This is a genomic window from Lentzea sp. NPDC020367, from assembly GCF_044387305.1.
GTDB lineage: Bacteria > Actinomycetota > Actinomycetes > Mycobacteriales > Pseudonocardiaceae > Lentzea.
Map to the genome: position 1 here is coordinate 1 of NZ_JBIRVV010000023.1, position 56,650 is coordinate 56,650.

Annotated in this window: 54 protein-coding genes and 1 pseudogene (1 of these 55 cut by a window edge); 29 read left to right on the plus strand and 26 right to left on the minus strand. The window is 69.9% G+C overall.

Translation table 11 applies throughout. The features are described 5' to 3' along the window. Positions 1-329, minus strand: a pseudogene (locus ACH413_RS44100) (fasciclin domain-containing protein); the annotation flags it as partial. A gap of 226 nt (positions 330-555) precedes the next feature. Between ACH413_RS44100 and ACH413_RS44105 the strand changes: the two are divergent. The 3 genes from ACH413_RS44105 to ACH413_RS44115 all read left to right on the plus strand — a co-directional run bounded on the left by ACH413_RS44105 (position 556) and on the right by ACH413_RS44115 (position 3,182). Further along, a complete protein-coding gene (locus ACH413_RS44105) occupies positions 556-2,283 on the plus strand; it encodes a cytochrome c biogenesis protein DipZ (protein ID WP_360038816.1) in 1,728 nt (575 codons plus the stop codon). 14 nt (positions 2,284-2,297) lie between these two features. After that, positions 2,298-2,618: a thioredoxin gene (gene trxA, locus ACH413_RS44110; protein ID WP_360038819.1), complete on the plus strand. Its 321-nt coding sequence runs from the start codon at positions 2,298-2,300 to the stop codon at positions 2,616-2,618. 99 nt (positions 2,619-2,717) lie between these two features. Continuing rightward, a complete protein-coding gene (locus tag ACH413_RS44115; RefSeq protein ID WP_360038822.1) occupies positions 2,718-3,182 on the plus strand; it encodes a peroxiredoxin in 465 nt (154 codons plus the stop codon). Between the two features lie 5 nt (positions 3,183-3,187). Here ACH413_RS44115 and ACH413_RS44120 read toward each other — a convergent pair whose 3' ends face one another. The 3 genes from ACH413_RS44120 to ACH413_RS44130 form a co-directional block, all read right to left on the minus strand. Continuing rightward, positions 3,188-3,748 (minus strand): dihydrofolate reductase family protein, encoded by a 561-nt coding sequence (locus ACH413_RS44120; protein WP_360038825.1) that lies wholly within the window; start codon positions 3,746-3,748, stop codon positions 3,188-3,190. 80 nt (positions 3,749-3,828) lie between these two features. After that, complete coding sequence (locus ACH413_RS44125; RefSeq protein WP_360038827.1) at positions 3,829-5,325, minus strand: molybdopterin-dependent oxidoreductase; 1,497 nt, start codon at positions 5,323-5,325, stop codon at positions 3,829-3,831. A gap of 80 nt (positions 5,326-5,405) precedes the next feature. Further along, positions 5,406-6,233: a hypothetical protein gene (locus ACH413_RS44130; RefSeq protein WP_360038830.1), complete on the minus strand. Its 828-nt coding sequence runs from the start codon at positions 6,231-6,233 to the stop codon at positions 5,406-5,408. A 186-nt stretch (positions 6,234-6,419) separates the two neighbouring features. Here ACH413_RS44130 and ACH413_RS44135 point away from each other — a divergent pair, with 186 nt between their 5' ends. From ACH413_RS44135 to ACH413_RS44145, 3 genes are read left to right on the plus strand one after another with little or no spacing between them, the layout of a single operon-like run. Next, positions 6,420-6,875, plus strand: coding sequence for a nuclear transport factor 2 family protein (locus tag ACH413_RS44135; protein WP_360038832.1), 456 nt, complete (start codon positions 6,420-6,422; stop codon positions 6,873-6,875). 33 nt (positions 6,876-6,908) lie between these two features. Further along, positions 6,909-7,529: a TetR/AcrR family transcriptional regulator gene (locus tag ACH413_RS44140; RefSeq protein WP_360038835.1), complete on the plus strand. Its 621-nt coding sequence runs from the start codon at positions 6,909-6,911 to the stop codon at positions 7,527-7,529. A gap of 6 nt (positions 7,530-7,535) precedes the next feature. Continuing rightward, positions 7,536-8,555 (plus strand): NAD(P)-dependent alcohol dehydrogenase, encoded by a 1,020-nt coding sequence (locus ACH413_RS44145; RefSeq protein ID WP_360038838.1) that lies wholly within the window; start codon positions 7,536-7,538, stop codon positions 8,553-8,555. A gap of 41 nt (positions 8,556-8,596) precedes the next feature. On the opposite strand, the gene ACH413_RS44150 is transcribed toward ACH413_RS44145, so the two are convergent. Beyond that, positions 8,597-9,880, minus strand: coding sequence for an RICIN domain-containing protein (locus ACH413_RS44150; RefSeq protein WP_360038841.1), 1,284 nt, complete (start codon positions 9,878-9,880; stop codon positions 8,597-8,599). Positions 9,881-10,311: 431 nt separating this feature from the next. On the opposite strand from ACH413_RS44150, the gene ACH413_RS44155 reads away from it, so the two are divergent. Next, positions 10,312-11,076 (plus strand): GAF and ANTAR domain-containing protein, encoded by a 765-nt coding sequence (locus tag ACH413_RS44155; RefSeq protein WP_360038844.1) that lies wholly within the window; start codon positions 10,312-10,314, stop codon positions 11,074-11,076. Here ACH413_RS44155 and ACH413_RS44160 read toward each other — a convergent pair. Beyond that, the gene (locus tag ACH413_RS44160) at positions 11,012-12,037 is read right to left on the minus strand and encodes a hypothetical protein (protein WP_360038847.1); all 1,026 of its coding nucleotides are present in this window, start codon (positions 12,035-12,037) and stop codon (positions 11,012-11,014) included. The two genes, ACH413_RS44155 and ACH413_RS44160, sit on opposite strands and share 65 nt — an antisense overlap. A 65-nt stretch (positions 12,038-12,102) precedes the next feature. Between ACH413_RS44160 and ACH413_RS44165 the strand changes: the two genes are divergently transcribed. The 3 genes from ACH413_RS44165 to ACH413_RS44175 are packed head-to-tail and all read left to right on the plus strand — an operon-like array spanning position 12,103 to position 15,091. After that, positions 12,103-12,573, plus strand: a complete 471-nt coding sequence (locus ACH413_RS44165) for a (2Fe-2S)-binding protein (RefSeq protein ID WP_360038850.1) — start codon at positions 12,103-12,105, stop codon at positions 12,571-12,573. Beyond that, positions 12,570-14,597 (plus strand): molybdopterin cofactor-binding domain-containing protein, encoded by a 2,028-nt coding sequence (locus ACH413_RS44170; RefSeq protein WP_360038853.1) that lies wholly within the window; start codon positions 12,570-12,572, stop codon positions 14,595-14,597. Before ACH413_RS44165 ends, ACH413_RS44170 begins: the two co-directional genes overlap by 4 nt. A 26-nt stretch (positions 14,598-14,623) precedes the next feature. Continuing rightward, the gene (locus tag ACH413_RS44175; protein WP_360038856.1) at positions 14,624-15,091 is read left to right on the plus strand and encodes a MarR family winged helix-turn-helix transcriptional regulator; all 468 of its coding nucleotides are present in this window, start codon (positions 14,624-14,626) and stop codon (positions 15,089-15,091) included. Between the two features lie 345 nt (positions 15,092-15,436). On the opposite strand, the gene ACH413_RS44180 is transcribed toward ACH413_RS44175, so the two are convergent. Next, the gene (locus ACH413_RS44180; RefSeq protein ID WP_360038859.1) at positions 15,437-16,510 is read right to left on the minus strand and encodes a LacI family DNA-binding transcriptional regulator; all 1,074 of its coding nucleotides are present in this window, start codon (positions 16,508-16,510) and stop codon (positions 15,437-15,439) included. Positions 16,511-16,713: 203 nt separating this feature from the next. Here ACH413_RS44180 and ACH413_RS44185 point away from each other — a divergent pair, with 203 nt between their 5' ends. Genes ACH413_RS44185 through ACH413_RS44200 form a run of 4 tightly spaced genes read left to right on the plus strand, consistent with a single transcriptional unit; the run spans position 16,714 to position 21,160 of the window. Then, positions 16,714-17,970: an extracellular solute-binding protein gene (locus ACH413_RS44185; protein ID WP_360038862.1), complete on the plus strand. Its 1,257-nt coding sequence runs from the start codon at positions 16,714-16,716 to the stop codon at positions 17,968-17,970. Between the two features lie 9 nt (positions 17,971-17,979). Beyond that, positions 17,980-18,900 carry a sugar ABC transporter permease gene (locus tag ACH413_RS44190; protein WP_360038865.1) on the plus strand — a complete coding sequence of 307 codons (921 nt, stop codon included), beginning with the start codon at positions 17,980-17,982 and terminating at the stop codon, positions 18,898-18,900. 4 nt (positions 18,901-18,904) lie between these two features. Then, positions 18,905-19,792 carry a carbohydrate ABC transporter permease gene (locus ACH413_RS44195; RefSeq protein ID WP_360038868.1) on the plus strand — a complete coding sequence of 296 codons (888 nt, stop codon included), beginning with the start codon at positions 18,905-18,907 and terminating at the stop codon, positions 19,790-19,792. Positions 19,793-19,810: 18 nt separating this feature from the next. After that, positions 19,811-21,160, plus strand: a complete 1,350-nt coding sequence (locus ACH413_RS44200; protein WP_360038871.1) for a GH1 family beta-glucosidase — start codon at positions 19,811-19,813, stop codon at positions 21,158-21,160. Here ACH413_RS44200 and ACH413_RS44205 read toward each other — a convergent pair. Continuing rightward, entirely contained in the window at positions 21,138-22,505 is a 1,368-nt protein-coding gene (locus ACH413_RS44205) for an alpha/beta hydrolase (RefSeq protein ID WP_360038874.1), read from the minus strand. The genes ACH413_RS44200 and ACH413_RS44205 overlap by 23 nt on opposite strands. A 147-nt stretch (positions 22,506-22,652) precedes the next feature. Between ACH413_RS44205 and ACH413_RS44210 the strand changes: the two genes are divergently transcribed. Together ACH413_RS44210 and ACH413_RS44215 are read left to right on the plus strand one after the other, a co-directional pair. Then, a complete protein-coding gene (locus tag ACH413_RS44210) occupies positions 22,653-22,940 on the plus strand; it encodes a WhiB family transcriptional regulator (RefSeq protein ID WP_360038877.1) in 288 nt (95 codons plus the stop codon). Then, positions 22,937-23,803, plus strand: coding sequence for a MerR family transcriptional regulator (locus ACH413_RS44215; RefSeq protein ID WP_360038880.1), 867 nt, complete (start codon positions 22,937-22,939; stop codon positions 23,801-23,803). The genes ACH413_RS44210 and ACH413_RS44215 overlap by 4 nt, the downstream gene beginning before the upstream one ends. Here ACH413_RS44215 and ACH413_RS44220 read toward each other — a convergent pair. From ACH413_RS44220 to ACH413_RS44230, 3 genes are read right to left on the minus strand one after another with little or no spacing between them, the layout of a single operon-like run. Next, on the minus strand, positions 23,800-25,245 hold the full coding sequence (locus ACH413_RS44220; protein WP_360038882.1) for a cryptochrome/photolyase family protein: 1,446 nt from the start codon (positions 25,243-25,245) through the stop codon (positions 23,800-23,802). The genes ACH413_RS44215 and ACH413_RS44220 overlap by 4 nt on opposite strands. After that, complete coding sequence (locus ACH413_RS44225) at positions 25,242-26,561, minus strand: NAD(P)/FAD-dependent oxidoreductase (protein WP_360038885.1); 1,320 nt, start codon at positions 26,559-26,561, stop codon at positions 25,242-25,244. Before ACH413_RS44225 ends, ACH413_RS44220 begins: the two co-directional genes overlap by 4 nt. 46 nt (positions 26,562-26,607) lie before the next feature. Further along, positions 26,608-27,069 (minus strand): hypothetical protein, encoded by a 462-nt coding sequence (locus tag ACH413_RS44230; RefSeq protein WP_360038888.1) that lies wholly within the window; start codon positions 27,067-27,069, stop codon positions 26,608-26,610. Between the two features lie 201 nt (positions 27,070-27,270). Between ACH413_RS44230 and ACH413_RS44235 the strand changes: the two genes are divergently transcribed. Further along, positions 27,271-27,882 carry a histidine phosphatase family protein gene (locus ACH413_RS44235; RefSeq protein WP_360038891.1) on the plus strand — a complete coding sequence of 204 codons (612 nt, stop codon included), beginning with the start codon at positions 27,271-27,273 and terminating at the stop codon, positions 27,880-27,882. 366 nt (positions 27,883-28,248) lie between these two features. On the opposite strand, the gene ACH413_RS44240 is transcribed toward ACH413_RS44235, so the two are convergent. From ACH413_RS44240 to ACH413_RS44250, 3 genes are read right to left on the minus strand one after another with little or no spacing between them, the layout of a single operon-like run. Continuing rightward, a complete protein-coding gene (locus ACH413_RS44240; RefSeq protein ID WP_360038894.1) occupies positions 28,249-29,589 on the minus strand; it encodes a PEP/pyruvate-binding domain-containing protein in 1,341 nt (446 codons plus the stop codon). Next, entirely contained in the window at positions 29,577-30,179 is a 603-nt protein-coding gene (locus tag ACH413_RS44245; protein WP_360038896.1) for a transcriptional regulator, read from the minus strand. The genes ACH413_RS44240 and ACH413_RS44245 overlap by 13 nt, the downstream gene beginning before the upstream one ends. Beyond that, positions 30,176-31,252, minus strand: coding sequence for a helix-turn-helix domain-containing protein (locus tag ACH413_RS44250; protein ID WP_360038899.1), 1,077 nt, complete (start codon positions 31,250-31,252; stop codon positions 30,176-30,178). The genes ACH413_RS44245 and ACH413_RS44250 overlap by 4 nt, the downstream gene beginning before the upstream one ends. A 158-nt stretch (positions 31,253-31,410) precedes the next feature. Between ACH413_RS44250 and ACH413_RS44255 the strand changes: the two genes are divergently transcribed. Beyond that, positions 31,411-32,268, plus strand: coding sequence for an NAD-dependent epimerase/dehydratase family protein (locus ACH413_RS44255; RefSeq protein WP_360038902.1), 858 nt, complete (start codon positions 31,411-31,413; stop codon positions 32,266-32,268). On the opposite strand, the gene ACH413_RS44260 is transcribed toward ACH413_RS44255, so the two are convergent. Beyond that, a complete protein-coding gene (locus ACH413_RS44260; RefSeq protein ID WP_360038905.1) occupies positions 32,269-32,853 on the minus strand; it encodes a TetR/AcrR family transcriptional regulator in 585 nt (194 codons plus the stop codon). A gap of 100 nt (positions 32,854-32,953) precedes the next feature. Between ACH413_RS44260 and ACH413_RS44265 the strand changes: the two genes are divergently transcribed. After that, complete coding sequence (locus tag ACH413_RS44265; protein ID WP_360038907.1) at positions 32,954-33,979, plus strand: aldehyde reductase; 1,026 nt, start codon at positions 32,954-32,956, stop codon at positions 33,977-33,979. A 1-nt stretch (position 33,980) separates the two neighbouring features. Here the strand turns inward: ACH413_RS44265 and ACH413_RS44270 are convergent, their stop codons facing one another. Beyond that, positions 33,981-34,454 carry an Lrp/AsnC family transcriptional regulator gene (locus tag ACH413_RS44270; protein WP_360038910.1) on the minus strand — a complete coding sequence of 158 codons (474 nt, stop codon included), beginning with the start codon at positions 34,452-34,454 and terminating at the stop codon, positions 33,981-33,983. Between the two features lie 111 nt (positions 34,455-34,565). Between ACH413_RS44270 and ACH413_RS44275 the strand changes: the two genes are divergently transcribed. The 3 genes from ACH413_RS44275 to ACH413_RS44285 all read left to right on the plus strand — a co-directional run bounded on the left by ACH413_RS44275 (position 34,566) and on the right by ACH413_RS44285 (position 39,386). After that, complete coding sequence (locus tag ACH413_RS44275) at positions 34,566-35,909, plus strand: APC family permease (RefSeq protein ID WP_360038913.1); 1,344 nt, start codon at positions 34,566-34,568, stop codon at positions 35,907-35,909. Positions 35,910-36,801: 892 nt separating this feature from the next. Then, positions 36,802-38,766 (plus strand): sensor histidine kinase, encoded by a 1,965-nt coding sequence (locus tag ACH413_RS44280; RefSeq protein WP_360038916.1) that lies wholly within the window; start codon positions 36,802-36,804, stop codon positions 38,764-38,766. Further along, the gene (locus ACH413_RS44285) at positions 38,754-39,386 is read left to right on the plus strand and encodes a response regulator transcription factor (protein ID WP_360038919.1); all 633 of its coding nucleotides are present in this window, start codon (positions 38,754-38,756) and stop codon (positions 39,384-39,386) included. Before ACH413_RS44280 ends, ACH413_RS44285 begins: the two co-directional genes overlap by 13 nt. An 18-nt stretch (positions 39,387-39,404) precedes the next feature. Here the strand turns inward: ACH413_RS44285 and ACH413_RS44290 are convergent, their stop codons facing one another. The 5 genes from ACH413_RS44290 to ACH413_RS44310 all read right to left on the minus strand — a co-directional run bounded on the left by ACH413_RS44290 (position 39,405) and on the right by ACH413_RS44310 (position 47,257). Then, positions 39,405-41,723: a hypothetical protein gene (locus tag ACH413_RS44290; protein ID WP_360038922.1), complete on the minus strand. Its 2,319-nt coding sequence runs from the start codon at positions 41,721-41,723 to the stop codon at positions 39,405-39,407. Between the two features lie 201 nt (positions 41,724-41,924). Continuing rightward, positions 41,925-44,270 (minus strand): bifunctional salicylyl-CoA 5-hydroxylase/oxidoreductase, encoded by a 2,346-nt coding sequence (locus tag ACH413_RS44295; RefSeq protein WP_360038924.1) that lies wholly within the window; start codon positions 44,268-44,270, stop codon positions 41,925-41,927. Then, entirely contained in the window at positions 44,267-45,853 is a 1,587-nt protein-coding gene (locus ACH413_RS44300) for an AMP-binding protein (RefSeq protein ID WP_360038927.1), read from the minus strand. Before ACH413_RS44300 ends, ACH413_RS44295 begins: the two co-directional genes overlap by 4 nt. Before the next feature lie 25 nt (positions 45,854-45,878). Beyond that, on the minus strand, positions 45,879-46,778 hold the full coding sequence (locus tag ACH413_RS44305; RefSeq protein WP_360038930.1) for an acyl-CoA thioesterase domain-containing protein: 900 nt from the start codon (positions 46,776-46,778) through the stop codon (positions 45,879-45,881). Continuing rightward, positions 46,775-47,257, minus strand: a complete 483-nt coding sequence (locus ACH413_RS44310; RefSeq protein ID WP_360038933.1) for a cupin domain-containing protein — start codon at positions 47,255-47,257, stop codon at positions 46,775-46,777. Before ACH413_RS44310 ends, ACH413_RS44305 begins: the two co-directional genes overlap by 4 nt. 40 nt (positions 47,258-47,297) lie before the next feature. Here ACH413_RS44310 and ACH413_RS44315 point away from each other — a divergent pair, with 40 nt between their 5' ends. The 3 genes from ACH413_RS44315 to ACH413_RS44325 are packed head-to-tail and all read left to right on the plus strand — an operon-like array spanning position 47,298 to position 49,494. After that, positions 47,298-47,714 (plus strand): RidA family protein, encoded by a 417-nt coding sequence (locus tag ACH413_RS44315; RefSeq protein WP_360038936.1) that lies wholly within the window; start codon positions 47,298-47,300, stop codon positions 47,712-47,714. 58 nt (positions 47,715-47,772) lie between these two features. Next, positions 47,773-48,624, plus strand: coding sequence for a fumarylacetoacetate hydrolase family protein (locus ACH413_RS44320; RefSeq protein ID WP_360038939.1), 852 nt, complete (start codon positions 47,773-47,775; stop codon positions 48,622-48,624). Positions 48,625-48,639: 15 nt separating this feature from the next. Next, positions 48,640-49,494 (plus strand): PaaX family transcriptional regulator C-terminal domain-containing protein, encoded by an 855-nt coding sequence (locus ACH413_RS44325; RefSeq protein ID WP_360038942.1) that lies wholly within the window; start codon positions 48,640-48,642, stop codon positions 49,492-49,494. Here the strand turns inward: ACH413_RS44325 and ACH413_RS44330 are convergent. Then, the gene (locus tag ACH413_RS44330; RefSeq protein WP_360038945.1) at positions 49,491-50,012 is read right to left on the minus strand and encodes a M15 family metallopeptidase; all 522 of its coding nucleotides are present in this window, start codon (positions 50,010-50,012) and stop codon (positions 49,491-49,493) included. The genes ACH413_RS44325 and ACH413_RS44330 overlap by 4 nt on opposite strands. An 89-nt stretch (positions 50,013-50,101) precedes the next feature. Between ACH413_RS44330 and ACH413_RS44335 the strand changes: the two genes are divergently transcribed. After that, on the plus strand, positions 50,102-50,446 hold the full coding sequence (locus tag ACH413_RS44335) for a hypothetical protein (protein WP_360038948.1): 345 nt from the start codon (positions 50,102-50,104) through the stop codon (positions 50,444-50,446). Between the two features lie 14 nt (positions 50,447-50,460). After that, positions 50,461-50,946: a glutathione peroxidase gene (locus ACH413_RS44340; RefSeq protein ID WP_360039542.1), complete on the plus strand. Its 486-nt coding sequence runs from the start codon at positions 50,461-50,463 to the stop codon at positions 50,944-50,946. Between the two features lie 5 nt (positions 50,947-50,951). Here ACH413_RS44340 and ACH413_RS44345 read toward each other — a convergent pair whose 3' ends face one another. Both ACH413_RS44345 and ACH413_RS44350 read right to left on the minus strand, forming a co-directional pair. Next, positions 50,952-51,854, minus strand: a complete 903-nt coding sequence (locus ACH413_RS44345; protein ID WP_360038951.1) for a DUF1963 domain-containing protein — start codon at positions 51,852-51,854, stop codon at positions 50,952-50,954. A gap of 24 nt (positions 51,855-51,878) precedes the next feature. Further along, positions 51,879-53,186 (minus strand): MFS transporter, encoded by a 1,308-nt coding sequence (locus tag ACH413_RS44350; RefSeq protein WP_360038954.1) that lies wholly within the window; start codon positions 53,184-53,186, stop codon positions 51,879-51,881. A gap of 159 nt (positions 53,187-53,345) precedes the next feature. On the opposite strand from ACH413_RS44350, the gene ACH413_RS44355 reads away from it, so the two are divergent. Next, positions 53,346-54,464: a carboxylesterase family protein gene (locus ACH413_RS44355; protein WP_360038957.1), complete on the plus strand. Its 1,119-nt coding sequence runs from the start codon at positions 53,346-53,348 to the stop codon at positions 54,462-54,464. 92 nt (positions 54,465-54,556) lie between these two features. Continuing rightward, positions 54,557-55,405, plus strand: coding sequence for an AfsR/SARP family transcriptional regulator (locus tag ACH413_RS44360; RefSeq protein ID WP_360038960.1), 849 nt, complete (start codon positions 54,557-54,559; stop codon positions 55,403-55,405). Here the strand turns inward: ACH413_RS44360 and ACH413_RS44365 are convergent. Then, complete coding sequence (locus ACH413_RS44365) at positions 55,376-55,894, minus strand: flavin reductase family protein (RefSeq protein WP_360038963.1); 519 nt, start codon at positions 55,892-55,894, stop codon at positions 55,376-55,378. The two genes, ACH413_RS44360 and ACH413_RS44365, sit on opposite strands and share 30 nt — an antisense overlap. A 9-nt stretch (positions 55,895-55,903) precedes the next feature. Beyond that, positions 55,904-56,650 carry the 3' end of a tetratricopeptide repeat protein gene (locus ACH413_RS44370; protein ID WP_360038966.1) on the minus strand. It continues 1,338 nt past the right edge of the window, so 747 of the gene's 2,085 nt are visible here — the last part of the coding sequence; its start codon lies beyond the right edge, outside the window; its stop codon occupies positions 55,904-55,906.

Genomic DNA, 56,650 nt, shown 5'->3' on the forward strand with positions numbered 1-56,650 from the left:
TTGACCTTCGGGTTGAGCTTGCCGGACACGGCGTCGACCAGCGTCTTGAGCAGCGGGTTGTTCGACGCGGCGACGGCGACCGGGTCAGCGGCCATGCCGCTCACGGAACCCGCGCCGGACGGAACCTGCTTCGCGTAGTCGGCACAGCCCGGACCGACGAGGTCCTTGGCCGGGTCGGCCATCGCGGCGGACGAGGTCGCGGTCGAGGTGGGCGCGGCACTGGACGAGGTACCACTGCTGGCCATGTCACCCGAGCCGCACGCCGCGCCGAACAGGGCGAGCGAGACGGCGCCGACGGCCAGGACGGTGTTGCGGACGGTCTTGTTCATGACAGGACATCTCCAAGGGTGTTCGGTCGGTTGCTGGTGATTCGCCACCCCGGGGGGAACGGATGGGTGTGGTTATCGATCCGTTACCGAACAATCCGGAAATCACGCCCCACCAGGCAAAACGTCCCGATCATCCACAGTGGACAGCAGCGGTGGCCAATCCGGCCGCGGGCCGGCGCCGAATCAGCGACATCACGCAGTTCCGTCAACCCGAGTAGGGCCCCACATGTTGACCCTCGCACTGATCGGTCTGATCGGCGGCCTGGTCACCGGTATCTCACCGTGCATCCTGCCCGTCCTTCCCGTCATCTTCTTCTCCGGCGGCACCCAGAGCGCCCGTGCGACGGACTCCGGCACAGGCGCGGTGGCCGTGGCGACCAAACCGGCCTCCCGCACCAGGCCCTACCTCGTCATCGCCGGACTCGTCGTCAGCTTCAGCCTCGTCACCCTGTTCGGATCGCTGCTGCTCACCGTGCTCAACCTGCCGCAGGACGTCCTGCGCTGGGGCGGCATCGTCGTGCTCGTCCTGATCGGCATCGGCCTCATCGTGCCGCGCTTCGAACAACTGCTGGAAAAGCCGTTCAGCTGGATCCCGCAACGCAACCCGGACGCGACCCGCGGCGGTTTCACCCTCGGCCTGGCCCTGGGCGCTGTCTACGTGCCCTGCGCGGGCCCTGTGCTGGCCGCCATCACCGTCGCCGGTTCCACCGGCCGGATCGGCACTGAGACCGTGGTGCTGACGCTCACGTTCGCCGTCGGTGCGGCGATCCCGCTGCTGATCTTCGCGCTCGCCGGGCGCCGGGTCGCCGAGCGGGTGCGGTCGTTCCGCAAGCGTCAGCGCGGTATCCGCATCACCGCGGGCGTTGTCATGATCGCGCTGGCGTTCGGGCTGGTGTTCAACCTGCCGCAGCTGCTGCAGCGGGTGATCCCGGACTACACGAGTTCTTTGCAGGACAAGGTGAACAACTCCGAGCAGGTCAAGCGGGCGCTCAACCTCGGCGGGCTGGTCAACGACCAGAACAAGGACCTCGACAAGTGCTCCGACGGCGCACCCGAGCTGGAGAGCTGCGGCACCGCGCCGGACATCACCGGCATCCAGCAGTGGATCAACTCCCAGCCGCAGGAGCTGAAGTCGTTGCGCGGCAAGGTCGTGATGATCGACTTCTGGGCCTACTCCTGCATCAACTGCCAGCGCTCCATCCCGCACATCGTCGCGTGGGACAAGGCCTACCGCGACGCCGGCCTGCAGGTCATCGGCGTCCACTCCCCCGAATACGCGTTCGAGAAGGAACCGGCGAACGTCGAGGCCGCGGCCAAGAACTTCGGCATCACCTACCCCGTCGCCCTCGACAACAACCTCGGCACCTGGACCAACTACCGCAACCGCTACTGGCCCGCCCACTACCTCATCGACGCCCAGGGCACCGTGCGGCACATCAAGTTCGGTGAAGGCGACTACCAGGTGACGGAGAAGCTGATCAGGCAGCTGCTGACCGACGCCAACCCCGAAACGAAACTCCCCGCCGCCACCGAACTGCAGGACGACACCCCCGTCGTCGGAGACATCACCCCCGAGACCTATCTCGGCTCCACCAAGCGCGTGAACTTCGCCGGCACCGAGGACTACACCAGCGGCGAGAAGGCCTTCCAGTTCCCCGACAAGCAGGGCACCGACAGCTTCGCCCTGGCCGGCGCCTGGAAACTCGACACCCAGTCCATCACGCCCACCGGCGACTCCGGGCAGATCAAGCTCAACTACCGCGCCAAGGAAGTCCGGATGGTGCTGTCCGGCAAGGGAACCGTCACCGTCCAGAACGGCGGGCAGACCAAGACCGTCCAGGTCGACGGAACCCCGAACTCCTACCAACTCCTTGCCACACCGACGATCCAGGGCGGCTCGCTCACCGCGACCGTCGGCCCCGGCGTCCAGGCCTTCTCCTTCACCTTCGGATGATCAGGAACACCACCATGACACTCGCTGACGTCACCACCGACTCCTTCGACACCGACGTCCTCGGCGCGGACAAGCCCGTACTGGTCGACTTCTGGGCACCCTGGTGCGGTCCCTGCAAGCAACTGAGCCCGGTCGTCACCGGCATCGCCGAGGAACACCAGGCCAAGATCTCCGTCGTGAAGGTCGACATCGACGCCCATCCCGACATCGCCGTCCGCTACAGCGTTCTCAGCATCCCGACGCTGATGCTGTTCTCCGGCGGACAGCCCGTCGCGACCCTCACCGCACCGCGCAAGCGCGCCGACATCGTCAAGGCGCTCTCCACCTGGCTCTGAACACCAGCAGAGACGACTCGACCCCGATGGCCTCGCGGCATCGGGGTCGAGTCGTGCCGGGAGACCAATCCGCGGTGCTCCCGGCATCGAAGAACGGCTGTGAAACGAGGAGACACCGCCCCGGACTTCATCCTGCCCGACGACAACGGCGATCCCCGCACGCTGTCCGGCTTCCTGGACTCCGGCCCGGTCGTGCTGTTCTTCTACCCGGCCGCGATGACCGGCGGCTGCACCGCGGAGAGCTGCCACTTCCGCGACCTGGCGAAGGAGTTCGGCGAAGTCGGCGCCCACCGGGTCGGGATCAGCCCGGACTCCGTGCGCAGGCAGCGCGAGTTCGCTGCCACCAACGGCTTCGGCTACCCGCTGCTGTCCGACGTGGACGGTGCGGTGGCGAAGCGGTTCGGCGTCTGGCGGCGCTTCAGCCCCCTGCACGCGAAGCGGCACACGTTCGTCATCGACACCGACCACCGGATCCTGGAAGTGATCAAGAGCGAGCTGAAGTTCACCGTGCACGCCGACACCGCTCTCGCAGTGCTGCGAGAGCGTGCGGCGAACGACGCCTAGGGCGCTCAGCGCCTCTCGTACCTGGTGAGGACCGTCCCGCCGGGAAACGTCCGCGTCTCCACCAGGTTCAGGTTCACCCCGCCGTCCAGCGTGCCGAAGAACGACTTGCCGCCGCCGACCAGGACCGGATGGGTGACGATCTCGTACTCGTCGACCAGGCCGGCCCGCATGGCCGCCCCGGCCAGCGTCGCACCACCGACCCTCATCGGACCGCCGTCCCCGGCCTTGAGCCGGGTGATCTCGGCGATCGCGTCGCCGGCCACCACGCGGGTGTTCCAGTCGGCCTCGCCGATCGTCGAGGAGAACACCACCTTCGGCGTGTCCCGCCAGTTCCGCGCGAACTCGATCTCCGCCGCGGTGGCACCCGGCCTCTGGTCACCTGTCGGCCAGTGGGAACTCATCATCTCCCAGAGCCCGCGCCCGTACAGGAACAGGTCGATCGCCTGTTCCTGTACGAGCCACCACTGGAACAGCTCGTCACTCGACACGCCCCAGTTGATGTCGCCGTCTTCGGCGGCGACGTAGCCGTCCACGCTCAGGTTCATGCCGTAGATCAGTTTGCGCATGGCGCCATCCTTCCGTCAGCCGGTCTGAGACGTGTGGACAGGCGCGCCGCGCGAAACTCATCGGTGCGAGCTCACCCGCGTCAGCCGACCGAGGTGAAGACCATCGAGTGCCAGCCAGTCGCGCCGTCCGGAATGGGAGCGGCGCGCTCGTTGGTCTGGGTGTAGCCCTTCCGGTCGGTGGCGCGGCATTCCACGGTGTGGTTACCGGGCTTCAGATCCAGCTCGATGCGCCACATCCGCCAGGTGTCGACGTTGACCTCGGTGCTCAGCGTGGTCTTCTGCCACGGCCCGCCGTCGACGCGGACCTCGACGCCGTCGATGCCGGTGTGCTGGGCCCAGGCGATGCCCGCCACGACGAACCTGCCCGCCGGCACCCGCTCGAAGGACTTCGGCCGGTCCACTCTGGACATGACCTTGACCGGCGCCTTCTTCCCCCAGCCGCGCTGCGCCCAGTACGGGTCGAACGCGTCGAAGGTGGTGAGTTCCATGTCCACCAGCCACTTCGTGGCGGAGACGTACCCGTAGAGACCCGGCACGACCATGCGCACCGGGAAGCCGCGCTCCAGCGGCAACGGCTCACCGTTCATCCCGAGTGCCAGCATCGCGTTCGATCCGGGCGCCATGATCGACTCGACCGGCGTGCCGCACGTCCAGCCGTCCACGCTGCGCGTCGCGAGCTGGTCGGCACCGGGCCGCACGCCGGCGTCCCGCAGCAGGTCGGGCAGGGAGACGCCGATGAAGTTCGACGTGGAGATGTACGGCCCGCCGACCTCGTTGGACACGCACACCAGCGTGATGGTCTTCTCCACCATCGGACGCCGCAGCAGGTCGTCGTAGGTGAGCACCATCTCGTTGTCCACCATGCCGTGCACCCGCATGCGCCAGTCCTCCGCTCGCAGGCGAGGCACGGTGAGCGCGGTGTCGACCCGGTAGAACTTGTCGTTCGGCGTCAGGAAGGTCGGTGTGCCCTCGCGGGAGAAGTCGGCGTCGAACGGGATCTCCGGCGCGGTCTCCCTGGGCCGCAGCTTGATGCCGCGCCGGGAGGCCTCGACGTCCACACGTCCGGCGAGCAACTGCCCGCCCAGCCCCGCGAGACCGGCACCCGCCGCGATCGCCGCCGTCGACAACAGGAACTTCCTCCTCCCCTGCACCACCACCGGCGCCTGGGACCACAACCAGCGGAACGCCGCGACCCCGACGACGAGACTGGCCAGCGGTGCGATCACCGACCACGCGGTCGTGGTCGGCCTGGCCAGCACGGCGGCGATCCCCAGCAGTCCGAGCACACCGGCGAGGGCGGTGCCGGGCCAGGGACTGCGGCGGGACAGCAGCCCCGCCACCACACCCAGTGCGGCCAGCACGACCGCCATGCCGCCGAGCAGCACCAGCTTGTCGTTCTCGCCGAACGTGCGGACGGCGAAGTCCTTGACCGGGTGGGGCGTCAGGTCGATCGCGGTGTTCCCGACCGCGAGGAACGGCGAGGCCAACGGGCTCACCAGTCCCGCGACGAGGTGTCCAGCCGCCAGCGCCGCGGCCACCGACACCAGGCCGATGAGGATCGTTCGTGTTGCCTTCACGCGAGTGGTTCGGAGCCGATCGCTCACCAGATTGGCTGACGAGCGTCGCCCACCGTTCGTGGTGGGCGACGCTCACGCCGTCACGGCTTGGTCAGCCGCACCAGGAACCCGTCGTGGTCGGTGTGGCTCATGCCGTACTTGGAGGTGCTGACGAACGCGATGTCGTTGGAGAACACCACGTGCTGCACGTCGTTGTCCCCCTTGCGGATGTGGCCGGGAGGAACGCAGTTCTGCGCGTTCTCCGGATCGGAGGTGTCGTACTCCAGGTTGAAGTCACCGCCGACGATCGTCTTCCCCGTCACTCCCTCCGCCGCCCGGATCTGCGGGATGGCGTCGAACAGCAGGGACCGGCACTGCGCGAGGGCGACCGGTTCGCTGCTGGCCGACAGATGCGTCGCGCATCCCAGGTGGTCGCCGATCGCGTACACGCACGCGTACGTCCGCTGCTCGTTGCCGCCGTCCTGGCTTGCGTACCTGCCGCTGTACGTCTTCACGCCCTGGTAGTTCGCCGCCGCCACGCGACCGATCACGGCGTTGCCGTAGTCCTGACCGTTGGCGCACTTCACCGGCGCGCCGGTGTCCCGCCGCAGGGCGGGCGCGAAGTACGAGTACACCCGATCTCCCGGCCACGCCCTCTCGAGCGACGGCACCAGGTAGTTGGGCAGGTCGTTGGCGCAGATCTCGTTGAGCGTCACCATGTTCGGGCGCAGCCGGGCGATCAGGTCGCCGCCCTCGATGATCGATCGGCCCTGCGCGTAGCAGCTCACCCCGGCAACGCCGCTGTTGCACAGGTTCAGCTGGAGCTCCCAGAACCGTTCCGCGGCCGCCGCGGGCGCCGCCGAGGGGACCAGCATTCCCAGCCCGAACGCCGCCGCGATCGCCAGAACCGCCGCACTTCGTCGACTCATTCGTCCTCCGTTGATGGAGTCCCCCACACGTGGCGTCCCGCTCCGGCCCATCCCCGCAGCGATCCGCCACCGTCGTTCTACACGGCGCGGGTGCCGCCCGGAGCCGGATCGAGGGTTCCCGGTTGCCGTTTACGACAACCTGTCGTAATCTTTTGCGACAGGTTGTCGTAAAAGTCAGGAGTCACCGTGAGCACGCTCGAAGATCGCGCCGAACTCGTCGAACTGATCAGCCACTACGCCGACATCGCGGACCTGAAGGAGTTCACGACCCTGCCCGGCCGGGTCTTCACCGACGTGCTCACGCTCGACTTCGAGTCCGTGACGGGCATGCCGGTGATGACGGTCCCGCTGAGCGACTACGTCGAGGCCCTCCGCGCCAGCTTCGCGCCGTTCAAGGCGACGCACCACGCCATCACCGGTCACGTGGTCGACCTCGACGGCGACACCGCGAAGATCCACGCGCACGTCCGCGCCGAGCACTGGCTGCCGGACGGACTCGCGGCCGCTCCCTGGCTGGTCGTCGGCTTCTACGACAACGAGGCGGTCCGCACGCCGGAGGGCTGGCGGCTCACCCGTGTCAAGCTGACCGCGATCCACCAGGAGAACCAGCCGACGATGCCGGACGTCGCGCCCGCGCGGTAGCGGACGGTTCCCACGACCGAGGAGAACGATCAGATGCCGCGGATTCGCGCCGCCACCATCGAGGAACACCACGAGATGGTGTGGGCGGACCTCACCGAGGCGCTGCGGCACCTGCTGCTCGAACGCGACTACGAGTCGATCACCATGGGCCACATCGCTGCCCAGGCGGGACTCGCGCGCAACACCCTCTACAACTACGCCGCCGACAAGCGCACGCTGGTCCTGGAACTCGCCCGGCGGGCGAGCCGTCCCCTGGCCGAGCAGGTGGCCTCGATCGCCGCGCGCTCACCGGAACCGGCCGCGGACCGGCTGCGGGAGATCGTCGAGGCGATCCTGTCGGCGTCCACGAACCACGCCATGCGGCTGATGTTCCTGCCGAACTCCGGCTCGCTGGTGGCCGAACTGCCGGACGGGCCGGACAACCCGTTCACCGCGCTCGTGGTCCAGGTGGAGGACGTCGTCCAGGACGGGCTCTCCAGCGGTGAGTTCCACGGCGTCGACGACGTGCGGCTCACCGTGGAACTGCTGTCCGGGGCGATGCGCGCGGGCATCGACCGCATCAGCCGGGATCCGGCCGCCCTCCCGGCCACGATCCGCGCGGCGCAGGAGATCGTCCTCGCCTCCATGACCCTCGGCCCTCCGAAAGGAACCTGACGTCGCATGAAGGTCCACGCGTTCGCGGCACACGAAGCCGGCGCACCTCTGCTGCCCTACGCGTACACGGCGGAACCGTTGGGGCCCAACGAGGTCGACGTCCGCGTGACGCACGGGGGAATCTGCCACACCGACCTGGCCGCGATCGACGACGAGTGGGGACTCGGCCGGTTCCCCGCCGTGGCCGGGCACGAGGTGGTCGGCGAAGTGGTGGCCGTCGGTGACGCCGTGAATCCCGATGCCCTGCCCATCGGACAGCGGGTCGGCGTCGGCGCCCTCGCGGGATCCTGCTTCCACTGCGACTGGTGCCTCAGCGGCCGGACCAACCTGTGCCCCCGCCGCGACGCCCTCGTCCTGCGCGGCGACCGCGGCGGGTTCGCCGACCACGTCCGGGCGAGCGACTGGCGGCACGTCCACCCGATCCCCGACGGGATGCGGTCCGAGCACGCCGCGCCACTGCTCTGCGCGGGCACCACGGTGTTCTCACCGCTGCTGGCCAACGGGGTCCTGCCCACGCATCGCGTCGCGGTGGTCGGCATCGGCGGCCTGGGCCACCTGGCCCTCCAGTTCCTGTCCAGGTGGGGCTGCGCCGTCACCGCGATCTCGACGACATCGGACAAGCGAGCCGACGCCGAACGCTTCGGCGCCACGGACTTCATCGCCTCCCGCGAGCCGGGAGCGCTGCGAGCGGCGGCAGGCTCGTTCGACTTCGTCCTGTCCACCGTCTCCGCCGACCTGCCGTGGGACGACTACCTCGCGATCCTGAGCCCTCAGGGCCGGCTGTGCGTCGCGGGCATCCCCACGCACCCCGTCACCCTGTCCGCCCTGGGCCTGGTGTCCGAGGCGAAGGCGGTCGTCGGCGGCATCGTCGGAACTGTGGCCGAGACCCGGCAGATGCTCGGCTTCGCCGCCCGTCACGACATCCGGCCCGAGGTGGAGACGTTCGCGGCCGCGGACTTCGAGCGGGCACTCGACCGCGTCCGCGAAGGCAGCGTGCGGTACCGGGCGGTCGTCGAGTTCGCCTGACGTGCTCCGGGCCTCGCCGGCCCGGAGCACGGTCGTGCGGGTCAGGCGACGCGGAACGACTGCGCCGCGCCGCCGTTGCACGCCGCCTGCACCAGCTGCACCTCGTCCGCGGCCGAACCACCGGGGACGGTCAGGCACTTCCCGCTGTGCCGGGCGACCAGGTGGTAGTAGCCGCCGCCTTCGGAGACCGTCTGCCACTGCTGGTTGTTGCCGCCGCCGTACGTCCACAGCTGCACGGCCGCGTTGTCGGCGAGCGACACCCCGGACACGTCCAGCACCAGCGCGGCGTTCGTGCGGTTGTTGACGCGCGTGTAGCCGCCGCTGGTCGCCTGGAACTGGAACTGCTGCGCGGTGGTCCCGTTGCAGGAGTACTGCTGGATCACCGTGCCGTTGCTCGATCCGGCGGCCCTCGCGTCGACGCACTTGCCGTTCACCTTGCTGACCACGGGGTACCAGGCGGCGGGGTCGATGCCACCGGGGTCGCCCGTGCCGCCACCGCCGAGGCCGCGCAGCCCGTCGAGGATCAGCTTGTTCTGCTGTGCGCTCTCAAATGTCGACGACAGCGCGGTGTCCGTGGCGTAGTTCATCTTGTTGTGGCCGAAGTTCGCGTACAGCATCCGGTAGTTCTTGTTCGTCCAGATGATCGGATAATCCCCGGAGTACCAGATCTCGCCGGGGTTGTCGCCGACCGGGAACGTCGACTGGTCCAGCGACGCCAGCACTGTGATGTTCGGGTTCTGCCGGATGTTCTTCTCCCACGCGTACCACTCGCTGGCCGACGACAGGATGGTGTCCGGCAGGTTCGCGGTGGCCGGGTTGCCCTTGTTCTCGATCCGCAACGTCTCGGCGGTCGGCGCCCAGCTGTTGTCGGCGAGGTGGCCGGAACCGAGGAAGTCGTAGTGGTACCAACGGGTGTAGGCCTGGTCACCGGAGTCGGAGTAGGCCGAGACGTGGAAGCCGAAGAACGCGCCGCCGGCGTCGAGGTAGCGCTTGAAGCCCTCGTACTGCTGCTGCGTGTGCGGCTTGTCGTCGAGGAACATCACGACCTGGTACTGGCCGGGCGTGATGGTGGTGAGCAGGTTCCAGTCCTTGGTCGCGGTGTAGGTGAACCCGTTGGCCGCGGACTGCTGCGGGAACCACACGTTGGCCTCGCGCTGGAAACTGCGGTGCGCCTGGTCCTGCGCCTCGCTGTAGAAGGCGAGGACCTTGAACGGGGCTGCGGCCTCGGCCTGCGGCATGACGGCCGCGGGACCGGCGACCAGAGCGGCCGCCGCGACGGCGGCGGCAAGCGCTTTCCAGGCACGCGTGAAGAAGCCTCTGGGCATGGGGGTTCCTTTCCGGTACGGCAGGGAGGGCACCGGGCGACCGACACTCGGATTAAGGCACAGCGGGAGCCAGGTGGTCCAGACCTCTGCGTGCCGATACCGCGACCGGGAACGCGACCGCGCCGTGTCCGCGAACCGAGGTGGTCCGCACCGTGTGAGCAGGGCTGCGGCGGGGTACTGACAAAACGCCGAACACGCGCGTGTTCGCACCGGAGGACCGCCCTCGGGTGGTCCGGCCGGCGTCGGCACGGGACGTTGAGACCTTGCAGCGACCCGCCGCCGGCGCCGGTTCCAGTGCGTCCGTTCCGGACCGCGCGTTGCCCGTGGCCGTACGATGCGCTGAACGCGCGTCAAGCAGCTGGCGCCCGTGGACACTCCACAGAGCGACGAAGGGGCGCCGCGGCATGGCGGACTACGTGCAATCAGGATCGGTGAGATCGGTCGACGGCGAACGCCCCGATCCGGTCGTGCGCCTCGACGAGACCACCGAGGCGCTGACACAGCTGCACGACGCCTTCACCGGCGAGGAGTCGATCGAGGACGCGTTGCAGCGGGTCGCGGAGACCGCGGCCAGGGCCGTGCCCGACGCCGACGCGGTCACCGTCTCCGTGGTCACGGACGACAAGCCGCACACGGCGGCGGCCACGGACCAGCGGCTCGTCGAGCTCGACCAGAAGCAGTACGACTCCGGTCGCGGGCCGTGCCTGGATTCAGCGCTCAACCTGACGCCCGTGCGCGCGGTGATCGGCGAGCACCGCGATTCGTGGCCCGAGTTCGAGGCCGCTGCTGAGAAGGCCGGAGTGCGCGCGTACCTGTCGGTGCCGGTCGTGCTGCCGGCCTCGGACGACGCCGAGGCGCGGCACATCGGCACGCTCAACATCTACAGCTACACGGCGGCGGCCTTCGACCCGTTCGACGAAGGCCTCATGCGGCTGTTCACCACGGCCGCGTCCGCCTCGATCACCAGCGCCCAGCGGTGGCGGCACTCGCAGGGCCAGGTCCGGCAACTGGAGCGGGCCCTGGGGTCGCGCGCCGTGATCGACCAGGCGAAAGGTGTGCTGATGGCGGTGCACACGTGCACCGCCGACGACGCGTTCGCGCTGCTCGTGGCGGAGTCGCAGCGGCTGAACGTCAAGCTCCGCGACGTGGCGGCGAAGCTTCTGGAGTCGGTGTCGCAGCCGGACGAGCCAGCCTGACGCCCGCCCAGATCAGCAGGGCGAGCACCGCCACCAGCAGGTACTCGATCAGCGGGATCCGCACGACCTCGTCGATCCTGCCGAGCCCTCGCCAGGAGTAGACGGCGAGGGCGGCGACCACGTACGTGCCGCCGATCCACCACCTCACTCCCCTGCTGAGCCCGACGCCGTGCATCTGGGTGAGCACGAAGATCGCCACGAACCCGAAGAAGAACATCGGCCACATCCCGTTCGGGCCGGAGTTCATCACCGCGACAAGCGTGCCGTGCGCGGCCACGAGCAGCTCCAGGGTCAGCGTCCACCAGCGGTTCGTGTGGGATGTCGTGAACATCAGACTGCTCTGCACGAGCAGCAGGAACATGTAGAAGAACCCGATGAGGTGCCCACTCGAGGACTCCATCGGGTGGTACCAGAACGTGTAGATGGCGGCCCAGCTGAACAGGTAGCCGTGGTAGCGGCGGGCGAACCCGACGACCTGCGCGGAGATCGGCGCGGACCAGGTCAGCACGAGGCCGCGGCGGCGGTTCTCCATCAGCAGGACGACCACGAGCAGCAGGACGACGGAGCCCTGCGAGCTGAAGATGGAGACGTCCTGGGCGAGGCCGTCGTAGAACACCTGCGTCTGCAGGGCGTGCAGGCCGACGAACGCGCCGTTCGCGGCGAGGGCGACGACGTTGAGGCGGTGCAGGCCGGTGGTGTAGCGCCGGACCCTGGTCTGCGCGTAGTAGATCAGGCCCCACGACACGAGCTGGTGCGCCGCGTAGCCCAACCAGGCGGACGCCCTGGTCCAGAAGGTCGGATCCGGCAGCTTCCAGTAGTACCAGGAGGCTCCCTGGTCGGGCAGCAACGCGATGCCGTGCAGCCGTTGACCCAGCACCCACACCAGGCCGGTGAGCAGCGCGCTCGCCACCACACCCCACACCAGAACACCCCGACCGGGCCGCCGCAGATCGTTCAGCATGCTGAGCATTATGCACGGTCTGTCGTGATACGTTCAGCGCACTGAGCAAATCAGGAGGCAGCGCGGTGGCCCGATATCTGTTGCGCGTCAACGGTGAACGGCACGAGGTGGACGTCGAGGGCGACACTCCCCTGTTGTGGGTGTTGCGGGACGAGCTGGGGCTGACGGGGGTCAAGTACGGGTGCGGGGTCGGCCTGTGCGGTGCCTGCACGTCCCATGTGGACGGTCAGGCCGCGCGGCCCTGCGTGCGCACCGCCGCGGACAGCGCGAAGGCCCGGATCACGACGATCGAGGGGCTCTCGCGCGACGGGGACCACCCGGTGCAGCGGGCGTGGCGGGAGCTCGACGTGGCGCAGTGCGGCTACTGCCAGCCCGGCCAGGTCATGGCCGCCGCGGCGCTGCTCGCCCGTGATCCGGACCCGGACGACGCGGCCATCGACGAGGCCCTGCGCGACAACGTGTGCCGGTGCGGCACCTATCACCGCATCCGCGACGCCGTGCGCCGCGCGAGCCGGATCATGCGGGAGGAACGATGATCAGCAGGCGGACGTTGCTGCGCGGCGCGGGAGTCGGCGCGCTGGTCGTCGCGGTGCCGGTGCCCGCGCTCGCGGCCGAGGGCCTCGTGCCGAACGTGTTCGTGCGGCTGGACGACGCGGGCCGGATCACCGCGACCGTGCCCCGGCCGGACACCGGTCAGGGCGTGCGGACCGTGGTCGCGCTGATGGTCGCCGAAGAACTCGCGGTCGAGGCCGGCGACATCAAGCTGGAGCAGGCGCACGGCGACACCGAACGCTTCGGCTCGCAAGGTGTCGCCAACTCGACGTCCGTGCGCCAGCTCTCCACCCCGATCCGCACGGCCGCCGCGACCGCGCGCTGTCTGCTCGTCACCGCCGCCGCGCAACGCTGGCGCGTGCCGGTCAGCGAGTGCACGGCGAAAGACGGAGCCGTGCGCCATCCGCGCCGGGGCCGGCTGCCGTACCGGGCGCTCGTGCGCGGCGCCGCGGCTCTCGATCCCGCCACCGTGCCCGTCGAGCTCACGCCGCCGGAGAAGTGGCGGTTGCTGGGCAAGACCCGGGGCGGCCGGGTCGACGCCCGCGACGTCGTCACCGGCCGCGTCCGCTACGGCATCGACTCCCGGCCTCCCGGTGGGATGGTCGCGGTCGTGGCGCGGCCGCCGTGGATCGGCGCGGTGCCCGACACGATCGACGACACCGCGACCCGAGCCCTGCCCGGCGTGGTCGACGTCCTGACGCTCACCGCGCCCGCCGAGGGGCAGGGTGGCGTCGCGGTGATCGCCCGGTCGACCCACCAGGCGTTGCGGGGACGTGACGCGCTGCGGATCACCTGGCGCGGCGGCACACCCGGCGCGGACAGCCGCGCGTGGCTCGCCGATCTGCACTCGGCGTTGCCCGCGCAGAGCCCGATCAACGGCCTGCAGCGGGTCTATCAGATGCCGTTGCTCGCGCACGCGCCGATGGAACCGATGAACGCCACCGCCCACGTTCGTCCGGATGGCGTGACCATCTGGGCGCCGACGCAGGACCCCGGCAGCCTGCGCACCCAGCTGGCGCGCCAACTCGGCCTGCCCGCCACGGCGGTGCGGGTGGAGACGGCGGCGTCCGGTGGCGCGTTCGGGCGGCGCATCGAGCCTGATCCGGTGCTGGAGGCGGTGGCCTGCTCACGACGCGCGGGCGCCCCCGTCCAAGTGCTGTGGACTCGTGCCGACGACATGCGCAACGACTCCTACCGGCCGATGTCGGTGCACAGGATGTCCGCGGAGATCGGCGCCGACGGCCTTCCCGTCCGCAGGGCGCACGAGGTCGTCACCTGGCCGCTGACCGTCCTGCCCATCTTCTCGAACCCCGCCCTGATCAAGGCGAGCGGCGACCACTTCCCCTACACCGTGCCGGGCGACGTCACGGTCACCGTGCGGCCCGCGCCGCTGCGCACCGGGTTCTGGCGGTCCGTCTACGCGGGGCAGTTCCTCTACGCGGAGGAGAACTTCCTGAGCGAGATCGGCACGAGGTCCGGCCTCGACCAGGTCGCGCTCCGCCGGACGCTGCTGCCCGCGGGCTCCCGGCTGCACAAGGTGCTCGACACCGTCGCCGACCGCGCCCGCTGGAGCACACCGCCCGCCCCTGGCACTTCGCGGGGCGTGGCCTGCCTGGAGGAATACGGTTCCGCGATCGCCGTGATCGCCGTCGCCGAACCGGGCTCGCGCCGGGTGCTGCGCGTGCACGCGGCCGTGGACGTCGGCGTGGCACTGCACCCGTCCGGGGTCCGCGCCCAGGTGGAGGGCTGCGTGGCCGACGCACTGTCCACTGTGCTCGGCGCGCAGATCACCGTCCGGGAAGGACACGTCGCGGAGTCGTCGTTCGGTGACTACCGGTGGGCGCGGATCAACCAGACACCCGACATCGACGTGACGATCGTGCCGTCGACCGCTCCGCTCGGCGGCCTCGGTGAACTCGCCTACCCGCCGGCGGCCGCGGCCATCGCGGCGGCGCTCGCGGGCGACACGCCGGTGACGGGCATGCCGTTCGGGACCGACGTGGGGTGATCGGGTGGGTCTGGGATGATGGCGCCGTGGCCGAAGGAGACGAGCCGGCGGTGCCAGACCGCCCGGACCAGGTGGACGTCGACTCCTGGCCGACCGGCAGGCTCCTGTCGGTCGCGGCGCGCGTGGTCGAGAAGCGCTTCGAGGACTTCCTTGCGGGCCGCGGCCTCACCCACGCGGGCATGATCACCCTGCACCACCTCGCCGACGGCCCGCGTTCCCAGCGCGAGCTCGCCGTGCTGTGCCGGGTCACGGACCAGACCATGAGCCGCACCATCGAACACCTCGACCGCGGCGGCCACGTAGTGCGCAGCCAGGACCTGCAGGACCGCAGGCGCACGTCGGTGAAGATCACCCCGGCAGGCCGCCGCGCCCTCGCCGCCGCCCGCCGCGAGGAACGCGAGTCCGACACGCTGCTCGGCGCCGTCGACGACTACGAACACTTCCGGCAGCAGCTGATCGCCCTCATCGCGGCCGCGACGTCCACAAGGGACTAGCGGCCCGTCTGCGGCCGAATCCACGCTCGGCAGGACACGCCCGACCACGCACCAGCCCGGCAGCGCTCAGACCACGCCGCCAACACGCTCCGCAGGAACCCCTGATCACCAGCAGGGCCGGCAACACTCGAGCCACCCGACCAACCGGCCCCGCAGCAACCCTCAACCACTCGCCGGGCCGGCAACACTCACGCCACCCGACCAACCGGCCCCGCAACAACCCTCGACCACCAGCAGGGCCAGCAACGCTCGCGCCACCCGACCAACCGGCCCCGCAGCAACCCTCGACCACCCGCCGGGCCAGCAACACTCGAGCCACCCGACCAACCGGCCCCGCAACAACCCTCAACCACCCGCAGGGCCAGCAACACTCACGCCACCCGACCAACCGGCCCCGCAGGAATCCCTGACCACCAGCTGGGTCGGCAGCACCACGGGCTCCTCGCGCCCGGCACCGGTGATCATGGCCATGATCGTCTTCGCCGCCGCCACCCCGAACCCCGGCTTGTCCTGCGCCACCGTCGTCAGCGCCGGGTCGACCACCGAGGCGATCTCGATGTCGTCGAACCCGACGAGCGCCAGGTCCTGGGGCACGCGCAGGCCGGCGGCACGGGCGCCGAGCAGCGCGCCGACCGCCATCTCGTCGCTGGCCGCGAAGACCGCGGTGGGCGGCTCGTCCAGCGCCAGAAGCCGGTGCAGGGCAGCGGTTCCGCTCGCCCGGTAGAAGTCGCCCGCGACCACGTAGTCGTCGCGCGGCTCGACGCCCGCCTCCCGCAACGCCTTGCGGTAGCCCGAAACACGGGCCTCGGAGGGCTGGTTGCCCAGCGGGCCGGTGATCGTGGCGATCCGGGAGTGGCCGAGACCGACGAGGTGCTGGACGGCCGACCGTGCGCCGCCCTCGTTGTCCGACGTCACGTACGTGGCACGCGGTCCGTCGACGGCCACGTCCAGCGCGACGCACGGAAATCCGGACTGCGCGAAGGCTTCGAACGCGGCGGCGTCCGAACCGCTGTCGATCAGGACCAGCCCGCCGAGGTGGTGGCGGCGGGTCATGTTCACGTAACCGACCGGGTCCGCGAGCGACGCGCCGACCTCGCGCGAGTCGCCGCTGGTCGCGAGCATCAGCAGGTGGTAGCCGTGCGCGCTGAGCGCGGACTTCAGCCCTATCAACAGGTCCTGCAGGTACGGGTGCCGCCAGCCGGGCCTGCGGTGGTCGGTGTCCCAGACCAGGCCGATCATCGTCGACTGCTTCGTCGACAACGCCCGCGCGGACTCGTTCGGCCGGTAGTCCAGCTCCTTCGCGACGCGCAGCACGCGTTCACGCGTTTCCTCGTTCACCGTTTCCGGCTGGTTGAAGACGCGCGACACCGTCGCCACGGACACGCCGCAGAGCTGGGCGATCTCTCGCCCGGTCGCCATCGGACCTCCCGATTTACCGTAAGCGGTTACATAGACCCTACGAGCAGCACTTCCCCTAGTCAAACGGGTGCCGAAGTTGATCTGTTTATCATCTCGTTACTTGACGGACACCGCGTAACACCGCTGTCATTGGCGCCACACACCTTCTCCACGAAGCACTTCTTCTGCTTCAGCGCGCCCAAAAACCAACGGAGGCCTGGAAAATGCGCCCCAAAGCACTCGCCATCGGCTGCGTCGCGCTGGCGACCGCCATGGTGCTCAGCGGTTGCGGCAGCGACACCGCGTCCGGTGGCAAGACGAAGCTGACCATCGGCCTGTTCGGCAACTTCGGCTACGCCGAGCTGCTCAAGGAGTACGCGAGCACGCACCCGGACGTCGAGATCACCGACCGCACCGCCTCCTACTCCGACCACCACAAGAACCTCGCCGCGCACCTCGCGACCAACAGCGGTGCGGCGGACATCGAGGCGGTCGACACGGGGTACGTCAACCAGTTCAAGGCCACGCCGGACAAGTTCGTCGACCTCAACACGAAGGGCGGCGGCGAGCTCAAGGACCGTTGGCTGGCCTGGAAGTGGGAAGCGTCGCTGAGCAAGGACGGCAAGCAGATCGGGTACGGCACCGACATCGGCGGCCTGGCCATCTGCTACCGCCGCGACCTGCTGCAGAACGCCGGGCTGCCCGCCGACCGCGACCAGGTCGCGGCGCTGTGGCCGACCTGGCAGGACTTCATGGCCGCCGGCAAGACGTTCCAGGCCAAGGCCCCCGAGGGCGTCAAGTGGTTCGACGGCGGCCCGACCGTACTCAACGCGATCGTCGGCCAGGCCTCCACCGGCTACTACGACAAGACCGACAAGATCGTCGTGGGTGACAACAAGGAGATCAAGGCGGGCTGGGACCTCGTCGTCGACGGCGTGCAGTCCGGCCTGTCCTCGAAGCTCCTGTACTCCACGCCGGTCTGGAACACGGGCTTCAAGCAGGGCCAGTTCGCGACCGTGACCTGCCCTGCCTGGCAGATGGCCAAGATCAAGGACCAGGCCGGACCGGAGGCCGCCGGCAAGTGGGACGTCACCTCCGTGCCCGGCGGTGGCGGCAACTGGGGCGGCTCGTACCTCACGGTTCCCAAGGCGGGCAAGAACGTCGACAAGGCCGTGGAGCTGGCGGCCTGGCTGACCGCGCCCGAGCAGCAGGCCAAGGTGTTCAAGAGCGCCGGGCTGCTGCCGTCGATCCCGAAGCTGTACGACGACCCGTCGATCGTCGACTACAAGAACCCGTACTTCAACGACGCGCCGATCGGCAAGCTCTTCACCGACGCGGCCAAGAAGCTCAACCCGCAGTACCAGGGGCCGAAGGCAGGCGACATCCAGACCGCGATCGGCAACGCCATGCAGCGCGTCGAACAGGGCAAGCAGAACGGCGAGGACTCGTGGCGCCAGTTCGTCGGCGACGTCCAGAAGTGACGAGCTGACATGGTCCTGATCGACAAGACGGCCAGAAGGCACCGCTGGGACACGAAGTTCGCGCCGTACGGGTACGTGGCGCCCTACTTCCTGATCTTCGGTGTCTTCGGGCTGTTCCCCCTGCTCTACACCGTCTGGGTCTCGCTGCAGGACCGCAACCTGCTCGAGTCCGACGCGGCGAGCCTCGTCTGGTTCGACAACTACGCGGCGCTCATGGCGGACCCGTACTTCTGGAACGCCATGGGCAACACGCTCAGCCTGTGGCTCCTGACGACGGTGCCGCAGATCCTGTTCGCGCTCTTCATCGCACAGTTGCTCAACCGCAAGGTCCGCACGCGCACGCTGTTCCGGATGGGCGTCATCCTGCCGAACATCACCTCGGTGGCGGCGGTGACGATCATCTTCGCGCAGCTGTTCGGCCGGGACTTCGGCCTGATCAACTGGGTACTGGAGCTGTTCGGCGTGGGTCACATCGACTGGCAGGCGGGCACGGCGTCCTCGCACATCGCGATCGCCGTGATGGTGGTGTGGCGCTGGACCGGCTACCACGCGCTGATCTTCCTGGCTTCCATGCAAGCGATCCCGTCGACGTTGTACGAAGCGGCCACTTTGGACGGCGCGAACGGGCGGCAGCAGTTCTGGCGGATCACCGTGCCGTTGCTGCGGCCGCAGATCATCTTCTCCACGATCATCGCGACCACCGGCAACATGCGGCTGCTCGCCGAACCGCTGCTGTTCAACCCCGGCGCCGCGGCCGCGACCGGCGGCTCCGACCGGCAGTTCCAGACCGCCGCGCTGTACCTGTACGAGCAGGGCTTCACGAACTACGACTTCGGCTACAGCTCGGCGATCGCCGTCGTGCTGGCCATCGCCACGGTGATCGTCGCCGGTCTCGGCTACCTGGTGACCAAACGGATCCGGACGGAGTGACCCCATGACCGCTGTGCTGGAACGTCCCGCGCCGGTGCGGCCCACCGGCCCCGCGGGGCGGGCGCGCAGACTGGCCCGTCGCGTGGCCGGGCCGTGGACGTACGCCGGGCTGATCGCGATCCTGGCCGGATCGGCCTTCCCGGTGTACTGGTCGTTCGTGGTGTCCTCGCAGACACCGGACGCGATCGACAGCGTGCCGCCCGTCCTGGTGCCGGGCGGCCACCTCTTCGCGAACATCGCGCGCGTCTTCGACACCACCGACTTCGCGCTGGCGCTGATGAACTCGATCGTGGTGGCGGGCACGGTGACCGTCTCGGTGGTGCTGTTCTCCACGCTGGCCGGCTTCGCGTTCGCCAAGCTGAAGTTCCGCGGCCGCAACGTGTTGCTGCTGCTCATCATCGGCACGCAGGCGATCCCGACCGAGCTCGGCATCATCCCGCTCTACATGATGATGAGCGAGTTCGGCTGGGCCGGCGAGATCCACGCCGTGATCGTGCCGGGGCTCGTGACCGCGTTCGGCGTGTTCTTCATGCGGCAGTACTTCGAACGGGCGATCCCGGACGAGCTGCTGGAGGCAGGCCGGATGGACGGGTGCCACTCGCTGCGGCTGTTCTGGCACGTCGCGCTGCCCGCGGCGCGTCCTGCCGCGGCGGTGCTCGGGCTGTTCACGTTCATGCAGGCGTGGAACGACTTCTTCTGGCCGCTCGTGGTGCTGGTGCCGGAGAACCCGACCGTGCAGACCGCTCTGTCCACTTTGGCCAGCGGCTACACCACCGACTACACGCTCGTGCTGACCGCCGCGACGATCGGCACGGTGCCGGTGTTGCTCGTGTTCCTGTTGTTCGGCCGCCAGATCGTCGGCGGCATCATGTCGGGTGCCGTCAAGGGCTGACCTTCTTTGGAGACTGTTGTGAGTTTTCCGGCCGGCTTCCGCTGGGGCGTGGCGACCTCGGCCTTTCAGATCGAAGGGGCGGCCAGGCTCGACGGCCGCGGTCCGTCCATCTGGGACACCTTCGCGCAGGTGCCCGGCGCCGTCGCGTCCGGCGACACCGGGGACGTGGCGGCGGACCACTACCACCGCTGGGCCGAGGACGTGCGGCTTCTCGTCGACCTCGGCGTCGACGCGTACCGGTTCTCGGTGTCGTGGTCGCGGATCCTGCCGGAGGGCACCGGACGGATCGAGCAGCGCGGCCTCGACTTCTACCGGCGACTCGTGGAGACGTTGCAGGACAACGGCGTCGAGCCGTTCCTGACCCTGTACCACTGGGACCTGCCGCAGGCGCTGGAGGACCAGGGCGGATGGCGCAACCGCGACGTCGCGCACCGGTTCGCCGACTACGCCGCTCTGGTGCACGAGGCGCTCGGTGACGTCGTCACCAAGTGGACCACGCTGAACGAGCCGTACTGCTCCTCGGTCGTGGGCTACGGCGAAGGTCGTCACGCACCTGGCGCGCGCGAAGGCCACGGCTCACTGGCGGCGGCACATCACCTGTTGCTGGGGCACGGACTCGCGGTGCAGGCCATGCGCGCCAACGGCACCGGCGGCGAGTTCGGCATCGTGCTGAACCAGTCCCCCACCGTGCCGGTCAGCGACTCCCCCGCCGACGTCGCCGCGGCGAGCCGGCAGGACTGCCTGCTGCGGCGGCAGTTCACCGACCCGCTGTTCGGTTCGGCGTACCCGGACGAGATGACGTCGATGTTCGGCGAGATCAGCGACTTCTCGTTCCGGCACGACGGCGACCTGGCGATCATCGGTCAGCCGCTGGACTACGTCGGCCTCAACTACTACTACCGGCTGCACGTCGCCGACGCGCCGCACCGCGAACCCGACCCGGCCAAGCGCACGGCCCACGACATCGGCGTCGACACGACCCAGCTCCCGGACGTCCCGCGCACCGGCATGGGCTGGCCCGTCGAACCCGCCGGGCTCACGTTCGCGCTGACCGATCTCAAGGCACGGCACCCCGGCCTGCCGCCGGTCTACGTCACGGAGAACGGCTGCGTCTACCCGGATTCGGAGGGCTTCGAGGACACCGAACGCATCTCGTACCTGCGTGACCACATCGCGGCAGCGCAGGCCGCGGAGGTGGATCTGCGCGGCTACTTCTGCTGGTCACTGCTCGACAACTTCGAGTGGGCGCACGGCTACAAGCACCGGTTCGGCCTGATCCACGTCGACTACCAGACGTTGCAGCGCACGCCGCGTGCCAGCTACCACTGGTACCGCTCGTTCATCACTACGGCACGGCAGGACAGCTGACCGCTGGCGTCCTCAGGTCGAGCAGGTAGGCGTCGACGTTGGCCCGTGTGCAGGCGCTGCGGGGGTAGGCGATGTGGCCCCAGCCCTCGTAGGTCAGCAACGCGGTGTTGCGCGGCGCCTGCCGTTTGATGTTGACGGCCCACTCGTACGGCGTCGTCGGGTCGTGTTTCGCGCTGAGGACCAGGATCTTCGGCGCGTCACCGATGTCGAGGCGGTGGGGCGGGTTGGCGGGCGGTCCGGGGACACCGACGCACGCGGTGGCCTCGTCGTGGCCGAGGAGGTTGCCGCGCATGATCGGTGAACGGCGCAGCTCCTCGGCCCGCAGCCGTTCGTAGTCCCGGAAGTTCCGGACGCGCAGCGAGAAGTCCTGGCAGACGGTGGCGAGCCGGACGGACTCGTAGTTGGGTTCGAAGGCCTGGGTCCGCAGCGGCCGCCCGGCGATCAGGTCGGCGGCCCAGAGCCAGTCGGGGCCGCGCAGCGCGAAGTACATGGAGTCGATCAGACCCTGCCGCCCTCCCTGCTCGCCGTCGGCGCGGACGAGTGCCGCCTCCCAGGCCGCTCTCACGTCCTGTCCGTGCAGCACGCAGTCGGTCGAGCTCTGGCACCAGTTCGCGAACTCGCGGAACGAGTCGTCCGCGGCGGCCGCCCGGTCCCCGACGAACCGCTGGGCGTCGACGCTGTGGTCGACCACGCTGTCGAGGACCATCGCGCGGACCTTGCCGCCGAACCTCTCGGCGTACATCTGCCCGAACACCGTGCCGTACGACAGCCCGAAGTAGCTGATCTTCCGCTCGCCCAGCGCCCGCCGCGCCGCGTCCATGTCCTGCGCGATCGCGGCGCTGTCGGCGTGGTCGAAGATCGGCCCGCTGCGCGCACGGCACTTCTCGAGCACGTTCTTGTTGTGCGTGAGCAGCGCGGCGAACCCGGCCTCGTCCTGCGGGTAGGTCGACGGCTGCCCGTCCATGAGGTCGGCGCAGCGCAACGGGAGGCTGTTCCCGGTGCCGCGCGAGTCGATGCCGACGATGTCGAACCTGGCCCGGACCTCCTGGCTGAACAGGCCGGAGAGCGCGAACTCGGCCGCCGATCCCCCAGGACCACCGGGGTCGACCATCAGCACGCCCACCCGCCGTGCCGGATCGGTGGCGGCGTGCCGTGCGATCGCGATTCCGATGCGCGGGCCATTCGGCTTGTTCCAGTCCAACGGGACGTTCAGCGTCCCGCACTCGCCTTCCGGGTTGTCCTGGCACGCCGCCCACACGATGGACCGCTCAGGTTCGGCATGTGCCGTTACTGCTGATTGCACCAGGACCACGGCTGCGACCGATGTCGCCAGTGCCCGCCTCACCGACCGCACGATGCCCCCTCCGGCGTTGCAGTGGAGCGGCCCACCTTAACGAGATTCACCCGACATGGTGACCTGTCGACTTGCGTCGTTTCTGAGTCGATTTTAGGCTGGCCTCCCACCCCGGGCCGATCTCAGAGGACGTGCGCCATGCCCGAACTGTCACGGTTGCCCCTGCCGGTCGCGGAGTCGTGGGACTGGCAGCTCGAAGGCCTGTGCCGCGGCATGGACAGCGCCTCCTTCTTCCACACGCCCAACGAACGGGGCCTGGCGCGAGACCGTCGCGAGGCGGCGGCGAAGGCCATCTGCCAGCGCTGCCCGGTCATGGAAAAATGCCGTGCGCACGCGCTGGAGGTTCAAGAGACCTTCGGCATCTGGGGTGGACTCGGGGAAAGTGAGTTGAGGGCGATGCTCGCGAAACGCGCCCGTAGGACGTGACCTACACACCGCGCGCGGTGGCGGGGATGCTCGGCGTCGCCCCGACCACGCTCAGGACGTGGGACCAGCGCTACGGGCTGGGCCCTTCCCTCCGCACCGACGGCGGCCACCGCCGTTACGAGGACGCGGACGTCGAAGTGCTGCGCAGAATGGTCGTGCTGACCGGTCAGGGTGTCGCGGCGTCGTCCGCCGCCGTGCTGGCACGGCACGAACCCCAGGCCCGGCCGAGCCTCGCCCGCTCCCCGCTGACCTGGCAGGACGCGCTCTCGGCACAGCGGAGTTTCCTGGCCGCGGCGAAACGTCTCGACGAACCGATGATGTCCGACCTCGCCGACCAGCTCATCACCGACCACGGCGTCGTCTCCGCCTGGGAGGCCGTGTTCGTCCCCGCACTCGTGGAACTCGGCGAACTGGTCGCCGACACCGGCCAGGGCGTGGAGATCGAGCACCTGGCCAGCGGCAGCGTGCTGTTCGCCCTGCGTGGGATCCCTCGCGCGAGCAGCCCCGGGGTGCTCTCGGCGCTGCTGTCGTGCGCACCGGACGAGCAACACTGGCTGCCGCTGGAGGCGCTCGGCGCGGCGCTGTCCGAACAAGGCCGCATGTGGCGCAACCTCGGAGCCCGTGTGCCCGCGGACGCCTTGTACGACGCGGTGACCCGGCTGCGGCCCGCCGTCGCGTTGGTCTGGGCCCACCGGCCTGAGCTGGCGTTGCGGGTGCCGTTGGAGGAGCTCGGCGCGCGACCGGGCACGGTGCTCGCGGTCGCGGGGGCCGGGTGGGACGGCCTGGAGCTGCCGTCGTACGTCCACCGGCCGGCGACCCTCACCGAGGCGATCCGGCTGGTCGTGGACCGCACCGGCGCCTAGAAGATCTCGCGGTCGCGTTCCCGCACGCGCACCTCGTCCAGTTCCGCGATGCGACGCAGCCCCTGCACGGCCCGCGCCATGCGGTGGTTTCCGCTCACCTGCTCCTCGTGCCGGTCGAGCCACGCCCAGTACCCGGCGGTGAACGGGCACGCGCGCTCGCCCGTGCGCCGCTTCGGGTCGAACCAGCACGTGCCGCAGTGGTCCGTCATCCGGTTGAGGTAGGCGCCGCCGCTGAGGTACGGCTTGGTCGCGATCACGCCGCCGTCCGCGTGCTGGCTCATCCCGATGACGTTGACCGGCATCACCCACGGGAAGCCGTCCACGAAGGACGTCACGAACCAGTCGTTGAGCGCGGCCGGGTCGTAACCCCGTTGCAGCGCATGGTTTCCCAGCACCATCAGCCGTTGGATGTGGTGCACCCAGCCGTGGTCGCGGACGCCTTCCAGAGCGGTGCGCAGACACGCCGCGCGCACCATGGCCGGCCGCAGCTCCGCCCACCACGACGGCAGCCCGGCGGTGGCGCGGAAACCGTTGCGCTGCTGGTACTCCGGACCGAGGTGCCAGTACAGGTGCCACACGTACTCACGCCAGCCGAGCACCTGCCGGACGAAGCCCTCGACGCTCGCGAGTGGCGCGGCACCGTCGCGGTAGGCGTCCTCCGCCGCGTAGACGACCTCCAGCGGGTGCAGGAGTCCGTGGTTGAGCGGCACCGACAGCAGCGAGTGCGCCATCGTCCAGTCCTTGGTCAGGACGGCGTCCTCGTGCGGGCCGAAGTGCGGGAGGCGGTCGCGCAGGAAGACCTCCAACGCCGTGAGCGCCTCTTCTCGCGTGATGGCGAAGCGGCGCGGGCCGTCCCTGCCCACCGCGGGCAGGTCCATCGCGTCGAGGTCGGCACGCACCTGTGCGTCGATGTCGTCCTCTTCCGGCCACCACGGTGCCGGAACGCCGAGCCGCCCGCGTTTCGGCGGCGGTTCGCGGTTCTCGGTGTCGAAGTTCCAGCGGCCGCCCACCGGGACGTCGCCCTCCATCAGCACGTCGAACCGGGTGCGCTGGTAGTGGTAGAAGTCCTCCATCAGGAACCGCTCGCGTGGTCCTGCCCACGCGGTGAACTCGTCGCGGGACAACGCGAACGCGGGGGTGGGCAGCACTTCCACGCCGAGTTCGGTCAGCATCCTCTGCGCGGCGGCCGAACCCGGCTGGTAGGCGACCAGCGGGCGGTTCAGGTCGCGGATGGCCTCGCCGTAGGTGTTCGCGCGCAGGAGCGTGACGCGTTCCGGGTGCTCGGCGGCGAGGTGGCGCATGCCGGACAGCACCAGGTGCAGCTTCTGCCGGTGGTACGGCCTGCGGCGCAACGCCGCGGCCGACTCGATCAGCACGATCTCGTCGTGGCCGGTGTGGAACTGCGGTCCGAGCTGGTCGCCGAACAGCAACAACGTCGTCACTGGTCACCACGAAGGTCGGCCAGCACGGCGTGCGCGGCTCTGCGTCCCGAGTGGAGGGCGCCCTGGAGCGAGCTGGTGTCGCGGTGATCGCCGCACACGTATCGACGGCCACCCGCGCGGACGGACTGCTTCAGGCGGTGCGGCGCCGTCATCGCGGGGATCGCCTGCGGGATGTCGTACCGCTTCAGCACCTCCCACCGGCTGGTGTCCGTGCCGTACAGGCGATCCAGGTGCGCCCTGACAGCGTGCTCGCCGGCTTCGCCGAGCACCGAGGCCTGCACCAGTGGAGCGTGCGGCGAGTACGGGCGCGACACCTCCGACATCACCGCGGTGTTGACGACCGGGCCACCGCCGGCGTCGACGACCAGGCAGCCGTCGCGCAGCGGTGACTTCGGCGGGCGGAAGTACCACGTGGTCACGCCGTTCCAGCGGGGTTCGGCCAGTCCCGGCAGCAGTCGGGCCGCGGTCGTGCCGTCCGTCGCCACCACCACGGCGTCGGCGGCGATCCGGCCGCCTTCCTCGAGGTCCACGCCGTTGTCGTGCACGGCCCTCACGGCGGTCTCCAGCCTGACGGCGTCGCTGGGCAGGCGTTCCGCCATCGCCTTCGGCAGTTCTCCCATGCCGAGTGCGGGCACCGCCGCGCCGCCTCGGGCGAAACTGCGCCACACCAGGTGGAAGAACCTCGACGACGTGCTGAGCTCCCGTTCCAGGAACACACCGGACAGGAACGGCCGGAACACCGCCTCCACCGCTCGGGCGGACACCCCCAGCCGCCGCAGTTCCTCGCTCGTCGAGCGGTCCTGGGCGGTGAGCAACGGCCGCGCCGGTCCGAAGGCGTCCGGGCCGGAGAACCGCGCCACCGCCGCCACGTCCCGCAGGCCGAGGACGTGCTGGCGCAGGAAGCCGTCCCACGCGGACGGCCCGCTGCGCGGATCGGCGAGCAGGTCGTGCCTGCCGTCGTCGTGCACGAACGCGCCGGGCCTGAAGTGCCTGAGGGGCAACGGATCGAGCCCGAGCCGCTCCAGTTCCGGATACGCGGGCAGCATGATCTGGAAGCCCCGGTCGAACCGCACGCCGTCCTCGACGTCGGTCCGCACGCGACCACCGACCTCGTCACCCGCTTCCAGCACGGTGACCTCGACGCCGGCCGCGGCCAGCTCCAGCGCGGCGTTCAGGCCCGCCAGTCCGGCTCCCACCACGACGATCACAGCGTCCTCCAGCGCCGGGCGCGCGTCTGTTCGTCCACATCGGACGGAATCGTGCGCTCGTACGGGCTTCGCATCACCGATCTCACGCAACGACCGTATGGGCGCCACGGCGAGTCCGCACAACAGACGGACTGCGCTCGTTGGCCGGCTGCGATCAGGTCATCTCCGCCTTGGAGATCGCGTAGTAGGCGTCCACGGTGTCGCCGTCGATGCCCACGTAGGTGTCGATCCACGCCGCCGCGGCGCGCACCAGCACCAGCAGCGCGTCGAACCGCTGTTCCTCCGTCAACACCCCCAGCACCACCGCGACGCGCCCGTCGTCACCGCACGCCAGGCCGCTCAGCACCGCTTCGGCGGCCTCAGTGGCCTGCGCCCGGTTCTCGTCTCCTCGCGTCGCGGGCACGGAGATCGGAATGCGGACGGACGGATCGAGCGATCCGCGCGGGACGCCGCGCAACAGGATCGCCGCGCACGTGTCGATCGCGACCATCCTCGTCCGCTCCTCCGATGCCAGGCACCGCACGGCCTCGATGGACCACAGCTGATCACGTCTGTTGACCGCGCCCACCGCGGCCAGGGTCACTTCCCTGGCCTGGACGTCGTCGAGCCGCTGCATCGACTCACTGCCTCCTCACACAGTCGGCCCCGACTGGAATGCGCCCCCGCGCACGATTTCAGTGCCGTTCCATGTGAGACATGGTCGAACGGCCTCAAACACGCTGCATGACGAGCAGCTCGCAGTTCACCCGTCCGCAGCAGCGCATTGGGGACAGCTATCGGGTCTCACGACCTTTCAGATGTTGCTAACATCCGGATGTTGACAAACTGGGAGTGGGCGAACATGGCGACTCGGCACCTCTACGTCGTGCGGCACGGCGCGGCGGACCCGTTCGGCGAACTGACCGGCACCGGCGAACGACAGACGCACCTGCTCGGCGAGCGCCTGGCCCGCCTGCCGATCGACGCCGTGTGGCACTCACCCCTGGCCAGAGCCGCAGGCACCGCACGCATCCTGGCCGAACACCTGCCGAACGCCGCGGTGGCCGAGGCAGCCGAACTGGTGGACCACGTACCGCACGTGCCGGAGGTGATGCCTGCGGCGTGGGCCGGTTTCTTCGACGGCTTCGACGCGGCGGAAGCCGCCGCCGGCGCACGCCTCTCGCAGGCGCTGGTGGAGCGGTTCGCCCGCCCTGCCGAGACCGAGTCGCACGAGGTCCTGGTGACGCACGCCTACCAGGTGGCCTGGCTGGTGCGGGACGCCCTCGACGCCCCGCCCGCCCGCTGGCTGGCGATGAGTTGCGGCAACACCGCGCTCACGGTGATCCAGCAGCGCACCGGCACACCGCCGACCCTGGTGCTGTACAACGACATGAGCCACCTGCCGGAGGAGCTGCGCTGGACGGGTTTCGGCCAGGGACCGCGGCCGTGACCACCCCGCCGCAGCGCTGAAGCCGCCCGGCTCACCTCGGCGAGACCAGCCGCCCGCCTCGCACGACGACCTCAGCGCCGGCTTCGCCGAGGTCGAAGTGCGCACCACAGCATCGAGGTGCGGGGCGGAGCCGCCACCGACCCGCCGGCTGCCGGCGTAGGAGCACGGCCTGCGCGACGGCGAGGCGCTCTCGAACCGGAGCACCTAGGCCGGCTCCGACGCCCCCACCGCCCGCCACGACAGCGACCAGCCCGACTGCCGCCCGCACCGGTGAGACGTCCCGCCTCATCGAGGTCGACCGGCACACCGTCACTGCCAGCCCGCCGCAGCACGAAACCGTCACCGGCCTGCCACAACAGCACACGATCAATCCGGCCGGCTCCGGAGCACGGCGTGCGCGGCGGTGAGGCGCTCTGCCTCACCGCGGCCGGACCGGTTCCCTGACACCTCGTCCGCCCAGTCGAGCAGCCGGTGCAGATGAGGGTCTTCGGCCGCCGTCACGAGGTGGGGCCGGCCGAGAGCGACCTCCCCGCCGGTCCCGTCGATGGTGATCAGCTCCTCCACGCCGACAACGCGTCCGCCCACAGTCACCGAGTCCGCGCCAACGACGAGGTCGGCGACCCCCACGACAGCGGGCTTGCCCATCGAGCGCGCGACGACCGCGGCGTGGCTGGCCGGGCCGCCCCGCCCGGTGACGATGCCGGTGGCCGCCGCCAGGCCGCGGATGTCGTCCGGTGACGTCTCCGGCCGCACCAGGACGACCGGGCCGTCGGCCGCCATCCGGACCGCCTCGTCGGCCGTGACCGCGACCCGGCCCGACGCCACCCCTGGGCACACGCCCAGCCCGCGTGAGATGACGTCGGCATCTGGGGCGATGCGGGACGTGCGCACGTGGCGGAGGTGCTGGGGCGAGACGCGCAGCAATGCCTCGTCGCGGTTGATCACCTGCTCGTCGGCCAGGTCGGTGGCGAGGCGGACGGCGGCGGCTCCGGTGAACCCGCCCGGCCGCACCTGCAGCAGCCACAGCTCGCCCGACTCGTAGGTGAACTCGACGTAGCAGGCGTCGCGGTAGTGCTGTTCGAGGCGGTGCAGCGCGGCCCGAAGGCCTTGCCACACCTGAGGTTCGCGGGCCGCCAGGTCGTGCAGAGGACGGGTCAGGGAGCGGCCGGAGACGACGTCGGAGCCCTGGTGGCCGAAGAGGACCTCGCCGAACGGGACGTCGGCGCCGGTGTCCGGATCGCGGCTGAAGGCGACTCCGGAGCCGCTGTGGTCGTCGCGGTCGCCGAACACCATCCGTTGCACGATCACGGCGGTGCCGAGGTCGTGCGGAATGCCGTGCAGGGTGCGGTAGGTGCGGGCGCGGGGCGTGTCCCATGACGCGAACACCGACTTCACCGCGTCGTCGAGGACCTCGGAGGTGGGGTGCAGGTTGAGGATCGTGTCCATCATGCCCGGCATGGACACGGCTGCGCCGGAGCGCACCGAGACCGACGTTCCGAGCGGCTCGACGGCGGTCGCCAGCTCTTCGCGCAACCCGTGGGGAAGCCGGCCGTCGCGGAGGAAGGCGCGGCAGGCCTCGGTGGTGATGACGACACCGGCGGGCACCGGCAGGCCGAGGCGGTGCAGCAGCACCAGGCCGTGAGCCTTGCCTCCCAGCACTTCCGGCGGTTCGGCCAGCTCGGCGTCGAGGTGCCTCACCCAGCCCATCGGGCGATTCCCAGCGTCGCGAGCAGGTCCTCGTGCAGTTCCGCCCACACCGTGTGGAACGAGTCCATGGTGTCGGCCAGGTGGTCCAGTTCACCTGCCTGTGCACGGGTCAGGGCTTCGGTCAGGCGCGGGTCGTAGCGGGCGAATCGCGGGACGGCGGCGGCCAGTGCGGCGATGACCACCACGGCGCGGGCGTGGAAGTCGATGAACAAGGCCAGGACTCGGGCGTCGTAGACCTCGTCGGTGTGGTCGTTGACGACGCCGTCCGCGGAACGGATCTGCCACGCCGTGCAGAGGTCGAGCAGTTCGGGGTTGAGCACGAGAAACGCCTCGAACGCCTCGGTCAGCGCGGGGCGGGTGCCGGCCGACTCCAGTTCGGCCTTGACGCCGGACGCGTCGGCGGCCCGGCCGGACTCGGTCAACGCCCACCCGCCGAACCCCCTGTGGTGCGTCACGAGACCGGCGACCGCGAGGTCGATCAGCTCGGACTCCACTTCGGACTCCTCCAGCCCCGTGAACGAAGCCACCCTGGTGAGTCCGGTGGTGCCGACGCAACGCAACGCGTGCAGCACCAACAGGTTCGCGCTCACGCCGTCGCCTCCCGCCTGCGCGCACCCGCCGCGTGACCGGCACCACGGCCATCAGCGCGGGCGACGATCACGCCGTCGCGCACGCTGACCGCGGACTCGGTGTCGTCGCCGGGATTCGCGAGGCCGATCGACGACGCCACCAGCGCGGCGTCGTCGAGCACCAGCCGGACGTGCGGCCAGACATCGGGCGCGAACACCCTGCGCAGGCAGCCGACGGCATCGGTCACCCGGAGCCGGACGAGACGGCCGGTCTCCTCCGCGTCGCCGGTGACGACGACCACCGTGACCTGCTCGCCGGGCTTCCCGGACCGGACCGCTTCCTCGGCCGCACCGAGCCGCGCCGCGCCCAGCACCACCACGAGACCGTCCGAGAGGTCGACCGGATCACCGCTGATCTGGTCCACGAGGCCTTCGGGAGCACTCCAGGCGTCCGCGCACGTCCGCGCTGGAGCGACATAGGGCAGGTGCGGAGGAGCCCAGGTGTCCTTCAGGTCGATCGTGCCCAGATGCCTGCACGCGTGCGCCACGTCGAACGGGTCGCCGAACCCCGGCGACGTCTCGGCCCGGTGCCCCGCGCCGTCGAGCACCGTCAGCACCAGTTCGGCCAGCCGGACCCGCCGCTCCGGCGCGCCGCGTTCCAGGGCGATGGCCAGCAGCAACGCCTCCAGACGCGCCACCTGCGCCAGCACCGCCGGACCGTGCTCGTCCTCGAACACGCCGTCCAGCGAACGCAACTGCAGCCGCCCGCCCGGCGCCGAGTCGCCCACCAGCGGCAGGCGTTCGAGCCAGACCCTCGCGAACACGCCCAGCGCGTCGACCCTCGACGACGGCGACACGGACGCCTGCGGTTCGCCGGAAGCGCCCTTCTCGATCTGGTCGATCAGCACGGCCAGGTACAGGGCCCGTTTGCTCGGGAAGTTCGAGTACACCGCACCGCGTGTGAGCTCCGCCCGCTCGGCGATCCGGTCGACCTTGGCCGGCCCGAAGCCGTGCTCCGCGAACTCCTCCCGCGCCGCCGCCAGCACCGCGGCACGCGTGCGCGCCTGCTGCTCCACCCGAGTCAGCCGAACCATCGCCACTCCCGCCGGTCGCATTTGGGATGTTCTCATCATCCAGATTACCCGAACCTTCGAGCGCCATGCCCTGTGGGCATGAAGGACGACTCAGCAAGTCTTGGACGGCCCGACGAAGTCCGCAGAGGCTGGAGGCACCACGAAGGAAGGAAAACGCCATGAAGGTGTTCATCACCGGGGCCTCCGGCTACATCGGCAAGGCCGCGGTCGCGGCTCTCCTGCGCCACGGGCACGTCGTCGAGGCACTCGCCCGCTCCGCCAGGTCAGCGGCGGCCGTGCGTGAGGCGGGCGCGACGCCGGTGAGCGGCGGACTGTCCGATCTGGACGTCCTCACCACCGCCGCGAGCCGCGCGGACGCCGTCATCCACCTCGCGCAGGCCGACAGCGCGGAGGCCGATCTCGCCGCCGCCACCGCGATGCAGGACGGCGTCGGCGCGGGCACCTACGTCCACACCGGCGGAACCTGGGTCTACGGCGACACCAACGGCATCGCCGACGAGGACGCCGCCTGGAACCCACCGTCGATCGTCGCGTGGCGCGAGGAGGTCGAGGAGAAGGTCCTCTCCCGCGCCCAAAGCGGCGGTCGCCCGGTCGTGATCAGGCCCGGCCTGCTGTACGGCGGGGAGAACCGCCTGATCGACGTGTTCTTCACCAAGCCGGGCAAGGAATCCGGCGCGATCCCCTACCTCGGCGACGGCACGAACCACTGGTCGCTCGTGCACGTCGACGACCTCGCGGAGCTCTACGTCGCAGCGCTGAACGCCAAGGCCGGATCGGTGTACAACGGCGTCGGCGGAGTGGACCCGACGACGCACGCGATCGCCACGGCGATCAGTCACGGCGCCGGCCTGGATGGCAAGACCATCTCACTCTCGCTGACCGACGCCCGCGCGCAGATGGGCCCGATCGCGGACGCGTTCGCGCTGGACCAGCGGTTCACCCCGGCACGCGCCCAGGCCGAACTCGGCTGGACGCCCCGGCACACCGATCCCCTGGCGATCTTCGCGCAGGGCTGATCAGAGCGGCTTCGGCGCGTTCTCCAAGCCCGAGAACACGGCGGCGATCAGGCGCCGTCCCTGGGCCACGCCGGCGTCGTTGTTCGGGACCCGCCACAGGAAGCTCATCAGCATGATGATGTCCGCGGGGTCGTGACCAGGGGCGATCGTGCCCTCGGCCACGCAGGCGCCGACGAGCTTCGTGACCGCCGCGGTGGCCGGCCCCCAGGACGCGCGGACCATCTCCTGGGCCGCCTCGCTGTGCAGCGCGTCGCCGAGGCCGTGCTTGAGGCGGATGTAGGCCGACAGCATCTCGAACCACTCCACGAACGCGGCCTTCGCCGACGGGTTGCGGGTCAGCACCTCGTCGGCGGCGGTGGTCATGCGTTCGATGTCGTGCTGGTAGGCCGCCAGGATCAGGTCCTCGCGGGTCGGGAAGTGCCGGTACAGCGTGCCCGCGCCGACCCCCGCGCGCTTGGCGACCTCGCTGAGCGTCACGAGCGGGTTCTCCGCGAACAGCTCGTGGGCGGCCTCGATGATCGCGACGCGGTTGCGCGCGGCGGCCTTGCGTTGCGTGCCGTACGTGCCCGGCGCCTGGTCGTCCATGCCGTCGATGATGCCCTGCGATTGACTCGCGGACAATCCTCCGCTAGTTTCGGAAGCACTTGCGGAGGATTCTCCGCAAGTTGGCTCCGAGGAGGAATCCATGTCGAACGTGCTGGTCACCGGCGGAACCGGGTTCATCGGCAGCTGGTGCGCGCTCGCGCTGCTGCAGGCCGGTCACGACGTCCGCACCACGGTCCGCGACCTGCAACGGGAACCCGGGTTGCGAGCCCTGCTGCACGGGGCGACCGACTTCGATGACTCGCGCCTGACCGTCGTGCGCGCCGACCTCAGCAGTGACGAGGGCTGGACGGAGGCGGTCGCGGGCTGTGACCACGTCCTGCACGTCGCGTCGCCCACGCTGCGCCACGGGACCGAGACCGAGGAGGAGATGATCTCGGCCGCTCGTGACGGCGTTCTTCGGGTGTCGCAGGCATCCCGCGACGCGGGCGTGAAGCGGGTCGTGCTCACGAGCGCGCTCGGCGCCATCGCGTACGGACATCCGAAGCGCTCGACGCCGTTCACCGAGGAGGACTGGACGAACGTCGACGCCGAGATCGCGCCCTACCAGCGGTCCAAGACCCTGGCCGAGCGCGCGGCCTGGGAGTTCGTCAGGACCGAGGGCGACGGCCTGGAGATGGCCGCCGTGCACCCGGCCGCGGTCATCGGCCCGGTCCTGGGCCCGGACGACCCGCCTTCGCTGCGCGCCATCCGGAACATGCTCGACGGCAGCCTGCCCGCCTGTCCCCCGTTCGGCACCGGCTGGGTCGACGTGCGGGACGTCGCCGACCTGCACCTGCGTGCCATGACCGACCCGGCCGCCGTCGGCGAGCGCTTCCTGGCCACCGCGGGGCCCAGCCTCCGGATGGTGGAGGTATCCCAAATCCTGCGCGCACGGCTCGGTGAGCGTGCCGCCAAGGCCCCCACGAAGGAGATCCCGCTGGCGGTCGCCCGCGCGATGGCCTTGGTCAACCCGCAGATGCGCGCGTTGCGCCCTCAGCTGGGGCAGGACTTCAACGCCACCAGCGCCAAGGCGGAACGGCTGCTCGGATGGAAGCCGCGGCCGATCGAGGACAGCATCGCCGAGACGGCCGAGAGCCTCCTCGCCCACGGCGCGGTCACCGCGTAGTTCACCTCAGGTGGTCGACGGGCAGCGGCCCCCGGGACCGCATCGTCCGGATGGCGAACGAGCTGCGCACGTCGACCACCGCCGGGATGGCCAGCACGTGGTTGAGCAGCAACGGTTCGTACGACGGCAGGTCCGGCAGCACGCCCTCGGCGAAGAAGTCGGCCGATCCCGTCACCAGGTGGCACGCCACCACGGCCGGGATCGCCAGCAGGGCCTCCTCGACCTCACGGGCGGTCTCCGCGGAGTGGCCGTTGACCTTCAGCTCCAGGAAGACCGTGAGGCCCAGGCCCGCCTTCGCGCGGTCCAGCTCTGCCCGGTAGCCCGCGATGATCCCGGCGCTCTCCAGCGCGCGAACCCGGCGCAGGCACGCGGAGGGCGAGAGGCGCACCGCTTCGGCGAGTTCGTTGTTGGGCACCCGGCCGTCGATCTGGAGCCGGCGCAGGATCGCCCGGTCGACAGCGTCGAACTGGTCCATGTGCACAGTATTCGAGGATAGTTCGAATCTGCGCAACTCAGTTGCGTGAACCAAGCTCCATGCGCTTCAAGTTCGCAGCGGCTGTCTCGTTCCGCGCCTCAGAATTCGGGCATGTCTTCACCACTCACCGTGTCGCGCGGGTCGGCGATGTACGTCGGCGCTCTGCTTGGCCCCGGTCTGCTGATGCTGCCCGGCCTGACCGCGGCCGTCGCCGGTCCGGCGTCCGTCCTGACCTGGGCCGCCCTGCTCGTGCTCTCCGGCCTGCTGGGCTGGGTCTTCGCCGCACTCGGCATCCGGATGCCCTCCGCATCCGGCGTGCAGGGCTACGTCGCGCTCGGGCTCGGCCGCAGGGCCTCGGTGGCGACGTCGTGGTCGTTCCTGGCCGGGATCATCGCCGGTGCCCCGATCGTCTGCGTGATCGGCGGCGGTTACGTCGCGGAACTAGCCGGTGCGGGCCGGGTGACGGCGTGCGTGATCGCGGCCGTGATCCTGGTGGCGGTTCTGGTGATCACGTCCCGCGGGCTGCGCACGTCGTCGACCGTCCAGTTCGGACTCGTGCTGCTGCTCCTCGCGGTCGTGGCCATCAGCGTCGTGGGCGGCGCGTTCGCGGCACACGCCGAGAACTGGATGCCCTTCGCACCGCACGGATGGGCCGCCGTCGGTTCGGCCGCCGCGCCGCTCATGCTGTCGTTCGTCGGCTGGGAGGCCGCCGCACCGCTGACCGCGCGCCTGACGAACCCGCGGCGCCAGTTACCGCGCATCGTCGCGATCACGCTCGCCGTGACCAGCCTGCTGTACCTGTCGCTGGCCGCCGTGACCGTCGCCGCGCTGGGTCCGGACGCCGGAAGCTCCACTCCCGTCGCGAAACTCCTGGTGCTCGCCGTCGGACCGGCCGGCGTCGTGCTGGCGTCGGTCTCGGCGGTCGTCCTCACCATCGGCACGATCAACGCCTACGTCTCCGGCGCCGCGACCCTGGCACGCGCGCTGACGTCGCACGACGAGGGCCTGGACACTCCGCCGCGCTGGCTGAACGCCGCGATCCTCGGGTCCGGTGGTGTGCTGATCAGCCTGCTCGGCGCCGGTGTCCTGGAACTGGAGTCGCTGGTGGCCGTGCCGAGCGCGATGTTCCTGGCGGTGTACCTCGGGTGCACGGCCGCCGCGTGGAAGCTGCTGTCCGGCGGGGTGCGCGTCGCCGCGGCGGCCGCGTTCGTGATCGTCCTCGTGATCCTGGCGTTCACCGCGACCGCGGCCGTTCCGGCGGTCGCGGTCACGGTGGTCGCCTGGCTGGCCTCACTCCGCCGCACGCCAGGCGTGGTAGCCGAGACCGATCGCGCCGGCCGCCATCGGGATGCTGGTCAGGAGGCCCGCCAGGCCGTTGCCGGGCACCACGAAGGTGATCACGACGAACAGCAACGAGATGGGCACCCACTTCGGGACGGCGTGCGAGCGGAATAGGCCCACGCACTGAAGAACGGTGCCCAGCAACACCAGTGCGGCACCGGGGATCATGAACGCGAAGAGGTGCGCGGTGTCGTTGTTGGCCGCCTGGATCACCGCGCCACCGACAGCAGCGTCGACGCCGGGGTCGGTCGGGAAGAAGTAGGCCGCCGCCCAGCCCGCGACCCCGGCACCCTGCAGCCCGCCGCCGATCCACATGAGCGCGGCACCCCAGGTCGCCCAGGCGCCGCCGCGGCGCCGGACGAGGAACAGCGTCGCCAGCGCCTGCAACGGGATGTTGAGGACCTGCATGGCCGCGAGACCGGTGAGCAGCGTCCACCACAGGTCGCGATGGGCCGCGATGTCGGAGTAGGAGTAGGTCTCGCCGCCGCCCGCCGGTTCCGGCCAGAGCACTCCGCCCGCGACGGCGGCGACGGACGTGACACCCAGGACGACCGCGAGGACGGCGACGCGTCCCCGCGTGGAGCTTGCGGCGGTGTCGGGCGCCGCGGTGATGTCGACGGACATGGTCCCTGCCCTTCCAAAGAGATCGGGTGGCTCGACGCGACCGGTGAGGGGCGCCGGACACGTTGGTGCTGGCCCGCACCGGATGCGGTGGTGCCACGCAACCGGCGAGGAACACCGGACACGTCGGTCCCCGCTCCTACGCCGGATTCGGTGGTGCCACGCAACCGGCGAAGAACACCGGACACGTCGGTCCTCGCCACTGCACCGGTTTCGGTGGTGCCAACCGGCGGAGGGCACCGGACACGTCCGTTCTCGCCCTGCACCGGATTCGGTGGTGCCATGCAACCGGCGGAGGGGCACCGGACACATCGGTACCGGCCCCGGACACGTTCTCCGTGCCAGCACTGAAGCCAGGCCGTCACACCGGCCTTACCCTGGGGCGATGACGTGGCCGAGGCCGGCAGGACTGGCGCTTCTGGGCATCGCCGTCCTGATGACGGCGGGTGCGGGCTGGCTGCTGTTCCGCACGCCGAGCGACCTGGCCGGCCCGTTCGCCGGCTTCGCGACACTCGGCCTGGCGATGGCGGCGCTCGGCGTGACGATCGAGTTCCGGGTGCGCGCCAACCCCGTCGGCCCGCTGCTCGCCTGGGTCGGGACGATCGTGGTCTTCCTGGCCGCGCGGGACGTCTACTACCAGAGCTGGCTCGCTGATCCGGCTTCGGTGCCGCTGGATTCCCGCGTGGTAGCGGTGCTCAACGAGAGCGGCTGGTGGCTGCTCGCCGCCGTCGCGTTGCTGCTCCTGCACTTCCCGGACGGCACGCTGCCAGCCAAACGATGGTCGTTCCTGCCACCGCTGATCGTCGTCCTTGCCCTGGCGCAGCAGGCGTTCGGCGCGACGCCACGAGAGCCGTTCACCGAACCGATGGAAGGGCTGGCCAAGCCCTGGGGACCACCGTCCGATGTGGTCAACGTCCTCAGCTACGTCGTGAACATCGGGCTGATCCTGACGTTGCTGGCGGCCGGTGTCTCGCTGGTGGTGCGGTTCCGCGCGTCCCGGGGAATCGTCCGGGCACAGCTGAAGTGGCTGGCGTTCGCCGGGCTGGCCGTGACCGCCTACCCGGTCGTGTGCCTCGCCGAGATCGTCGTGACCAGTCGAAGTGGTGTCGTGGCAACGGTGTTCGGCATCGTCACGATCTTCGCGCTGTTCTGCTCGGTCGGAGTGGCCATGCTGCGCCACGACCTCTACGACGTGGACCGCGTGCTGGCCGACACCATCAGCTACACGATCGTCCTGCTCGTCCTCATCGGTGCGTACGCGCTGTCGGCCCTCACCCTCGGCCTCGTGGTGGGCCAGGACTCCCCCGCCGCCGCGGCCGGCGCCACCGCGGTCTGCGCCGTGCTGCTCACTCCCGTCCGGAGGCGTCTGCAACGGGAGGTCGACCGACGGCTCTTCCCCCGCACCAGGGCCGCTCTGCTCGCCATCGAGGACCTGCAACACCGCGTGCACACGCAAGCCGCCCAACCGGAAGAGCTCGAAGCGACGCTGCGCACGGAGTTGCGAGATCCCACGCTCAAGGTCGGGCTGCTGCTGCCGGCGTCGACGTGCTTCATCGACACGAGCGGCGCGCCGGTGACCGACACCGGACTCGTGCCGATCACCCTGGGCGGCACCCAGATCGGCGTGCTCACGGCGTCCGGCACCACCCCGGCCGTGCTGAAGGTCGTCGCGACCGCCGCCGCGAGCCTGGTCGAGGTCGCCCGGCTGCGCGGCGAGCTCGCCACCGCCCTGCGCGAGGTCGAGGCGAGCCGCACCCGGATCATCCAGGCAGGGGACGCCGAACGGCACCGGCTCGAACGCGACCTGCACGACGGCGCCCAGCAGCGGCTGGTGTCGCTGGGCATGGCGATGCGGCTCGCGCAACGACAGCTGCCCACCGGGTCGGTCGACGTGCACGCGTTGCTCGACCAGGGCGTCGCCGAACTGGCCACCGCCATCGCCGAACTCCGGCAGATCGCCCACGGCCTGCGTCCCACGAGCCTCGACGACGGCCTGCACTCCGCGCTCGCCGCGCTCACGAACAAGCTGCCGGTCCCGGTGGAGTTGGAGATCATGCAGGAACCACTGGCCGACGACATCGCGATCACCGCCTACTTCGTCGCCGCCGAGGCGATCACCAACGCCGCCAAGCACGCGCACGCCAGCGCCATCACCGTCCGCGTCACGCAACAAAAGGACGAGGTGAACGTGTGGGTGAAGGACGACGGGTGCGGCGGTGCCGATCCGCGCGGCGGTTCCGGTCTGGCCGGGCTGGCCGACCGCGTCGCCGCACTGGGCGGATCGCTGCGGCTCAACAGCACACCCGGCACCGGCACGACGATCCAGGCGGTGCTGCCGTGCGCATCGTGATCGGCGAGGACTCGACGCTGTTCCGGGAAGGGCTCGCGAGCCTGCTCTCCCACGCGGGTCACGACATCGTGGGCCGGGCGGGCGACGCGGACACCCTCGTGAAGGTCGTGGCACAGGCGGAGCCCGATCTGGCCATTGTGGACGTTCGGATGCCTCCCGACCTGACCGACGACGGCGCACGGGCCGCCCGGCGGATCCGGTCGGCCCAGCCCGGCGTCGGGATTCTGCTGCTCTCCCAGCACGTCGAGACGCGGCACTCCGTCGACCTGGTCAGCCAGGGCGGATTCGGTTACCTGCTCAAGGATCGCGTGCTGGAGGTCGACGACTTCCTGGAGTCGATCACGCGGGTCGCCGCCGGTGGCTCGGCGCTCGACCCGGAGGTGGTGGGCAGGCTGCTCGGCCGGCCCGCCACCGGGTCACTCACCCCGCGCGAACGCGAGGTCCTCGGCCTGATGGCCGAGGGCTGCACGAACGTCGCGATCGCGCGGCGGCTCTGGCTCACCGAACGCACCGTCGAGACCCACGTCGGCAGCATCATGGCCAAGCTGGGACTGGCCGCCAACGTGGAGGAGCACCGCCGGGTGCTGGCCGTCCTGACCTATCTGGCCGAGTACGGCTGATGCTCCTCCACTGGCGACTCAGTTCAGCACGCAGAGCAGCGAACAGGCCTTCGCGGACGACCAGTCGCTGTACACGCGGGTCGCGTTGACCGGCGTGTACTTCGCCTTCGCCTTGTTGGTCAAGGGGAACAGCGACAGCAGCGCGTAGGTCGAGCAGTGGACCTGTTTGGACTCACCGGGCTGCAGCGTGAACGGCCCGGTCTGGCAGGCCGGTTCCACGTCGTCGACCACGTACGCGTCGACGATCGGGATCGGACCGTTGTTCGTCACGGTGATCCGCCAGTACGCGGTGGCGTTCAGCAGGCCTAGAACGCCCACGGGTGCTTGCTTCACCCACGGACCGGCGCCGCCCGCCTTGCAGTGGGCGGGTGTGTACGAACCGCAGATCTCCTTGTTCACCACCACGTTCGGCATGCACGCCGAACCCGGCGCGACCTGGCGGGTCACCGTGTTGGACGAGAACGCGCCGGTCGGGTCGGTTCCGTTCGCGGTGTTCGCGACGGACGTCACCGGGCAGTCCGCGGAAATCGTGGTGCGGAAGCACACCTGAGGCGCGTCACCGTTGAACTCCACGGCCAGTGACGGCTGGTTGCCGCCGCCGAAGTCCGCGGCGTTGTTCAGCACGAGCGACGCCGTGAGGGTCAGCGAGGCCGCCGTGACGCCGGTCAGGTCGACCGTGCCGTCAGGGGCGAAACTCGGCACGGTGACGGGGTTTCCGCCGCCGTCCACGGCCTTCACGGTGGACGCGCCGAGGTTCACGTTCGCCGGTGTCACGCCGACCAGCCGCGCCTTGGTGTAGGTGGTGGCGTGCGGTTTGCCGTCGCAGTAGAACTGCGAGGGGTTGAGCGACACGGAGGCGCCACTGCGTACGCACGGCGACGCCCCCGTGTCAGGATCCATCGAGAACAGCACGCCCGCGTCTCCCAGCCCGATCATGCACCCGGTGGGAGCGTCGTAGGCGTAGCCGTAGTCCCTCGTCACACCGTTGTTGGCGCTCGGATGGGTGATGCGCGCGGGCACGCCGGCGCACGAGGTTCCGGTGCTCCAGTCGTGGCACACCGAGGCGCCCACGTACGGGCCACCCCAGATGGCGAGGAAGCTGCGGACGCGGTTGCCGGTGCGCACCACCTCGGGGTTGAACGAGAGGACACCGCTCTCCAGCCCCGCGAACGCCGACGGCGTGGGCAGGGACGAGCCGTCGATCGCGTAGCAGGTGGTGCCGTTCTGGCCCGTCGTGCTGGAGCACGCGCCGATCTCCGCACCTGTTGTGCTGTAAGCGGTGTAGGCGTTGTAGGTGTAGTTGCCGGACGGGCCGATCTGCTTCGGGGAGGCCCAGCCCGCGCACGCGGCGTTGGTGCCGGGGTCGAAGCAGCCCATCCTGGGAATGCCGCCGCTGGGCGAGGACGAGGCGAAGATCTTGCCATCGGTGACGGTGAGCGCGCCCAGGTAGTAGTTGTTGCTGCTGGTGGGCGGCACGATCGGCGCGTAGGGCTGGCCTCCGCACGCGCTCTGCGTGGCGATCGTCCAGCACACCACGCTGCCGGAAGTTGTGACGCCGTAGAGGTTTCCGCCGACCTTGACGAGTCCCGCCATCTCGACGTTCTGCCCTGCCCGTGGCGTCAGGGGCCAGAACCCGCAGTTGCCGGGCGCGGCGAGATCGAGGCAGGCGACGCCGAGCGAGGACGCCGTGACGGCCGAGTAGTACACGCGAGCGGGATTCGCCTCGTCGCGGACGTACTGCGGTTCGAGTGGACTGCCGATGTCACCGGTGTTGCCCGAGCCGAACGGGCCGGGCGCCGTGTTGAGCGGCTTCGGCCACGGACCGCCCGCGCAGAGCGCACTGGTCGTGAGATCGGTGCACACGAGCTTCGGGGCGGCGGGGCCCACGTGGTGGTAGACGTTCCAGGCCTGCAAGCGGCCGTCCGGTGTGCGCTGCAGGATCGGGGTGAAGCCGTCACCGCCGGTGCTGCTCGCGCTGGCCTGCACGGGCGGGGTGAGCAGGCTGGACAACGCCTTGCCACCGTTGCGCACGTTGGGGTTCGTGGCGGTGACGGGGTTGCCCTCGGTGCCGGTCCAGCCCGGCGGTACCTGCAGCGAGCCGGACACGAGGGTCTGGCCGGGGCCGATGGGGTCGGTGATCGTGGCGGCACCGTTGGCGCCGTTCGCATAGGACACGACCCAGGTGGCGTTGTCGCCGTGGGAGGCGGGATCGGACACGCCCTGCACGGACTTGGTGAGTGTGGACACGGGTGGCTGGGCGGCCACGGGCACGGCGGCCGTGAGCGTGCTGCCAGCGAGCACGCCCGCTAGCAGCATTGCCGGCAAACGTCTTCGCACGAGCAGGTCCCTTCAGCGGTGGCGGAGTTCGGGAAACTGAACGCCGACGCTAGGGACCGCACTCGTGCTCGAAACACCCCCTCACCCGCGTGCGTGGGAGGTCTGCCCCATCAGACCAATGCGGACGCGCGCAACATGTGACCTGACAGGAGATTCCAATTCATAGCCGAATGAAGTTTCACCTGAACGCGCCTGAAGTGCCTATCCGAGAACCGAATGCTCGCGGCGCGGGGTCCAGCGCAGGTGCACGTTCCGATCTGGAGGGTCGGCCCGCAGCAGCGACAACCTCGGCCGGACGGCGTCGGTGCGCGCGGAGGGCGGCTTGCGGCTGCCCGCCCGGTACTGGACCGGCCACTCGGCGCGGTACTCCTGTTCCGCGGCCGCGTGCAGGGTCCAGTGCGGGTCGTAGAGGTGCGTGCGGCCGAGCGCGCACAGGTCGGCACGCCCCGCCAGGAGGATGGAGTTGACGTCGTCGTAGGAGGCGATGGCGCCGACCGCGATGACCGCCGCGCCGGTGACCTCGTGCCGGATCCGGTCGGCGAACGGCGTTTGGTAGCTGCGGCCGTACGCCGGGCGCTCGTCGGCCGTGACCTGGCCGGTGGAGACGTCGATCGCGTCAGCGCCGTGAGCGATGAACGCGCGGGCGATCTCCACGGCGTCGTGCTCGGTGTTGCCGCCGTCGATCCAGTCGGTCGCGGAGATGCGCACGATCATCGGTCGTTCGGCGGGCCAGACCGCACGGACGGCGTCGAACACCTCCAGGGGGAACCGCAGCCGGTTGGCAAGCGTGCCGCCGTACTCGTCGGTGCGCTGGTTCGCGATCGGTGAGAGGAACGAAGACAGCAGGTAGCCGTGCGCGCAGTGCAGTTCGAGCAGGTCGAAGCCCGCTTCGGCACCTCGTTGCGCCGCCGCCACGAACTCGGCGGTGATCCGTTCACGGTCGACTTCGCCCGGAACGGCGTTCCCAGGCCCGTACGGCAGCGGGGACGGGCCGACGACGTCCCAGTTGCCCTCGGGCAGCGGTTCGTCCATGCCTTCCCACATCAGGCGGGTCGAGCCCTTGCGACCGGAGTGGCCGAGCTGGAGGCCGATGCGGGCGGTGCTCCGCTCGTGCGCGAACGAGACGATCCGCGCCCACGAGTCGCGTTGCTCGTCGGTCCACAGGCCGGTGCAGCCCGGCGTGATGCGACCATCCGGGGAGACGCAGACCATCTCGGTCATCACCAGGCCCGCCCCGCCCATGGCCTTCGAGCCCAGGTGGACGAGGTGGAAGTCGCCCGGCACGCCGTCCACGGCCGAGTACATGTCCATCGCCGAGACGATCACGCGGTTCTTGAGTTCCAGCCGCCCCAGCCGAAATGGCTGGAACATCGCCGGGGCCGTGGTCTGGAGTCCCTGGGAGGCGGCGAAAGCGGCGTCGACGCGGTCGGCGAACTCCGAGTCGCGGGTGCGGAGGTTGTCGTAGGTGATGCGGCGGGACCGGGTGAGCAGGTTGAAGCAGAACCGGGTCGGTTCCTGGTCCGCGTACATGCCGATGTTCTCGAACCACTCCAGGGACGCCTGGGCGGCGCGCTGGGTGGACTCCACGACGGGCCGGCGTTCGGTCTCGTAGGCCGTCAGCGCGGTCTCGACGTCGCGGTGTTCGTGCAGGCACGCGGCGAGGGCGAGCGAGTCCTCCATCGCGAGCTTGGTGCCGGAGCCGATCGAGAAGTGCGCGGTGTGCGCGGCGTCGCCGACCAGGACGAGGTTCCCGTCGTGCCAGCGCTCGTTGCGCACGGTGGTGAAGCTGAGCCACTTCGAGTTGTTGGCGAACACCTGGTGCCCGTCGAGCTCCTCGGCGAACAGGTCGCGGATCCGGTCGACGGCGGGCTCGTCCGAGGCGCCCGGCGGGAACTCCTGGCCCGTGTCGAAACCGGCACGGCGCCACACGTCCTCGTGCATCTCGACGATGAACGTGGAACCGGTGTCGGAGTAGGGATACCCGTGGACCTGCATGGTGCCCCACGGGGTGTCCTTGATGAAGAACTGGAAAGCCTCGAAGACCAGGTCCGTGCCGAGCCACATGTACTTGTTGTGCCGCTGGTCCACAGTGGATCGAAAGACGTCAGAGGACCGCCGCACCAACGAGTTGACGCCGTCCGCTCCGACCACGAGGTCGTACTCCGAACGCAGGACGCCGACTGCGGGCGCGGGCGTCGAGAAGTGCACGACCACGCCGAGATCGCGGCACCGTCGCTGGAGCAGGCCGAGCAGCTCCTTGCGGCTCATCGCGGCGAACCCCTGCCCGCCGACGGTGTGGCTCTCGCCGCGGTAGTGGATGTCGATGTCCGTCCACCGGGCGAACCGGCGTGCCATGGCGTCGGCGAACTCCGGGTCGGCGTTCTCGATCCCGCCGAGCGTCTCGTCGGAGAACACCACGCCGAAGCCGAACGTCACATCGGCTGCGTCGCGTTCCCAGATGGTGACGTCATGCGCGGGGTCGAGCTGCTTCATCAGCGCGGCGAAGTAGAGGCCACCGGGCCCACCGCCGACGATGGCGATCTTCATGACGGCACCTCGTCCTCGACGATCTTGCGGAGCGTGAAGCGCTGCAGCTTTCCGCTCGCGTTGCGGGGCAACGACGTGCGGAACCGCACCTCGCGCGGGTACTTGTAGGGCGCGATGGTCCGCTTCACGTGGTCCTGGATCTCGCGCGCCTTCGCGTCGTCGCCCAGCGTGCCGTCGCGCAGCACGACGAACGCGCACACGACCGAGCCGCGTTCGTCGTCGGGCTTGGCGACGACGGCGGACTCCAGCACGTCCGGGTGGGTGTCGATGGCCTCCTCGACCTCTGGCCCGCCGATGTTGTAACCGGATGACACGATCATGTGGTCGCTGCGGGCGTGGTAGTGGAAGTAGCCGTCCTCGTCGCGGTGGAAGACGTCGCCGGTGACGTTCCAGCCGCCCACCACGTAGTCCTTCTGCCGTTCGTCGTCGAGGTAGCGGCAGCCGACCGGGCCGATGACGCCCAGCCGTCCCGGCACGCCGGGGCCCAGTTCCTCGCCGTCGGGGCCGAGCACGGTGGCGCGGTAGCCCGGCACCGGTCTGCCGGTGGAACCGGGCCGGATGTCGTCCCCGGCGGCGGAGATGAAGATGTGCAACAACTCCGTGGCGCCGATGCCGTCGATCACCCGCAGCCCGAGCCGGTCGTGCAACCGTCGCCAGGTCTCCTGCGGGATGTGCTCCCCAGCCGACACCGCTGTTCGCAGTCCGGCGAGCTTTCCTTCCGTGCCATCGCGCAGGATCGCCTTGTACGCGGTGGGCGCCGTCGCGAGCACCGTGACCCCGTGCTCCTGCACCAGATCCGCGACCTGGACCGGCGTCGCGGCCTCGGTCAGGAACGCGCAGGCACCGGCCCGCAACGGGAAGACGACGAGCATGCCCAAGCCGAACGTGAAGGCGAACGGCGCGGTGCAGGCGACGAGGTCGTTCTCGGCCAGCCGCAGCACGTGCCGGCCGAAGGTGTTGTCGATGGACAGGATGTCGCGGTGGAAGTGCGCGGTGATCTTGGGCGACCCGGTGCTGCCGGACGTCGGCGCCAGCAGCGCCACGTCGTCGGCGGCGGTGTCCACGGCCGTGAACTCCCCCGGCTTGACCGCGGCGAGCACCTGGAGGTCGTCGTACGCCACCACGGTCAGCGAGGGCAGTGCTTGCACGTCCTCCGCGAACCGCTGGTCCACCAGGGCGATCGACGGACGGGTCCGCTCGACGATCGGCGCGAGTTCGCGGGTGCGCAGCGCGGCCATGGTCGTCACGACCACGCCGCCCGCCTTGAGGACGCCGAGCCACGCGGCCACGGTCCACGGGTTGTTGGGTGAGCGCAGCAGAACCCGTTGCCCCGCAACGAGACGGAAGTCCTCGATCAGCACCTGGGCGATCTGGTTGGCACGCGTCCGCAGCTCGCCGTAGGACCAGACCTCACCGGCGGGCGTGCACAACGCCGGGCGGTCGTCGCCGTACCTCGCCGCCGGGACGTCGATCAGTTCCGTGGCGGCGTTGAGACGGTCCGGGTACTGGAGCTCCGGCGTCGTGAACTCGATCGTCGGCCATAACGCCGCAGGTGGGAGGTGGTCGCGAGCGAAGGTGTCCATGGTGAGTCCTTCCGCGGGCGGCGGGTCAGGAAGCGCGGATCATGCCCTCCTGGGCAACGGTGGCGAGGTGCTGCTGATCGCGGGTGAAGAAGCGGCCGTACCCGAGGCCCCTGCCCGCGTCGGCGGCGACGGCTTCCTGCACGTAGAGCAGCCAGTCGCCGATCGGGCCCTCGCGGTGGAACCACATGGCGTGGTCGAGGCTCGCGGTGACGAGGCCCGGCCGGGCCCACGGCAGGTCGAGCACGCGCAGGACGGGTTCCAGGATCGTGTAGTCGCAGACGTAGGCCAGCGCGGCCAGGTCCCGTTGGGCGTCGGTGAGCCCGTCGACCGGGCGCAGCGGGTCGAACGGCTTGATCCACACGGCCTGGTGCGGCACCTTCTCGCCCTCGACCGCGAGGTAGACGGGGCCGGGCACGTGCCGCATGTCGAAGCTGCGGCCCCCCGCCCAGTACGCCTTCGACTCCTCGGTCATCGAGCCGCCGGAGCGTTCGGCGAGGAAGTCCGCCGAGCTCGGCAACTCCTCGGGACCGGGCAGGTCGTCGGTGAACTCGGCCCGGAAACTGCCGCTCGGCTCGCCCGCGGCGAAGTTGGCCAGGCAGACGTAGAGGGGCTTGCCGTTCTGGTAGCCGCGGACCTGCCGGGTGCTGTACCCGCGGCCGTCGCGCAGCAGTTCCACCTCGTAGCGCACCTGCGCGCCGATGTCGGCCGGGCGCAGGAAGTAGCTGTGCATCGAGTGCAGCGTCTTGCCGTCGGTGACCGAACGCATGGCGGCGGCTGCTGCGGCGGCGACCAGATCCCCGCCGTAGGCCTTGGGCCACGGGCAGGGCTGGGTGACCGCGGTGAAGGCGAGGTCGAAGTGCTCCGGCTCGGCCTTCTCCAGCGTGATGGCCTCGGTGAAGATCGCGGACGTCATTCCGGCGGTCATCGGGTCAGCCAGTCGCGCAGCTCGTCGTCCGGGACGTCGTCGAGGTTCACGACGATGTTCTCCGGCGTCCGCGTGGTCATCCACGTGAGCGGGTTGTTGCGGTCGAGGTTGCACTCGATGTGCGGCATGAACGGCGGGACGAACACCCAGTCGCCCTCCTCCATGTCGAGGTAGTCCTCGAACTTCTCGCCGAAGTAGATCCGCGCCCGGCCCGACAGCACGTACCCGCCGGTCTCGGCCTCGCCGTGGTGGTGGGAGACCGAGCGGTAGCCGGGCTCGTTGGTGACCTTGCCGAACCACAGCCTCGTGGCCGGGGTGTGCTGGATGCTCACGCCCGAGATCCGGATCGCGCCACCGGAGTTCGCGGTGTCCGGGTTCTCGGCGCCGCCGCGCGTCACGACCGGCGCGACCAGTCCGCTGGGCAGCCGGTACATCGAGTTGTCGCCTTCGAGCCGGTACTTGCTGAGGTCGGGCTCCATATATCGCATTCTTCACCGCCGTCAGATATTGTCAATACGCATGAGGCCCGTAGCAGTGAACCCGGCCAGCCTGCCCGCCCCGAGCGGGTACTCCCACGGAACGCTCGCCGGAAACACCCTCCACCTGGGCGGGCAGACCGCCATGGACGCCGACATGAAGATCGTTCCCGGCGGCATCGTCGAGCAGTTCCGCCAGGCGTTCGGCAACGTGCTGACGACGTTGCGCGAGGCTGGCGGCGAGCCGGAGGACCTGGTCAGCATCACGATCTACCTCACCGACATCCCCGACTACCAGGCCCACGGCCGGGAGATCGGCAAGGTGTGGCGCGAGCTCGCCGGGGCCGTCTACCCCGCCATGGCCGGCATCGGCTGCACGGCGTTGTGGCAGCCGGAGGCCCTCATCGAGATCCTCGGCGTCGCCGTGATCCCGGAGGAGCGGCTGGTCAGGCCCAGCTGAATCGATAGCGTTTTCATGATCTACGAAACATGAACGCCATATTCGGGGAGGTTCGCGGGTGAAGCTGGCTTCAGTGACCGTCGACGGCGTGCGCCGTGGCGGTGTCGTGGACGGTGAGTCGATCGCGCTGCTGTCGTGCACGGTCGACGACGTCGTGCGGGGCGCGCCGATCGAGACCGCGGAGGTGCTGCCGTTGGCGTCGGTGCGACTGGAATCGCCGTTGCACCGCTTCAACCGCGACATCCTGTGCACGGGCTGGAACTACTGGGACCACTTCGAGGAGTCCGCTGGCAAGCGCGAGGGCCAGGATCCGGTGGAACGGCCGCTGCGCCCCACCTTCTTCACCAAGGGCCCGGACACCGTCATCGGACCGTCCGACGGCATCGCGTACGACCCGTCGTTGTCGCAGAAGTGGGACTACGAGGCGGAAATCGCCATGGTCATCGGGCGCGACGGCCGGTCTATCCCGGAGGAGAAGGCGCTGGACCACGTGTTCGGCTTCCTCGTCGCCAACGACGTCTCGCAGCGCGACCTGCAACGCGCGCACGGCGGCCAGTGGCTCAAGGGCAAGAGCCTCGACGCCACCATGCCGCTCGGCCCGTGGCTGACCACGATCGACTCCGTCGATGATCTCGCCGCGATGCGGGTGCAGTGCGAGGTCAACGGCGTGCTGCTGCAGGACGCGACCAGCGCGCAGATGGCGTTCTCGTTCGCGCAGATCATCGCCGAGCTCAGCCACGGGATGACCCTGCGCGCCGGCGACGTGATCCTGACCGGCACGCCCAGCGGCGTCGGCAACGCCCGCGAGCCGCAGCTCTTCCTGCGCGATGGCGACGTCGTCGTGACGCGGGTCAGCGGCCTCGGCGAACTGCGCAACACCGTCACGCTGACCGATCTCGGCACGAGTTAAGCTCGGATGGTCAACGTGAGGGAGAGGGCACTGAACGTCGCGGACATGACCGTGGAAGCCGCTGCTCCCACCGGGCGCGACCGGCTCGGCCCGCTCATCATCACGATCTTCGGCCTCTACGCGCGCGGCGAGCACAACTGGCTGTCCGTGGCGTCCGTCGTGCAGCTCATGGCCGACCTCGGCGTAGAGGGCCAGGCCGCACGCTCGTCGATCTCCCGCCTGAAGCGCCGCGGCGTGGTCCGCGCCGAACGCCGCGACGGCGCCGGTTACGCCCTGGCCGAGACCACCCTGGAGACCCTGGCCGAGGGCGACACCCGCATCTTCGAACGCCGCCGCGCCACCGCCGAGGACGGCTGGCTCGTGGTCGTGTTCTCCGTGCCCGAGTCCGAACGCGAGAAGCGCCATGCGTTGCGCACCAGCCTGACCCAGCTCGGCTTCGGCACCACGGCGCCCGGCGTGTGGATCGCGCCCGGCAACCTCGCCACCGAGACCCGCCGCACCCTCGAACGCCGCGGCCTGTCCGAGTACGTAGACATCTTCAGCGGCCGGCACTTCGCGTTCGGCGACCTGCGCTCGAAGGTCCGTGCCTGGTGGGACCTCGACGAGCTGACGGACCTGTACGCGGACTTCCTGCGCCGCCACCGCCCCGTGCTCGACGCCGGAGTGCTGTCGCCGGAGCGGGCCTTCCAGACGTACGTGCCGATGCTGACCGCATGGCGGCGTCTCCCCTACAGCGACCCCGGCCTGCCCCTGTCCCTGCTGCCGCCGGGGTGGAACGGCGTGACCGCGGAAGCGTTGTTCGAGCAGCTCAACACCACTTTGAGCGCACCGGCCCGCGAGCACGCCCTGGCCGTGATCCACGGGCGCTAGGTGGACTGCGGCTGCGGGCACTGACCGCCGGGAGTCGTCAGCAGCTCGAAGTGCCACATCTCGTTGGCGTAGGCCTGGCACAGCCCGTAGTCCGCGCCGTGCTGGATGAGCCAGTCGTCGGCGTTCGTCGGGCCGATGTCGATCGCCTTGCCCGTGACGTGCGCCGACTTGTCCGGCGGGAGCACCCAACGCCGGGCCTCCTCCTCGCTGCGGTACAGCTCGACGGCCTCGTCCAGCAGCCGCTGCTGGTACTCGGCGCTGCGCCAGCCGGACGTCACCCGCAACTCCACCCCGGCCGCCTTCGCGTCCACCGCTGCCTTGCGCATCGCGGTGAGCAGCGCGGGGTCGAGGTTCGCGATGGCGGCGTGCCTGTCGTCGTCCAGCGAGATGCTCTCGTTCTTCGGGATGCTGCCGTCCTCGGTCACCCGCACCGGCGCGCTCATCGACTGCGGTCCCGCGGGTGTGCAAGCCGTCACCACCACGAGCAGGAGCGCCGTCCAACTTCCTTTACCAGCCACGACTTCGACTCTGACGCAGCGATGTCCCCGGACGGCCAGCGGAACGTGATCGTTGTGCAACGAACCGTCGACTGGGTAGAACGGTGATCATGACGTCACGGATCACGGTCTGCCGAGGGTGCTGCTGCGGCACCGAGCGCAAGCACCCCGAGGTCGACCACGACCGCCAGCTCCAGGCGCTGCGCGAGAAGCTCGCGGACGTCCGGGTCGCCGACTGCCTGGACGCGTGCGAGGTGTCGAACGTGGTCGTCGTGCAGCCCAGCCGTACCGCACGCGCAGCCGGGGCCAAGCCGGTGTGGGTCGGGTCCGTGCTGGACGACGACGCGGTGCGGGGCGTGATCGACTGGGTCGACGCGGGCGGACCGGGGCTCGCCGCTCCCCCGCCCTCGATCAGCGCGCGGATCGTGCCCACTCCCGGGCCCAAGAAGACATGAACTACGTTGGTGGCATGGAGATCTACGACATCCCGGTCCAGACGCTCGCGGGTGAGCCTGGCGACCTGAGCGCGTTGCGGGGCAAGGTGACGCTCGTCGTCAACGTCGCGTCGAAGTGCGGCCTCACCCCGCAGTACGCGGGTCTGGAGCGGCTGCAGGAGAAGTACGGGACCGAAGGTTTCTCCGTGGTCGGCTTCCCGTGCAACCAGTTCATGGGCCAGGAGCCGGGCACGTCCGAGGAGATCGCCACGTTCTGCTCGACCACCTACGGGGTGTCGTTCCCCCTGTACGAGAAGATCGAGGTCAACGGCCCCGGTCAGCACGCCGTCTACCAGGAGCTCACGAAGCACGCCGACGCCGACGGCACCGCCGGTGACGTGCAGTGGAACTTCGAGAAGTTCCTCGTCTCGCGCGACGGGCAGGTGCTCCACCGGTTCCGCCCGCGCACCGAGCCCGAGGACGCCTCGATCACCGAGGCGATCGAGGCCGCTCTGCGCTAGCCGCCCTACTCGGTGAACATCGTGAACGAGCGCATCTGGTCGAAGCGCCCGGCCGCGAGGTCGTCGAGGCTGATCAGGAAGCACCCGTAGTAGAGGTCGCTCGTCGTGTAGAACTGGGCGAGCGGCACCCACTCCCGGATCAGCCGGTGCTCCTCCTCGTGGAGCAGGCGGAACCGCTCCGGTCCCCGGAGGCCGGCGTCGGCGCTGCTCCTGAGGTGGGCGTCCGCCATCTGCGTCCACGGCGGGTTCTGGCCGCCTATCTCCTCGCAGTACCCGCCGAGGCGCAGGAAGCAGCTCCCGTCCGGCTCCGGCCACAGCTCGTCGACCAGTTCGCACAGTTCGTCGACGTGCTTCAGCTCGTCGAGCAGCTGCTTCACCGCTTCCGGTTCGGACTCCGGGTCCTCGGCCTCGATCCAGTCCGGCAGGACCGGCTCGATCCACGCGGACATCTGGCCCTCCGGCAGGAGGAACGGAGTGTCGTCCTCGTAGAACAACGCCCTGGTGGCGTCGTCGGGCGGCGGTGCCGCGACCGCCGTGTCCGCACCGGCCGGGACGTACAGAGCACGTGCGTAGTCAGGTTCACTCGTGTGGGCTTCCGCTTCCACGTCCTCCTCGTGGTGCAGGAAGAGGAGCAGCGATCCGTCCACCGGCAGGGGCAGCCCCTCCGCCCGCGGGAGGAGCCCGCAGTCGATCGAGGCGATGAACGGCAACGGGGAGCCGTTGCCGGAAGCCGGCCACTCCACGCCCACCGGTAACCGCGGAAGTCCTCCTGACTGCGCGACGACCTTCTCGTCCGGGCCGGCGCCCAGCCGGATCTCGAAGCGGAGGTGGGCGGCGAACTTGGCGGCCTCGTCCTCCGGCAGACCCCGGTCGATCGCCGCGTGCCGGAACTGTTCGTAGCGGTCCATGGCGGAGCATGATCGCAGACCGCGTCACAGCCGGGCGGCCACCGGAGCGTCGATCCTCGTGGGGACCGGCGCCGTGCGGAACGCGAGCACCGCGGCGAGCAGGCTCAGGGCGCACACCGCGGTGATGTAGGCGCTGACGCCGGTCGTGGCGCCGGTCCCGTTCAGGATCGCGGTCGAGATCAGCGGCGCGAGACCACCGCCGAGCAGGGCCGCGCACTGCAGCAGGAGCGACGAACCGGAGTAGCGCACGTTGGCGGGGAACGTGTCGGCGACGATCGCTCCCTGCACGCAGTGGGTGACGGGGATGATCAGGCCCATGCCGAGGAGGGCCACGACGATCACGGCCGGGCTCTTCGTGTTGAGCAACGGGAAGAACGCGGCCGCCCACACCAGCAGCGCCACCGAGCCCCACACGAACATGCCGCGCCGGCCACGCCGGTCCGCAATGGACGTCCACAGTGGAATCGCGCCGAGCCACAACACCGCCGACACCGTCACGGTGATGAGCAGGAACTGCCGCTTCAGGCCCAGCTGCGCGGTGCCGTAGGAAAGACTGAACACCAGGAACAGGTACGCCACCGCGGAGTTCGCGATGCTGAGCACCAGGGTCAGCACCAGCCGACCGGCGCCGACGGACAGGGCCTCCTTCAGCGGGAAGCGCACGATCTCGTTGCGCTGCACGGCCTTGGCGAACGACGGGGTCTCGGTCACGCGCATGCGGATGACCAGGCCGACGACCACGAGCGCGGCGCTGAGCAGGAACGGGATTCGCCAGCCCCACGACGTGAAGGCGGCAGCGGGCAACACGGTGCTGGTGACCAGGAAGACGGTGTTGGCCAGCACCAGACCGGCCGGCGTGCCCATCTGCGGGAAGCCCGCGTAGCGGTTGCGCTGGTCGGACGGCGCGTGTTCGAGGGCCATCAGGTTCGCGCCCGCGTTCTCACCGCCCAGGCCGATGCCCTGCACCACGCGCAGCGCGACCAGCAGGATCGGCGCCCACACGCCGATGGTGGCGAAACCCGGCAGCACGCCGATCAGGGTCGAGCCGATGCCCATCAACACCAGGGACACCACGAGTGTCATCTTGCGGCCGATGCGGTCGCCGTAGTGGCCGAAGACCAGACCGCCCAGTGGCCGGGCGATGAACCCGACGGCGAACGTGCTGAACGCGGCGAGCGTGCCCGCGGCCGGCGAGAGCGACGGGAAGAACTGCTTGTTGAAGATCAACGCGGAAGCCGTGCCGTACAAGAAGAAGTCGTACCACTCCAGGGTCGCGCCGGTGAGTGTCGCGAGCGCGACCTTCCGTTGCGACGTGGCGGCTCGTTCACCCATGTTGGCCTGCCCAGGTCGGTTGACGGTGTTGGACGGAAGCGTGACCTGGGCCGCAGTGCCGCACAAATGCCGATCGGCTCACCAGCCATGCCCGCACGGCTATACCGGCAGCCTGAATCCGCATTTGCGATGCATGGCGACTGGCCTGACCGTGGAGGGGTGACAGTCCGCATCGGCCCGATCCGCTACGCCACCGCCACCCGTTTCGGCGCACCCTCCAGGGCACCGTCCGAGGAGTCGAGCGGTCAGATCTGCCCGCAGCCGCGCTCACGCCTCGACGCCGTCATGGGGCCGCCGCTCGACGCCCCGCCGCAGGGCGAGGACTGCCTGAACCTCTCGATCACGACCCCGGCGCCGGACGACGGCGGGCGGCCGGTGCTGGTGTGGCTGCACGGCGGCGGTTTCAGCAGCGGGGCGGGCCTGCTGGACTGGTACGACGGGTCAGCCCTGACCGAAGAGGGCGACGTCGTGGTGGTCAGCGTCAACTACCGTTTGGGGGCACTGGGTTTTCTCGTCGCGGACGGCGTGAGCGACGGCAACCTCGGCCTGCTCGACCAGGTGGAGGCCCTGAGGTGGGTCCGCGACAACATCGCCCGGTTCGGCGGGGATCCGGACGCCATCACGGTGTTCGGGCAGTCCGCGGGCGCGATGTCCATCCAGCTGCTGCTGGACCACCCCGAACGACTCTTCCGGCGCGCCGTCCTGCAGAGCGCACCGCACGGCGTCGCGCCGCTCACCCGCGCCGAGGCCGCCGCGACCGGTGCCGCGTTCTCCCGGCTGCTCGGCGGTGACCTGTTCTCCTGCTCCCCCGCCGAGATCCTGGCCGCCCAGGCCGGGACAGCACGGCGCCACACCGGCGTCGCCATGCCGTTCCGGCCGGTCGCGACACCGTGGACACGATCGGACTTGACCGATGTCGAGATCGTGCACGGGTGGAACGCCGACGAGATGACGGCATTCGGCGGAGCACGCGAGGAAGGTCTGTTCGCGGGCCACGACTTCACTCGCCGTCTCAAATCGCGCGGTGCGCAAGTGTTCACGTATTACAACGCTTGGCGCCCAGCCGGTTCCGCCTACGGGGCGACGCACTGCGTCGAGTTGCCGCTCCTGCTGGGGTGCGCACGGGCGTGGGCCGGTTCGCCCCTGCTCGGTGACATGCCTTGGGAGGACGTGGATCGGCTGGGACGGCGGTTGCGGCAGTCCTGGATCTCCTTTGCCAGGAAAGGGATCCCCCGCGCTGTCGACTCGCTACCCGTCACCTGGTCCACCGCGACATAGCTCGAACCGGCAGTTTCGGTGCCACCACTACCTCAAAGACCGTCGGCTGGTGAACACTCTCGGAGTCGGACATACCGGGAGGTGGCGTTCACGTGGCACCGGGAGACGAACCGCCGCAGTTCCGGGTCCTGGGTACGTTCGAAGTGTCGCGAGGCAACCGCCGCTGCACGCCGTCGGCACCGAAGCAACGGGCGTTGCTCGCGCTGCTCGCCTTGCACGCCAACGAGTTCGTCCCGACCAGCCGCATCGTGGACCAGCTGTGGTCGCGGGGTGCGCCGAGGTCGGCCGTCGCCGCGCTGCACGGGTACGTGACGGCGGTGCGGCGAGTGCTCACGCCGAGCTGGGTGAGCTCGCGAACGTCGCATCCCATCCTGAACACAAGGCCGTCCGGTTACGTCCTTTGCCTGGAACCGCATCAGCTCGACCTGACCAGGTTCCGGGAGCTGGCGAAACAGGGCCAGGTGGCGATGGCGGCCGGCGACTGCGCGCGGGCGCGGGAGACGTTCGCGGTGGCGGTGGGACTGTGGCGTGGTGCTCCGCTGGCGGACCTGCGCGAGACGGGGATGTTCGACCACGACATCTCGCGACTGGAGCGGGAGTACCTGGAGGTGCTGCGCAACAGGTTCGACGTCATGCTCTGCAACGGCGACGGGCACCTGGCGGTGTTCGACCTCGAAGAGCTGTGCCGGACATACCCGTTGTGGGAGCGATTTCACGAACAGCTGATGCTCGCGCTGTGCCAGGCCGAACGCCGCGCCGACGCGTTGACGGCCTACGCCAGGGCATACCGGCTGCTGTCGAGCCAAGCGGGAATCGAGCCAGGGCCCCGGCTCCGCGCCATGCACCAGCTCATCCTCAACGGGGAGGACCCGTTCGACCGGGGACACCGGCACGAACGGGTGCTCACCGGACTACAGCTGGCGCACACGGTTTCCCCTTAGCCTCCAGTCGAACACGCGGCGGTAGAAGACGAGCGGCTCGGCCTCCCTCACCTCGGTGCGGGTGACCTCGCCGATCAGGACGGTGTGGTCACCGTGATCGAACACGGCGGTCACGGTGCAGCGCAGGTAGATCGGCGCCGCACACAGCCGGGGCACGGCTCCGTCCCACTCCCAGGCGATGTCCGCGAACTTGTCCGCACCACGACTCGCGAACGTCCGCGCGGTGCGTTCCTGGGCACTGCCGAGCACGTGCACACCGAACTCCGCACAGCGCGTCAACGGCTCACAGCAACGAGATGCGTGGTCGACCACCACCAGCACGGACGGTGGATCCACGCTGTACGAACAGATCGAGGACACAAGCAGCCCGCACGGCCGGCCGCCCGCCTGGCGCGTGGTGACCACGGCGAGTCCGGAGACCAGCCGGCTCATGGCGTCGGTGAACGTGGCCGCCGGTAGCGCGGCGGTCACGTTCTCCGTTGCTGTCACGGCGTTCTCCTACCTGGCCGACGCCGCGGCGCAGAGTTCCCTGCGCTGCCGGGCGTCCTCGTCGTCGGTCACCGCGAGCACCGCGTCGTAGTCCAGTATCGCCGCGTCCAGTTCGCCGGACTCCTCGTAGGCGACGGCGCGGTTGTAGCGGGCCTCCGGGTTGTCGTCGAGCGTGATGGCGCGGCTCAGGTAGCTGATCGCGTCGGTGAGTTCACCGGACGCCACAGCGATCGTGCCGCGGATCGCCCACGCCTCCGCGAGCCGGTCGTTGCGCTGCACCGCTTCCGCCAACGCCTCGGACGCCGCCGTGTACTCGTCCCGTTCGACCAGCAGCTGGCCCTTGAGGCACAACAGGAGTGCGTTGTTCGGCGCCAGTTCGAGAGCGGCCGCGACATCCCGCCACGCCCCCTCGACGTCGCCGGCCTCGAGCAGGTACCCGGCGCGGTTGATCCTGGCGTCGACGTGCCGCGGATCCAGTTCGATGACGTAGCCGAAGTCGCTCATCGCGCCCTCGACGTCGCCGAGCGCGAGCCGGGCGTCGCCGATGTTGTAGTACGCCTCGGGGAACGGCGGCGAGAGGCGCAGTGCCTCGCGGTAGGCCTCGATCGCCTCCTCGTCGCGGCCGAGCCTGCGCAGCACGTTGCCGACGTTGAAGTGGTGCTCGGGGAAGTTCGGATCCCGTTCGAGGACGTAGCTGTAGTCGGCGAGCGCGTCGTCCAGGCGGCCCATCGCGCCGTAGACCTGCGCCCGGTTGTA

Coding starts and splice junctions, on each gene's coding strand:
- ACH413_RS44105 (WP_360038816.1), top strand. CDS start 556: ATGTTGACCCTCGCACTGATCGGTCTGATCGGCGGCCTGGTCACCGGT.
- trxA (WP_360038819.1), top strand. CDS start 2,298: ATGACACTCGCTGACGTCACCACCGACTCCTTCGACACCGACGTCCTC.
- ACH413_RS44120 (WP_360038825.1), bottom strand. CDS start 3,748: ATGCGCAAACTGATCTACGGCATGAACCTGAGCGTGGACGGCTACGTC.
- ACH413_RS44130 (WP_360038830.1), bottom strand. CDS start 6,233: ATGAGTCGACGAAGTGCGGCGGTTCTGGCGATCGCGGCGGCGTTCGGG.
- ACH413_RS44140 (WP_360038835.1), top strand. CDS start 6,909: ATGCCGCGGATTCGCGCCGCCACCATCGAGGAACACCACGAGATGGTG.
- ACH413_RS44145 (WP_360038838.1), top strand. CDS start 7,536: ATGAAGGTCCACGCGTTCGCGGCACACGAAGCCGGCGCACCTCTGCTG.
- ACH413_RS44150 (WP_360038841.1), bottom strand. CDS start 9,880: ATGCCCAGAGGCTTCTTCACGCGTGCCTGGAAAGCGCTTGCCGCCGCC.
- ACH413_RS44160 (WP_360038847.1), bottom strand. CDS start 12,037: ATGCTGAACGATCTGCGGCGGCCCGGTCGGGGTGTTCTGGTGTGGGGT.
- ACH413_RS44170 (WP_360038853.1), top strand. CDS start 12,570: ATGATCAGCAGGCGGACGTTGCTGCGCGGCGCGGGAGTCGGCGCGCTG.
- ACH413_RS44180 (WP_360038859.1), bottom strand. CDS start 16,510: ATGGCGACCGGGCGAGAGATCGCCCAGCTCTGCGGCGTGTCCGTGGCG.
- ACH413_RS44185 (WP_360038862.1), top strand. CDS start 16,714: ATGCGCCCCAAAGCACTCGCCATCGGCTGCGTCGCGCTGGCGACCGCC.
- ACH413_RS44190 (WP_360038865.1), top strand. CDS start 17,980: ATGGTCCTGATCGACAAGACGGCCAGAAGGCACCGCTGGGACACGAAG.
- ACH413_RS44195 (WP_360038868.1), top strand. CDS start 18,905: ATGACCGCTGTGCTGGAACGTCCCGCGCCGGTGCGGCCCACCGGCCCC.
- ACH413_RS44210 (WP_360038877.1), top strand. CDS start 22,653: ATGCCCGAACTGTCACGGTTGCCCCTGCCGGTCGCGGAGTCGTGGGAC.
- ACH413_RS44230 (WP_360038888.1), bottom strand. CDS start 27,069: ATGCAGCGGCTCGACGACGTCCAGGCCAGGGAAGTGACCCTGGCCGCG.
- ACH413_RS44240 (WP_360038894.1), bottom strand. CDS start 29,589: ATGGGCTGGGTGAGGCACCTCGACGCCGAGCTGGCCGAACCGCCGGAA.
- ACH413_RS44250 (WP_360038899.1), bottom strand. CDS start 31,252: ATGGTTCGGCTGACTCGGGTGGAGCAGCAGGCGCGCACGCGTGCCGCG.
- ACH413_RS44255 (WP_360038902.1), top strand. CDS start 31,411: ATGAAGGTGTTCATCACCGGGGCCTCCGGCTACATCGGCAAGGCCGCG.
- ACH413_RS44260 (WP_360038905.1), bottom strand. CDS start 32,853: ATGGACGACCAGGCGCCGGGCACGTACGGCACGCAACGCAAGGCCGCC.
- ACH413_RS44265 (WP_360038907.1), top strand. CDS start 32,954: ATGTCGAACGTGCTGGTCACCGGCGGAACCGGGTTCATCGGCAGCTGG.
- ACH413_RS44270 (WP_360038910.1), bottom strand. CDS start 34,454: ATGGACCAGTTCGACGCTGTCGACCGGGCGATCCTGCGCCGGCTCCAG.
- ACH413_RS44275 (WP_360038913.1), top strand. CDS start 34,566: ATGTCTTCACCACTCACCGTGTCGCGCGGGTCGGCGATGTACGTCGGC.
- ACH413_RS44280 (WP_360038916.1), top strand. CDS start 36,802: ATGACGTGGCCGAGGCCGGCAGGACTGGCGCTTCTGGGCATCGCCGTC.
- ACH413_RS44295 (WP_360038924.1), bottom strand. CDS start 44,270: ATGAAGATCGCCATCGTCGGCGGTGGGCCCGGTGGCCTCTACTTCGCC.
- ACH413_RS44300 (WP_360038927.1), bottom strand. CDS start 45,853: ATGGACACCTTCGCTCGCGACCACCTCCCACCTGCGGCGTTATGGCCG.
- ACH413_RS44305 (WP_360038930.1), bottom strand. CDS start 46,778: ATGACCGCCGGAATGACGTCCGCGATCTTCACCGAGGCCATCACGCTG.
- ACH413_RS44310 (WP_360038933.1), bottom strand. CDS start 47,257: ATGGAGCCCGACCTCAGCAAGTACCGGCTCGAAGGCGACAACTCGATG.
- ACH413_RS44315 (WP_360038936.1), top strand. CDS start 47,298: ATGAGGCCCGTAGCAGTGAACCCGGCCAGCCTGCCCGCCCCGAGCGGG.
- ACH413_RS44335 (WP_360038948.1), top strand. CDS start 50,102: ATGACGTCACGGATCACGGTCTGCCGAGGGTGCTGCTGCGGCACCGAG.
- ACH413_RS44340 (WP_360039542.1), top strand. CDS start 50,461: ATGGAGATCTACGACATCCCGGTCCAGACGCTCGCGGGTGAGCCTGGC.
- ACH413_RS44345 (WP_360038951.1), bottom strand. CDS start 51,854: ATGGACCGCTACGAACAGTTCCGGCACGCGGCGATCGACCGGGGTCTG.
- ACH413_RS44350 (WP_360038954.1), bottom strand. CDS start 53,186: ATGGGTGAACGAGCCGCCACGTCGCAACGGAAGGTCGCGCTCGCGACA.